This is a genomic window from Massilia cavernae (assembly GCF_003590855.1).
GTDB lineage: Bacteria > Pseudomonadota > Gammaproteobacteria > Burkholderiales > Burkholderiaceae_D > Telluria_A > Telluria_A cavernae.
Genome location: NZ_QYUP01000093.1, coordinates 1 through 42,102 on the forward strand (window position 1 = coordinate 1; position 42,102 = coordinate 42,102).

The 42,102-nt window shown below is 64.1% G+C and carries 35 protein-coding genes and 2 pseudogenes; 20 read left to right on the forward strand and 17 right to left on the reverse strand.

From position 1 onward, the window contains the following. The coding region (locus D3872_RS09755) for a PepSY-associated TM helix domain-containing protein (protein ID WP_182915753.1) at window positions 1-998 on the reverse strand (998 nt) is incomplete at its 3' end. Between the two features lie 121 nt (window positions 999-1,119). Then, window positions 1,120-2,709 (reverse strand): ABC transporter substrate-binding protein, encoded by a 1,590-nt coding sequence (locus tag D3872_RS09760; protein ID WP_119810593.1) that lies wholly within the window; start codon window positions 2,707-2,709, stop codon window positions 1,120-1,122. Between the two features lie 309 nt (window positions 2,710-3,018). On the opposite strand from D3872_RS09760, the gene D3872_RS09765 reads away from it, so the two are divergent. Genes D3872_RS09765 through D3872_RS09775 form a run of 3 tightly spaced genes read left to right on the forward strand, consistent with a single transcriptional unit; the run spans window position 3,019 to window position 6,413 of the window. Further along, window positions 3,019-4,230, forward strand: coding sequence for an acetyltransferase domain-containing protein (locus tag D3872_RS09765; RefSeq protein WP_119810594.1), 1,212 nt, complete (start codon window positions 3,019-3,021; stop codon window positions 4,228-4,230). 23 nt (window positions 4,231-4,253) lie between these two features. Then, window positions 4,254-4,961: a hypothetical protein gene (locus D3872_RS09770; RefSeq protein ID WP_119810595.1), complete on the forward strand. Its 708-nt coding sequence runs from the start codon at window positions 4,254-4,256 to the stop codon at window positions 4,959-4,961. 33 nt (window positions 4,962-4,994) lie between these two features. After that, window positions 4,995-6,413, forward strand: coding sequence for an aspartate ammonia-lyase (locus D3872_RS09775; protein WP_119810596.1), 1,419 nt, complete (start codon window positions 4,995-4,997; stop codon window positions 6,411-6,413). A 15-nt stretch (window positions 6,414-6,428) separates the two neighbouring features. Here the strand turns inward: D3872_RS09775 and D3872_RS09780 are convergent, their stop codons facing one another. The 8 genes from D3872_RS09780 to D3872_RS09815 form a co-directional block, all read right to left on the reverse strand. Further along, the gene (locus tag D3872_RS09780; RefSeq protein WP_220476917.1) at window positions 6,429-6,791 is read right to left on the reverse strand and encodes a cupin domain-containing protein; all 363 of its coding nucleotides are present in this window, start codon (window positions 6,789-6,791) and stop codon (window positions 6,429-6,431) included. Between the two features lie 26 nt (window positions 6,792-6,817). Beyond that, complete coding sequence (locus tag D3872_RS09785; RefSeq protein ID WP_119810598.1) at window positions 6,818-7,780, reverse strand: M14 family metallopeptidase; 963 nt, start codon at window positions 7,778-7,780, stop codon at window positions 6,818-6,820. Next, window positions 7,777-9,258 (reverse strand): NAD-dependent succinate-semialdehyde dehydrogenase, encoded by a 1,482-nt coding sequence (locus tag D3872_RS09790; protein WP_119810599.1) that lies wholly within the window; start codon window positions 9,256-9,258, stop codon window positions 7,777-7,779. Before D3872_RS09790 ends, D3872_RS09785 begins: the two co-directional genes overlap by 4 nt. 15 nt (window positions 9,259-9,273) lie before the next feature. Continuing rightward, window positions 9,274-10,374 carry a tartrate dehydrogenase gene (locus tag D3872_RS09795; RefSeq protein ID WP_119810600.1) on the reverse strand — a complete coding sequence of 367 codons (1,101 nt, stop codon included), beginning with the start codon at window positions 10,372-10,374 and terminating at the stop codon, window positions 9,274-9,276. Between the two features lie 178 nt (window positions 10,375-10,552). Further along, window positions 10,553-11,050, reverse strand: a complete 498-nt coding sequence (locus tag D3872_RS09800; protein ID WP_119810601.1) for an Lrp/AsnC family transcriptional regulator — start codon at window positions 11,048-11,050, stop codon at window positions 10,553-10,555. A gap of 77 nt (window positions 11,051-11,127) precedes the next feature. Beyond that, the gene (locus tag D3872_RS09805) at window positions 11,128-12,507 is read right to left on the reverse strand and encodes an aspartate aminotransferase family protein (protein WP_119810602.1); all 1,380 of its coding nucleotides are present in this window, start codon (window positions 12,505-12,507) and stop codon (window positions 11,128-11,130) included. 145 nt (window positions 12,508-12,652) lie between these two features. After that, window positions 12,653-13,588, reverse strand: a complete 936-nt coding sequence (locus D3872_RS09810; RefSeq protein ID WP_119810603.1) for a 2-hydroxyacid dehydrogenase — start codon at window positions 13,586-13,588, stop codon at window positions 12,653-12,655. Continuing rightward, window positions 13,588-14,406 carry a GNAT family N-acetyltransferase gene (locus D3872_RS09815; protein ID WP_119810620.1) on the reverse strand — a complete coding sequence of 273 codons (819 nt, stop codon included), beginning with the start codon at window positions 14,404-14,406 and terminating at the stop codon, window positions 13,588-13,590. Before D3872_RS09815 ends, D3872_RS09810 begins: the two co-directional genes overlap by 1 nt. A gap of 316 nt (window positions 14,407-14,722) precedes the next feature. Between D3872_RS09815 and copC the strand changes: the two genes are divergently transcribed. The 4 genes from copC (at window position 14,723) to D3872_RS09835 (ending at window position 18,510) form a co-directional block, all read left to right on the forward strand. After that, window positions 14,723-15,094 (forward strand): copper homeostasis periplasmic binding protein CopC, encoded by a 372-nt coding sequence (gene copC / locus D3872_RS09820; RefSeq protein ID WP_229459247.1) that lies wholly within the window; start codon window positions 14,723-14,725, stop codon window positions 15,092-15,094. Window positions 15,095-15,097: 3 nt separating this feature from the next. Next, entirely contained in the window at window positions 15,098-15,991 is an 894-nt protein-coding gene (locus D3872_RS09825; protein WP_119810604.1) for a CopD family protein, read from the forward strand. 109 nt (window positions 15,992-16,100) lie between these two features. Next, complete coding sequence (locus tag D3872_RS09830; RefSeq protein ID WP_119810605.1) at window positions 16,101-16,304, forward strand: hypothetical protein; 204 nt, start codon at window positions 16,101-16,103, stop codon at window positions 16,302-16,304. A gap of 130 nt (window positions 16,305-16,434) precedes the next feature. Next, window positions 16,435-18,510, forward strand: coding sequence for a bifunctional diguanylate cyclase/phosphodiesterase (locus D3872_RS09835; RefSeq protein ID WP_229459248.1), 2,076 nt, complete (start codon window positions 16,435-16,437; stop codon window positions 18,508-18,510). 12 nt (window positions 18,511-18,522) lie between these two features. Here the strand turns inward: D3872_RS09835 and D3872_RS09840 are convergent, their stop codons facing one another. Further along, window positions 18,523-19,608 (reverse strand): App1 family protein phosphatidate phosphatase, encoded by a 1,086-nt coding sequence (locus D3872_RS09840; protein ID WP_147373848.1) that lies wholly within the window; start codon window positions 19,606-19,608, stop codon window positions 18,523-18,525. A 24-nt stretch (window positions 19,609-19,632) separates the two neighbouring features. On the opposite strand from D3872_RS09840, the gene D3872_RS09845 reads away from it, so the two are divergent. The 4 genes from D3872_RS09845 (at window position 19,633) to D3872_RS09860 (ending at window position 23,774) form a co-directional block, all read left to right on the forward strand. Next, window positions 19,633-20,034 carry a hypothetical protein gene (locus D3872_RS09845; RefSeq protein WP_119810607.1) on the forward strand — a complete coding sequence of 134 codons (402 nt, stop codon included), beginning with the start codon at window positions 19,633-19,635 and terminating at the stop codon, window positions 20,032-20,034. A 54-nt stretch (window positions 20,035-20,088) separates the two neighbouring features. Next, window positions 20,089-20,937, forward strand: a complete 849-nt coding sequence (locus D3872_RS09850) for a DUF817 domain-containing protein (RefSeq protein ID WP_119810608.1) — start codon at window positions 20,089-20,091, stop codon at window positions 20,935-20,937. A gap of 169 nt (window positions 20,938-21,106) precedes the next feature. Then, window positions 21,107-22,084 carry a Bug family tripartite tricarboxylate transporter substrate binding protein gene (locus tag D3872_RS09855; RefSeq protein WP_119810609.1) on the forward strand — a complete coding sequence of 326 codons (978 nt, stop codon included), beginning with the start codon at window positions 21,107-21,109 and terminating at the stop codon, window positions 22,082-22,084. Window positions 22,085-22,181: 97 nt separating this feature from the next. After that, window positions 22,182-23,774, forward strand: a complete 1,593-nt coding sequence (locus tag D3872_RS09860) for an MFS transporter (protein WP_119810610.1) — start codon at window positions 22,182-22,184, stop codon at window positions 23,772-23,774. Window positions 23,775-23,798: 24 nt separating this feature from the next. Here D3872_RS09860 and D3872_RS09865 read toward each other — a convergent pair whose 3' ends face one another. Next, window positions 23,799-24,209 carry a hypothetical protein gene (locus tag D3872_RS09865; RefSeq protein ID WP_147373849.1) on the reverse strand — a complete coding sequence of 137 codons (411 nt, stop codon included), beginning with the start codon at window positions 24,207-24,209 and terminating at the stop codon, window positions 23,799-23,801. A 68-nt stretch (window positions 24,210-24,277) separates the two neighbouring features. Here D3872_RS09865 and gudD point away from each other — a divergent pair, with 68 nt between their 5' ends. Together gudD and D3872_RS09875 are read left to right on the forward strand one after the other, a co-directional pair. Further along, on the forward strand, window positions 24,278-25,633 hold the full coding sequence (gene gudD, locus D3872_RS09870; protein ID WP_119810612.1) for a glucarate dehydratase: 1,356 nt from the start codon (window positions 24,278-24,280) through the stop codon (window positions 25,631-25,633). A 188-nt stretch (window positions 25,634-25,821) separates the two neighbouring features. Next, window positions 25,822-26,044 (forward strand): annotated as a pseudogene (locus D3872_RS09875) (MOFRL family protein); the annotation flags it as partial. Window positions 26,045-26,811: 767 nt separating this feature from the next. Here D3872_RS09875 and D3872_RS09880 read toward each other — a convergent pair. Beyond that, on the reverse strand, window positions 26,812-28,389 hold the full coding sequence (locus D3872_RS09880) for an aldehyde dehydrogenase (NADP(+)) (protein ID WP_119810623.1): 1,578 nt from the start codon (window positions 28,387-28,389) through the stop codon (window positions 26,812-26,814). 92 nt (window positions 28,390-28,481) lie between these two features. Next, window positions 28,482-29,396 (reverse strand): 5-dehydro-4-deoxyglucarate dehydratase, encoded by a 915-nt coding sequence (gene kdgD, locus D3872_RS09885; protein WP_119810613.1) that lies wholly within the window; start codon window positions 29,394-29,396, stop codon window positions 28,482-28,484. A 323-nt stretch (window positions 29,397-29,719) separates the two neighbouring features. Here kdgD and D3872_RS25255 point away from each other — a divergent pair, with 323 nt between their 5' ends. Beyond that, window positions 29,720-29,953: a hypothetical protein gene (locus D3872_RS25255; RefSeq protein WP_147373850.1), complete on the forward strand. Its 234-nt coding sequence runs from the start codon at window positions 29,720-29,722 to the stop codon at window positions 29,951-29,953. Window positions 29,954-30,048: 95 nt separating this feature from the next. Here the strand turns inward: D3872_RS25255 and D3872_RS09890 are convergent, their stop codons facing one another. Then, window positions 30,049-31,458 carry an MFS transporter gene (locus D3872_RS09890; RefSeq protein ID WP_119810614.1) on the reverse strand — a complete coding sequence of 470 codons (1,410 nt, stop codon included), beginning with the start codon at window positions 31,456-31,458 and terminating at the stop codon, window positions 30,049-30,051. Between the two features lie 524 nt (window positions 31,459-31,982). On the opposite strand from D3872_RS09890, the gene D3872_RS09895 reads away from it, so the two are divergent. Next, window positions 31,983-32,795, forward strand: a complete 813-nt coding sequence (locus D3872_RS09895; RefSeq protein ID WP_119810615.1) for an NAD-dependent epimerase/dehydratase family protein — start codon at window positions 31,983-31,985, stop codon at window positions 32,793-32,795. A gap of 239 nt (window positions 32,796-33,034) precedes the next feature. Here D3872_RS09895 and D3872_RS09900 read toward each other — a convergent pair whose 3' ends face one another. After that, window positions 33,035-33,427, reverse strand: coding sequence for a hypothetical protein (locus tag D3872_RS09900; protein WP_147373851.1), 393 nt, complete (start codon window positions 33,425-33,427; stop codon window positions 33,035-33,037). A 221-nt stretch (window positions 33,428-33,648) separates the two neighbouring features. Between D3872_RS09900 and D3872_RS09905 the strand changes: the two genes are divergently transcribed. Both D3872_RS09905 and D3872_RS27620 read left to right on the forward strand, forming a co-directional pair. After that, a complete protein-coding gene (locus D3872_RS09905; protein WP_182915754.1) occupies window positions 33,649-35,001 on the forward strand; it encodes an EAL domain-containing response regulator in 1,353 nt (450 codons plus the stop codon). 315 nt (window positions 35,002-35,316) lie between these two features. Continuing rightward, window positions 35,317-35,746: pseudogene (locus tag D3872_RS27620) on the forward strand (phosphotransferase); the annotation flags it as partial. 51 nt (window positions 35,747-35,797) lie between these two features. Here the strand turns inward: D3872_RS27620 and D3872_RS09915 are convergent. Beyond that, a complete protein-coding gene (locus tag D3872_RS09915) occupies window positions 35,798-37,579 on the reverse strand; it encodes an MFS transporter (RefSeq protein WP_119810617.1) in 1,782 nt (593 codons plus the stop codon). A gap of 312 nt (window positions 37,580-37,891) precedes the next feature. On the opposite strand from D3872_RS09915, the gene D3872_RS09920 reads away from it, so the two are divergent. The 3 genes from D3872_RS09920 to D3872_RS09930 form a co-directional block, all read left to right on the forward strand. After that, window positions 37,892-40,123 (forward strand): glycoside hydrolase family 88 protein, encoded by a 2,232-nt coding sequence (locus D3872_RS09920; RefSeq protein WP_182915755.1) that lies wholly within the window; start codon window positions 37,892-37,894, stop codon window positions 40,121-40,123. Between the two features lie 57 nt (window positions 40,124-40,180). Beyond that, complete coding sequence (locus tag D3872_RS09925; protein WP_119810619.1) at window positions 40,181-41,239, forward strand: LacI family DNA-binding transcriptional regulator; 1,059 nt, start codon at window positions 40,181-40,183, stop codon at window positions 41,237-41,239. Between the two features lie 212 nt (window positions 41,240-41,451). Then, a partial coding sequence (locus D3872_RS09930; RefSeq protein ID WP_220476918.1) for a TonB-dependent receptor plug domain-containing protein occupies window positions 41,452-42,102 on the forward strand: 651 nt, incomplete at its 3' end.

A 42,102-nucleotide genomic window follows, 5' to 3' on the forward strand; every position in this document is an offset into this window, starting at 1 on the left:
AGCTGGCGCCGGCGGCGGCGTGCGCGCAGCCAGCCGGCGGTACCGGTCCATGCCAGGAAGGGCACCGAGAGGGCGCCGCCCAGCAGCAGCAACTGTGCGGCAACCCCGCCCACCCATCCATAGTGCACACCGGCCGCCAGCAGGCTCAGCTTGTGTGCCGTTGTGCTTTCCGAATGTGGGATGTGGCGCAAAAGGGCGCCGCTACTTGGGTCAAGCTGGACATAACTGAGCGCGTTGGCATGAGGTGCGTCCCGCGCCACCATCTCAAAGACCATCGGGCTTTGCGGAGTAGCCGGGAAGCGGATCTGCACTTTCTGCGCCTGCGGCACCAGCGCCTGGGCGCGCGCCAGCAGGTCGGCAAGGGGCAGCGGATTTCCCTCCGCAGCCACGGCTGGCACGGGCGCAGCCTGGCCCCAGTGGAAGGCTTGCGCCATGCCGGTGACGGCGCTGATGAGCAGGATAGGCGCAGCATATATGGCCACGCGCTGGTGGGCGCCGCGCCGCACTGTGGCCAGGCGCCACGCTGCGAAGCCGCCCCCCAGCGTGGCAGCCGCGAACAGCAGCGCCAGGCTGCCCGCAATGGGATCGGGCGCCCCCGTATATTCGAAGATATGCAACCGCGCCAGCAGGCCGAACGGCCCGCCATACAAGGCCCGCCGGCCCGTGACGCGGGCGCTGCACGGATCGGCGTAGATCCATTGGCCGTCGCTGAAGCGCACCCGCACGGTAGCTTGCGGGTCCCGGTACAGCCGCACGGCCTTGAGGGCGCCGCCGCCGGGGTTGGCGGCGCGGGCGCTGGCGACGATCGCATCGAGGCTTTGGGGAGAAGTACAGGCGGGCGCGGTCAGAAGCCCGGGTGAAAGGCGGGGTTCAAGCTGTTCGCGGAACGCCAGGCCGGCCCCGGTGCCGGCCACCACGACGAACGCCAGTCCGGCGCCAAGGCCGGTCCAGCGGTGCGCCTGCAGGATGTGGCCACGCAGGCGGCTGCTTCGTTTCACGATGCGCGGTACAGCTTTTCGTGGAAGCCGGACACGCGTACCTTGGCGTCGGCGCCGAAGAATGCAATGCACAGCGCAAACATCAGTTTGATCATCGGGTGCATCGGATTCTCCAGTGAGGTCAAGCTGCGAGCCAGACGTGTTCGGCGAAGGTGTAGCCCATGAAGGAGCCGAGCGGGTGCGACGAAACGCCGCGGATGCGCGCGCTGACGCCCTCCAGGTTGGTGATGAAGACCGGGATGCCGATGCCGCATTTCTCGTGCACCAGCACCTGCATGTCGGCGTACATCCTGCGTCGCTTGTCCTCGTCGGTCTCGGCGCGCGCCAACACCAGCAACTGGTCGAATTGCTCGTTCTTCCAGCCCGACTCGTTCCATGCCGAGTCGGACTTGAAGAACTGGGTGAACAGCACGTCCGCGCTTGGACGCGGGTTGATGTTCCCGAAGCCCATGGGCGATTTCATCCAGTGGTTGGACCAGTAGCCGTCGGCCGATACGCGCTTGACCACGAGGTTCAGGCCAGCCTTCATCCCCGACTGCTGCATCAGCATGGCCATGTCGACCGAACCGGACGCGGCGACCGAGCACACCAGCGGCAGCTTCATGCCCAGCGCGCCCGCGCGCTTCAGGTGGAAGCGGGCGCGGTCGGGGTCGTGCTGGCGCTGCGGCAGGCCGGCGAAGTAGAAGCGGTTGTTGGGGGCGATCGGCTGGTCGTTGCCGATGACCGCGTAACCGCGGAATGCGGCGCGCTTGATCTGCTCGCGGTCGATCAGGTATTTCATGCCGAGCGTGAAATCGGGATTGCGGCCGATGCCCATATCCTGGCGGATGATCAGGTCGGTGTACAGGCCCGATTGCGATTCGAGCAGCGCGTAACCCTGGGTACCCTTGATCCGCTTGGTGGAGCGCGGATTGACTTCATTGATCCAGTCGACGTCGCCCGACAGCAGCGCGTTGACGCGCGCCGATTCGTCGGGAATCCCGAACAGCAGGACTTCGTCGAGGTAGGGCAGGCCGGGCTTCCAGTAGTTGGGGTTGCGCACGGCGACGGTGCGTACGCCGGGCGTGAATTCCTTGCAGCGGAAGGCGCCGGTGCCGTTCGCCTTGGTGAAGGCCCTGGTGCCTTCGGCGATGATGACGAAGGGCGCGGTGGCGAGGAGGACCGGCAGGTCGGCGTTGGCGCCCTTGAGCACGATCTCGACCATTCCGGGACCGGTGGCGCGCACCGAGTCGAACTGCTGCGCCAGCGAGGCAACCTTCGAGCCGACCGCCGGGTCGTTGTGGCGGTTCAGCGAATACACCACGTCGGCCGCGGTGAGCGGCTTCCCGTCGTGGAAGTGGACGCCCTTGCGCAGCCTGACCGTCCAGGTGATGGCGTCGCTGGTGTCGAACGATTCGGCCAGCGCCATCCGCGGCGCCATCTTCACGTCGAGCGAAGTCAGGCCGCTATAGAACAGGTGGGCGCGGATATAGTCGGTCGACAGCGAACCCTTGGCAGGATCGAGCGTGTCCGCGGTGGAGCTTGACTGCGTGGCCACCGTCAGGCGCCCGCCCTTGCGCGGCTGCGCAGCGGCGGCGTGGGCGGCGTAGGGCAGCCCGGCCCCGGCCGCCATGCTTCCGGCCAGCAGCGCCCGCAACAGGGTGCGGCGCGACATCTCGCCGCTATCGCCATCGCCGCAATCAGCGCCGTTCAGGGTAGTCGCTTCGGTCATCGGTATTCCTTGTGGGCAGTAAAACAGTACTACGATTACATCACACATGAGCGGCGCGATTGTCGCGTTTGCAAGCCCGGCCAGCGTATATTCGATTGGTTTTCACGCCTTGTACAGCATAGATTGCTGCCCTTGCCGGCGCCGTACAAAATGCCGCCAGTCGCGTTTCTTCGGTGGCGAAATGTCGTCGCATGCTAGCAACTAAGCAGAAAAATCCGAACTTGCTCCGTACAATGAATCAGGTGGTAATGCAGGCAACATACCTCTACATGGCAGTTCGTTATCAATTAGAAAACGAGGGCGAAACAGATGGACCAGACCTATATTTATACCAGCGGGGCCACGACAGCCGCCGCCGCCCGCGTCGACACCGCAGCTGCGAAGCTGGTGCGCTCGCGGATCGCCGTCATCGACGTGATGCGCGGCCTGATCATGCTGATCATGCTGTTCGACCATGTGCGCGAAACAATCTACCTGCACATGCAGGTCGGCGACCCGATGGACGTGCAGGCGACCGCACCCGAATTGTTCTTCACCCGCATGGCTGCCCATTTCTGCGCGCCGGTGTTCGTGTTCCTGACCGGCCTGTCGGCCTGGCTGTACGCCCACCCGGCCGCCGGCCCGCGCAACGCCACCGGCTTCCTGGTCAAGCGCGGCATGCTGCTGATCTTCCTGGAACTCGTGTTCGTCAACTTCGCCTGGTCCGGCAAGATTCCATCGCCGGTGATCTACCTGCAGGTGATCTGGGTGATCGGGCTGGCGATGATCATCCTTGCGCTGGTCCACCGCCTGCCGCTCAAGGTGCTCGGCGCGGTCGGACTGGCCATCGTGTTCGGCCATAACGCGCTGACCTGGATGAGCTTCGAGCCGGGTACTTTCGCCTACTACGTATGGACCGTCCTGCTGCACCGCGGCTTCCTGATTCCCGAAGGCGTGATGAAGCTGAAGGTCACCTACCCGCTGCTGCCTTGGGTAGGCGTGATCCTGGTCGGCTACGCTGCCGGTCCGCTGTATTCCGCCGTCATGGCGCCGGAACGCCGCCAGCGGCTGCTGCGCATGCTCGGCGTCGGTTGCCTGCTCCTGCTTGCAGTCCTGCGCGGCTTCAATATCTACGGCGAGAACCTGCCATGGGTGCACGGCGATACCGCGATCCAGACCGTGATGTCGTTCTTTAACTTCACCAAATATCCACCGTCACTCGACTTCCTGCTGCTGACGCTCGGCGTGGCCATGCTGGGACTCGCGTACTTCGAAAAGATCGACAACTGGTTCACCCGGGCCTGCGCCACCTTCGGCGGCGCGCCGATGTTCTACTACCTGCTTCACCTGTACCTGCTGCTCGGCCTGCAGCACGTGCTGGTGGCGGTATTCGGCGCCAATCACGGCGAGCGCTTCGGGGTGGATTCCGTCTGGCCGATCTGGGTGCTGTCGGTGGTGCTGATGCCGGTGCTGTACGTCCCGTGCCGCGCCTTCGCACGCTTCAAACGGACCTCCAGCCAGGCGTGGGTGAGGTATTTCTGATGCCGGGGCCACGAGGCAAAGCCGTGGCTGCGCTGATTCTGGCGGCCGCCACTGCAAACGTGGCAGCCGTCGAGGACACCGGCACTCCGGGCAGCGGCAAGTGGGAAATCAAAGCCGGTATCGGCGCCCAGCGCAGTAGCGGCAATTGGGAACTGGGCGCGCCCGAATCCGAGCTGAATTACGGCGCCGGCGCGAACACCCAGCTCGTGCTTGGGGTGCGCCGTGTCCAGCTGCGCGAGCGCGGCCAGGCCTCGGTGAGCGGCTGGGGCAGCGCGACGGCGGGCGTGAAATGGCGCTTCGCCGACCAGGACGAAAGCGGCGTCGACCTTGGCCTGATGCCGGCCTTCAGCTGGAACCTGTCGTCCAGCGCCGAGCGGCGCGGCCTGGTGGAACCGGGACGCAGCATTGCGCTGCCGCTGCTGCTTGGCTACAAGCGCGGTGTGACCGGCATTTATGCCGAGGCGGGCCGCAACCTGATCGAGCATGGCGACGATGAATGGCTGGCCGGCGTCAAGCTCACCAACGACTGCCTGCCTGCGGTGGAATGCCGGGCCGAGGTGCAGCACAGCGTGGCCCGGCGCCAGATCGGACACACGGAGGTCAACCTCGGCTTCAAGTGGCGCCTGGCGGAGGATGTGATCCTTGACGCCAGCGCCGGGCGCGACCTGCACCCGCACGACGCCACACAGAACCAGGCAATTTTCTATTTCGGCATTCAACTGATGCGCTGAACAAAGCCGCCCAAGGCGGACACGGAGAACACAATGACGATGACAAGCACGGCGCCGGACTACCGGACCGAATACGACCTGCTGGGCGAACGCCTTGTACCTGCCACCGCCAGCTACGGTGTGCACACCCTGCGCGCGATCGAGAACTTCCCGGTCAGCGGGGTTGTCCTGGCGCGCTATCCCGACCTGGTGGAAGCGCTGGCCAGCATCAAGCAGGCCGCGGCGCAGGCCAACTGCACGCTCGGCGTGCTGGACCCGGGCAAGGCGGCGGCGATCGTGCGCGCCTGCGAAGAGATCCGCGCCGGCGCCTTGCACGACCAGTTCGCGGTCGACATGATCCAGGGCGGCGCCGGCACTTCAACCAACATGAATGCCAACGAGGTGATCGCCAACCGCGCGCTCGAGCTGATGGGGCATATGCGCGGCGACTATACACGCCTGCACCCGAACGAAGACGTGAACCTGTCGCAGAGCACCAACGACGTCTACCCCAGCGCCCTCAAGCTGGCCATGCACGCCGCCAGCCTGCGTCTGCTCGACGCCATGCACGCGCTGCGGCTGGCGTTCGAGGACAAGGCCGACGCCTTCGCGAGCGTGCTGAAGATGGGCCGCACCCAGCTGCAGGACGCGGTGCCGATGACCCTTGGCCAGGAATTCGCCAGCTATGGCGCGATGCTGGCCGGCGACGAGCGCGCGCTGCGCGCCGCGCTGCTGCCGCTGCGCGAGATCAGCCTGGGCGCCACTGCCATCGGCACCGGCATCAATGCGCCGCCCGGTTATACCGCCGTGGTGCGCGCCGAGCTGGCTCATATCACCGGCCTTGACCTGCACACGGCGCCAGACCTGGTGGCCGCCACCCAGGACACCGACGCTTTCGTCGCGCTGTCGGCGGTCCTCAAGCGCACCGCGATCAAGCTATCCAAGGTGTGCAATGACCTGCGCCTGCTCGCCTCCGGCCCGCGCGCCGGCTTTGCCGACATCGGCCTGCCGCCGATGCAGGCGGGGTCGAGCATCATGCCGGGCAAGGTCAACCCGGTGATTCCGGAAGTGGTGAACCAGATCGCTTTCGAAGTGATCGGCAACGACCTGACCGTCAGCCTTGCGGCCGAAGCGGGCCAGCTGCAGTTGAACGCCTTCGAACCGGTGATCGCCTTCAGCCTGTTCAAGAGCCTGGAACACCTGCGTGCCGGCTGCACGCTGCTGGAAACGCGCTGCATCCGCGGCATCACGGCCAACCCGGAGCAGCTGCGCGCCACGGTGATGACCTCGGCGGGACTTGCCACCGCGCTCAACCCGAGCCTGGGCTATATCCGCACCAGCGCGATCGCAAGCGAGGCCATCGCCACGGGACGCGGCATTGCGGAACTGGTGGTGGAGAAGGGATGGATGAGCGGGGCGCAGATCGACGAACTGCTGCGCCCTGAACTGCTGACCAGGCCGCGCGCGGCCTGATCTACGACCGGACGCTTAGCTGCGTTCGGTCACCACCCAGAACTTGCTGGCTGGTACAACGATCTCAAAGATGCCCTTGAAGCCCGGCGGAATGATGCCGGTGTCGCCGGCCGCGTATTCCTTGACGCCCGAGCCGTCCGGCAGCGCGATCTGCACCTTGCCGGTCAGGATGTGGAAGAACTCGTGCTTGGTGTCGGCCAGTTCGATGCGGTAGGATCCCGCTTCGGCCTTCCAGGTGCCGGCGCGCACGCCGTGCACGGCGTTGGCGAAATACTCCTGGCTGGTGCGCAGCGGCTTGCCCTTGATGCGCTTGTCTTCATCCGGGAACTGCTCGGTGATTTTCGGTTCGATATCGTTAAAACGGATCATTTGGGTCATCATGTTTCCTTGGTTGGGTGGACAAATCAATCGAGCAGCCGGCCGAAGCGGACGACCGTGACGCCGGCACGCACCTGGCGCAGCGACGGCATTACCAGCACGCAGCCGGGGTAGGGCGTCTGTACGGGCACGCCTTCGTTCCAGCCGATCACGCTGCCGGCGGCTGGGAAGGTTTCAAGGCCCTTGTACGGGCCGGCAAAGCGGAAATCGATACTCTTCGCGACGATAGGCTCGGTCACGCGCACCACGCGCGGTTCGCCCGCATCCGGCACCAGCCAGCCGGCCGGCAGGTCGGCCGCGTCAAGGTTGCCGGCGGCGAGCAGGAAGCGCGCGCAGCTGTCTTTCGCCACAGTGACGGCGGCCGCTTCCCAGTGCTGGCCGCACTCGATCAGCAGGGCGTTCTTGTCGCTTGCAGGATTGCCGAAATCGCCGTAGTCGCGCATGCGCCGGCCTTCGGGATGGCCTTCGTCGCTGATGATCCAGCTTGGCGAGCCCAGTTTGCGGGCGAGGGCGATGCCCTTGTCCAGCGGGCCGCACACATTCAGGGGCGCGCAGCGCTCGTGCATCGAATGCAGGTCGAGCAGCAGGTCGACGCTGTCGAGCATCGGCCGCAGCGCGCGGGCGCGCCGCAGTTCGCTCGAATCGCGGCTTTCGTCATCCAGCGCCGCCCCGGTCCACACCCGGTTGAAATCCTGGTCGACGAAGCGCGAAGCGTCGGGTTTCTCGGGATCGAAGCGCTGGTAAGCTTCGACGTTGGCGAACGACAGCGTGATCCGGCCGCGGCGCGGCCGCACGCCGGCGTCGAGCAGGCCCTTCACCGCGATCGCGCCGCACACCTCGTTGCCATGGGTGAGGGCATTGATCATGGTGTGCTTGCCCGGCACGCCGCTGTCGTAGCTGTACACGTAGGGGATTCCGGCATTTCCTTCAGCGTAGGCGCGCAGGTCGGGGAACTCCACTTCGATCGGGTACTTTTCCTGTTCGCTCACTTGATACCGCCCATGCAGAGGTATTTGGTGTGCATGTAGTGCTCCAGTCCATAGCGCGAGCCTTCGCGGCCGTAGCCGGATTCCTTGATGCCGCCGAAAGGCGCGGATTCCGCCGCCAGCGCACCCTCGTTGATGCCGACGATGCCGCTCTCCAGCCGGTCCGCCACGCGCCACACGCGGGCGATGTCGCGCGAATAGAAGTAGGAGGCCAGGCCGAACGGGGTGTCGTTGGCCAGGCGGACCACTTCGTCCTCGTCGTCGAAGGGGAACAGCGCCACCACCGGGCCGAAGGTCTCTTCGCTCGCCAGCAGCATGTCGCGGGTCGCATTACCCAGCACGGTAGGCGCGTAGAAAGTGGTGCCGGCGGAGCCCTCGGGCTGCAGGCGCTTGCCGCCGGTGAGCAGCGAGGCGCCGCGTTCGATCGCATCGCCGACGTGCTGCACGATTTTGTCCAGCGCGCGTTCGTTGATCATCGGGCCGATTTGCGCGGCCGGATCGGTGGCCGGTCCGACCACCAGCGACGACACCCGCGCCACCAGCCTGTCGGCGAAGGCATCGTACACCTTGCGCTGCACGTACACGCGGTTCGGGCTGACGCAGGTCTGGCCGCCATTGCGGAACTTGGCCGCCATCAGGCCGTCAACCGCGGCGCCCAGGTCGGCGTCGTCGAACACGACGAAGGGCGCATTGCCGCCCAGTTCGAGCGACAGTGTCTTGAGCGTGGCGGCGGAATCGCGCGCCAGGCTCTTGCCGACCGCGGTCGAACCGGTGAAGGTGATCTTGCGCACGCGCGAATCGGCCAGCCAGGCGCCGACCACCACCGGGGTCTGGGCGCGCGAGGCGGTGACGATGTTGACCACGCCGGCCGGAATGCCTGCCTCGTGGGCCAGCTGCACCAGCGCGAGCGCGGTCAGCGGCGTGTCTTCGGCCGGCTTGGCGACCACCGTGCAGCCGGCGGCGAGCGCCGGGGCGATCTTGCGGGCGATCATCGCCAGCGGGAAGTTCCACGGGGTGATGGCCGCGACGACGCCGACCGGCTCCTTCACCACCAGCATTTTCTTGCCGCGCGCAGGCTCGGGGATCATGTCGCCATAGGCGCGCACCGCTTCCTCGGCAAACCATTCGACGTAGGAGGCGCCGTAGCCGACTTCGCCGCGCGCTTCGGCCAGCGGCTTGCCCTGCTCGCGCGAGATCAGGCGCGCCAGGTCTTCGGCGTTGGCGAGGATCAGCGCATGCCAGCGCTTGACCAGCTGGGCGCGCTCGCGCGCGGTGCGGCCGCGCCAGGCCTCGAATGCGGCGGCGGCGCTGTCGACCGCGGCTGCGGCGTCTTGCGCATCGCTGTCGGCGATGCTGGCGAACACCGTGCCGCTGGCCGGGTCGGCCACGCCGTACTGGTTGCCGGCATTGGCAGGACGCCATTCGCCGTTGATGAAGTTACCGGAACACTGCAGTTCCGAACGTGTCAGTTGCAAGGGCATGTGGCCTCCGTCAGGTTAGTTTTGCTTGGTATCGGATGCGACCAGGGCGGCGATGGCTTTGCCCAGGTCGGTGGTGCTGGCGGCGCCGCCCAGGTCGGGCGTGCGCGGTCCCTGCGCCAGCACGGTCTCGATGGCTTTCACGATGGCGTCGTGGGCGGCGCGGCCGGCGCCTTCGCTGTTGCCCAGGAAGTCGAGCATCAGTGCGGCGGACCAGATCATGGCGATCGGGTTGGCGATGTTCTTGCCGTAGATGTCAGGCGCGGACCCATGCACCGGTTCGAATAGCGAAGGGAACTTGCGTTCCGGGTTCATGCTGGCCGACGGCGCCAGGCCGATGGTGCCGGTGCATGCCGGACCGAGGTCGGACAGGATGTCGCCGAACAGGTTGGAGCCGACCACCACGTCGAAGCGCTGCGGCTGCAGCACGAAGCGCGCGCACAGGATATCGATGTGCTGCTTGTCCCACGCTACGTCGGGATACTGTTTCGCCATTTCGGCGGCGCGTCCGTCCCACCATGGCATGCTGATCGAGATGCCGTTGCTCTTGGTGGCCACCGTGACTTCCTTGCGCTCGCGCTGGCGCGCCAGCTCGAAGGCGAACTTCATCACGCGGTCGGTGCCGATGCGCGAGTGCACCGACTGCTGCACTACCACTTCGCGCTCGGTGCCTTCGTACGAGATACCGCCGACGGACGAATATTCGCCTTCGGTGTTTTCGCGCACCACGATGAAATCGATCTCGCCCGGCTTGCGCCCGGCCAGCGGGCAGGGCACGCCTTCGAACAGGCGCACCGGGCGCAGGTTGATGTACTGGTCGAACTCGCGGCGGAACTTGATCAGCGATCCCCACAGCGAAATGTGGTCGGGCACCGTGTCGGGCCAGCCGACGGCGCCGAAGAAGATCGCGTCCATGCCAGAGAGCTGGTCTTTCCAGTCGTCCGGCATCATTTTGCCGGTTTGCGCATAGTAGTCGCAGCTGGCCCATTCGATGTGCCGGTACTCGAGTTGGATACCGAAGCGCTGGGCGGCCGCGTCGAGCACGCGCAGGCCTTCCGGGATCACTTCCTTGCCGATGCCGTCGCCGGGGATCACGGCGATCTTGAATGCTGGGGTCATGGTGTGGCCTTGGGTGAGGTTGGACTGACCTCTATGGTAGCCACGCGCGGACAGTGCGAGCGCGCATATTGGCCCCGATGAAACGGCGGAAATTGTGTATTTGGCGCGGCGGCGGCATTTTGTGCCGCGCCGTGGAAGGCGGGAAGCCGGCTCTTGGCGGAGGCGGCGGAGGCAGTGGTCAGCCGGGCTGGTTGAACAGCTTTTCGACCGGGTAGTAGTTCTTGGTGAAAGGCGACTTGATGACGATGTAGCTGAAGTATTTCTCGATCCCGATGTGCGAGTCGAGCAGCCCTTCGATGATGGTCTGGTAATGCACCACGCCAGTGGTGACGAACTTGAGCAGGTAGTCGAAGCCGCCGCTGACCAGGTGGCATTCGATGATCTCGTCGACCTTGCGGATCGCCGCCTCGAACTTGGCGAAGTCCTCGCGCCGGTGGTCCGACAGCGTCACCTGGGTGAACACCAGCTGGACCGTGCCGATCTTTTCCATTTCGACGTGGGCGCCGTAGCCGGTGACGTAGCCGCCTTTTTCCAGCCGCTTCACGCGGATCAGGCACGGGCTGGGGGAGAGGCCGACTGCGTCGGCCAGGTCGACGTTGGCGATCCGCCCGCTCTGTTGGAGATGCGACAGGATACGGATATCGATCCTGTCGAGCTTAAAGGCACTACCCAGCATACCACTCCTTGAACGTTGATTTCTTACAACTGTTGCGGACCATTGTAGCAGGAGCGCAAGCGGCTCGGCAACACGCTTCAGCTAAGGGATTTTCGCACTTCCGGCTGTTCAAGAACCTGGTCCAGCGTGGCTTTCAGGCGCTCGAACAGCAGCCCGAATTCGTCGGCGGTGTAGCACAGCGCCGGCGCGAAGCCGAGGATGCTGTCGCCGAAGGCGCGGAACACCAGCCCGTTGCGGTAGGCCGCTTCGGAGATGCGGTCCGGCAGGCGCAGCGCGGGATCGAAGCGGCGCTTGCTGTCCTTGTCGGCGACCAGTTCCAGTGCGCCGACCAGGCCGCGGCTGCGGGCGTCGCCCACCAGCGGGTGCGACAACAGTTCCTGCAGGCCGCGCGTGAAATGCGGGGTCTGCGCCACGCCGTTGGCCAGCAGGCCGCCTTCCGTGTACAGGCGCAGCACTTCGAGGCCGACGGCCGCGCTGACCGGGTGGGCCGAATAGGTCTGTCCGTGGCCGACCGCGAGGTCGGGGCCGGCCGCATCGGCGATGGCCTGGTAGATCGCCTCGGACATCAGCAGCGCGCCCATCGGCGAGTAGCCGGCGGTCAGGCCTTTCGCCACCGTCATCAGGTCCGGATCGACCTGCTCGGCCTCGCACGCGAACATCGGGCCGGTGCGGCCGAAGCCGGTGATGACTTCGTCGACGGCGAACAGGATGTCCAGGCTGCGGCAGGCCTCGCGCATCGCCTTCAGCCAGCCAACCGGTGGCACGATCACGCCGCCGGAACCCTGGATCGGCTCGCAGAAGAATGCGGCCACGTTGTCGGCGCCCAGTTCGGCCACCTTGTCGCGCAGCGCCTGCACCGATGCCGCGATGATCGCCGTGTCGTCCTGGCCGGCCGGGTTGCGGTAAGGGTAGGGCGAAGCGATGTGGTGCTGGTTTTCCTTCGGCAGGTCGAAATTGCGGTGGAACACAGGCAGGCCAGTCAGGCCGGCGCCGGTCGAGGACGAGCCGTGGTAGCCGCGCTCGAGCGCGATGAAGTGCTTCTTGGACGGCTTGCCGAGCGCGTTGTAGTAATAGGCGATGTAGCGGATCGCGGCGTCGACCGCGTCCGAACCGCCCTGGGTGAAGTAGACGCGCTCCAGCGACGCCGGCGCCAGTTCGACCAGCCTTGCCGCCAGCCGGATCGCCGGCTCGGATCCAAAGCTGAAGTAGCCGGTCGCGTAGGGCAGGCGCTGCATCTGCTCGGTGGCGGCGCGCACGATGCTCTCGACGCCGTAGCCGGTGTTCACGCACCACAGGCCCGAGAAGGCGTCGAGCAGTTCGTTGCCGTCGTTATCGCGCAGCCACGAGCCCTTGCCGGAGGCGAGGATGGTGGCGCCGCGCTTTTCGTGGCCGTGGAAATTGGTGACTGGATGGATCAGGTGCTGGCGGTCGAGTGCCTGGAGATAGTGGCTTGACATGGTAAAGGGTCCGTGTGAGTGCGATGGAACCATCATAGGACCGGTAGTCAAGCGGGAGCTTGCATTGTGGCGGGCCTGAATCGTGCGGTTATTGTTTTTTACCGACGGGTTCGGCATATTCTGCTGCGCCGTCTGCGGCGCGCGTTCAGTAGCCGCGATCGCGCTCCACCAGGCCTGTCAGCGGCGCGCCGCTGCGGTGGCGGCGGATGTTGTCCAGCACGACGTCGACCGCGGTTTCGGGCTGGGTCATGCTGGCGATGTGGGGCGTCAGCATGACGCGCGGGTGGCTCCACAGCCAGTGCTTTGGTGCCAGCGGTTCCGGCTCGCAGACGTCGAGCACCGCCTGCGCCAGCTGGCCGCTGTCGAGCGCCTGGCGCAGGTCTTCCTGCACCAGGTGGCCGCCGCGCCCGCAGTTGACCAGCATGGCGCCATGCGGCAGCTGGCGGAACAAGTCCTGGCACAGGATGCCGCGGGTGGATGCAGTCAGCGGCAACAGGCAGACCAGGATGTCGGTGCGCGCCAGGAAGGCGGGCAGGCCGGCGGCGCCGGAGTAGCATTCGACGCCGTCGATCGCGTGCTGGGAGCTGCTCCAGCCGGCGCAGGGAAAACCGAGGGCCTTCATCTGCGCCAGCACGGCCTGCGCCAGCACGCCCAGGCCCATGATGCCGACCCGGCGCGCGCCGGCTGGCAGCACGCGCAAAGGCTGCCACTGCGCGGCCTGCTGCTGCGCGCGGTAGGTCAGCCACTCGCGGTGCAGCGACAGTACCGCGAGGGTCGCGTATTCCACCATGCCGCCGACGATGCCCGGTTCGACCATGCGCACTACGGGCAGCGTGTCGGGGATCAGGGAAAAGTCGAATTGGTCGATGCCGGCGCCGACGGAGAACAGCAGTTCGAGCTTGGGGAAGGCGGCCAGGCTGGCGGGCGGCTCCCACGCGGCCAGGTAGCGCACGCGGGCCGGATCGCCCTCATACGGCCACTGGCAAAATTCGAGTTCCGGCGCTTTTTGGGCGAACCAGGCGGCCCACTCGGCGCCGCGCACCGGATCGGCCTTGTACAGGAAGACGCCGCGCGGCGTCATCAGCCCAGCGCCTGGTTGATGATCGCGTACACGTGCATGGCCGGATCCTGCGGCGGCGGTTCGCCGCGCACCATCGTGTGGACGGTGTCTACCTGCACCAGCCCGAGCTCGTCCAGCCATGGGCTCAGGCCGCTGTTGGCCGGCACGTCGATGCGCACGAACGAGCCGGCGTAGGTGCCGGTCCAGTGGCTGATCAGGGTCTTGGCGCGGTCGATGTCAGGTGCGATGACCGGGCCGATCGCATAGCCGTGGCCGAAACGGCGCAACATGGCGCAGCCGATCAGTTCGTCGTAGCGGTCGAGCACCACGCATTCGGCGGTCTCCAGCAGCGCCGCCAGCACGGTCCCGCGCGGCATGCCGGATGCGCGCGCGGCCAGCGCCGCCAGCTTGGGCTGGTCGCGCGAGCCCATCGGCCGCACCCGTTCGCCGGACTGCAGCGGCACCAGCTTGGCTTCGAACACGGTGCCCTGGTGCTGGTGGACGGCGCCGACCGGTGTAAAGCCCATGCGCTGGTACAGTTCCCTGGCGGCGTCGGTGGAGTGGAGCAGCACGTTGCGCTTGCCCAGTTCACCCATGACCATGCCCATCATGCGCTTGCCGATGCCTTTGCGCTGCCAGTCGGTGCCGACGATCACCATGCCGACCGAGGCGTACTCGGTGCCGTGGCTCCAGCACATGGCTGTGCCGACCACGCCATTGTCGTCTTCGGCCACATAGCCGGCGCCCAGGCGCTGGATGAACTTCCAGTCCTGCACGCGATGCGGCCAGCGCACCGCGAGCGACAGCTTGTGGGCCGCTTCCACATCCGATTCGTTCATGCGCCGGAAATTTATGCCGGCCCGGGCATCCTGGTTGTTCACGTTTTCCTCCTGTTTGTAGCATTGCCGCCCGCCGCATTTCTGGTGCGGATCGACGTGATACTACCTGCCGCGAAGGCCGCGCACCAGCGCCGCAAACGCCCTTGCGGAAGAACGCAACGATGTCGCGCGCGGCATCGGCGTTTCAGCACAAACTGCGGAATAGCCATCCGATTTTTGCGGCTTATCTTGTTGTGCCAAAAACGCTTGACTCTCCCCTGGTGTCAAGGCTTACAGTTGGTGCCGTTGACACTGTTTAACCTGACAAGGAACCCACATGAACATGCTTTCCCGCCTGGCAGCCATGGGCTGCATCCTTGCCGCGACCGCCCTGGCCAGTCCGCTGGCCGCCGCGCACGCCGCACTGAAGGCGTCGGTGCCCGCCGCCGACGCCGTGCTCGACGCGGCGCCGAAGGAAATCGCGCTGACCTTCAACGAAAAGATCGAAACCGCATTCAGCTCCGCGGCGGTCAAGGATGCCGCCGGCAATGCGGTCGCCACCGGCAAGCCGCGCGTCGACGCGGCCAATCCCGCCGTCATGCACATCGAGGTTCCGGCGTTGGCGGCCGGCGCCTACAAGGTCGAATGGGTTGCCGTCGGCCGCGACGGCCACCGCCGCACAGGCGCGTTCAAGTTTTCGGTCAAGTAAGCGATGGACGCCGTCTCGCTGCCGCAAGTGGTGTTCACCTTCCTGCTCAATGCCAGCTTCGCTTGCATGGTGGGCACGGCAAGTGCGCGCTACTGGCTGCGCACGGCGGCAGCCCCGTGGCAGCGGCCGGTGAACGGCCTGCTCGATCGCGGCGAGGGCGCGGCGGCGCTACTGTGCATGCTGGCCACCTGCGGCGCCGTGTGGGCCGCGGCGGCCGTCATGGCCGGCGTGCCGCTGGCAGAAGCGGTGCCCGCCATACCGCTGATGGTGAGCGGCACCAGCGTGGGACAGGCCGCCTGCATGGGCGCGATGGCGCTGGCGCTGGTGATCGCATTCAGGCTGGCGTCGCGCGGCACCGCGCGCTTCGGCGCGGCCATCGCGATCTTGCTGCTGGTGTTCGCGGCCAGCCGCGCCTCGGTCAGCCATGCGGGCGAACACGGCCTCTTGAGCATCGACATGGCGATCGAACTGGCGCACCTGGTGTTGATCGCCTTGTGGACGGGCGGGGTGGCGGTCGCCGCCTGGGTGGTCCTGCCGCGCGCCGGGCGCCGGGACGCGGCCTTGCATGCCTACCTCGACTCGCTGTCGACGTGGGCCGGCGTAGCGCTGGCGGGCATTGTCGCAAGCGGCATCTACAATTCCTGGCAGCGGCTCAATGCCGTGGCCGAGTTGGCGGACCCGGGCTACGGCATGACCCTCACCGTCAAGGTGGCGCTGGTTGCGGGTGCGGTGCTGATCGGCGCCTACAACAAGTTCGCCGGATTCCCCGGGGCGCGATCATCCTCGCCGATGATGGACCGCGTGATCCTGCTGCTGAGGATCGAATCGGTATTGCTGTTCGGTGCGCTGCTGGCGGCCGCCATGCTGACCTCTCAGCAGCCGCCTGCCGCGCAGTAACACCTTGCCGCTGCCCGTTGTATTTATGCAAATGTGACAATTCGCGGAAAATGGCGGCGATCGGCAGGGCACAATCACGCTTCGCCCGTGACATGCCCAGCCCGCACCGATGGAAACCCAACCGCTCAACTACCCTCAAGCACCCCAAAACGCGCATGGCAGGCTTGCCGGCGTTGCCCGCCTGCCTGTCCGACTCGGCCGGACACTGGGGAAACTGCTGGCCGACTTCCTGTTTGTGCTGCTGGGCGTGATGCTGCTCGCCATCCTTGGCTGCGCGCTGCTTCGCGTGCTGTTGCACCCATGGCTGGGGTGACGTTGTATGGATGCGAATTTTTCTTGCGGATCTGGAATTTTGATTTTGGTTATGTTGAAAAAAGATTAATATATCCAGTTCCCGTCGCCGGATGAATATCGTGAACTTCACTGCCAGTCCTTCAAACTGCTTGTCGATCAGTTCCCAGGTCATTTCACTTGACCTGCTGCTGGAAAACCTGCCGGGCGCCGTCTATAAATGCGAGCCTCGCCATCCCTGGCGGATGGAATTCATCAGCGCCGGCATTGAAAAGCTGAGCGGCTATCCCGCTTCCGCGTTCACCACCCGGTCCTCCCTCACCTTCGGTTCCCTGATCCACCCGGGCGACCGCGACGCCGTGTCCAACGCCGTCTACGATTGCCTGTCGAAGGGGAAGTCGCTCGAGCTTACCTACCGGATCGTCGACGCGGACGGCGCCGTCAAGTGGGTGTGGGAGCAGGGCGCTGCGGTGCTGGACGATGCCGGCCAGGTGGCCGCCATCCAGGGCTTCATGGTCGACTTCACGCGGGTCAAGGAGGCCGACCTGAAGCTGATGGAGCAGGGGGCGCTGCTCGACAAGGCACGCGACGCCATCGTGGTGACCGACGCCGCCCACCGCATCACTTACTGGAACAAGGGCGCGGAACGCCTGTACGGATGGGATGACAGCGAGGTGAGCGGCCAGCGCGTGTGCGACCTGCTGCGCGGCGACCTGGAAGCATTCGACACGGCCCTCGAGGCGACGCTGGCCGAGGGGCAGTGGAGCGGCGAACTGTCGTACCACCGGCGCGACGGCGCCACGGTGTACGTCGACAGCCGCTGGACGCTGCTGAGGGCAGACGAGCGCGCCGGCACCGTCGACAAGATCATGTGCATCAGTACCGACATCACCGAACGCAAACGCCGCGACGACCAGATCTTCCACATGGCGTTCTACGATTCGCTCACTGGACTGGCCAACCGCACCAACCTGCTCGACCATCTGCGCCGCGCGCTGCTGGGCAGCGCACGTTCGCGCAAGTTCGGCGCGCTGATGTTCTGCGACTTCGATCACTTCAAGACGCTCAACGACACCCACGGCCATGCGGTGGGCGACATGCTGCTGCAGGCTGCGGCGCGGCGCCTCGAACACAGCATCCGCGAAGCCGACCTGGTGGCGCGCCTTGGCGGCGACGAGTTCGTGATCCTGATTCCGCCGGGTGACGAATCGCTGGAGCTGGCCGCGTCGCAGGCCGAAGCCGTGGCCGCCAAGGTGGTGGCGGCGATGGAGACGCCATTCCAGCTGGCCGGTTTCAGCTGCACCGTATCGATCAGCATCGGCATCGCCCTGATCTGCGGCGCCTTCCACACGGTCGAATCCGCGCTGTCGGAAGCTGACAGCGCGATGTACCAGGCCAAGGCCTCGGGCCGCAATACCTACCGTTTCTTCGACCCCGACAGGCAGGCGGCATGGACCGCCAAGACCGAGCTCGAAGCGAGCTTGCGCTGCGCCCTTGTCAACAACGAGTTCGTCCTTTACTACCAGCCCCAGCTCGATGGCGCAAACCAGCTGATCGGCGCCGAAGCGCTGCTGCGCTGGCGCCGCCCGGACGGCAAGCTGCTGCTGCCAAGCGAATTTATCCGCGCCGCCGAGGAGACCAGCCTGATCGTCGACATCGGCGCGTGGGTATTGCATACCGCATGTGCCCAGCTGGCGATCTGGCAGAAGAGCCCTGAGACGGCGCACCTGACCCTGTCGATCAACCTCGGCCTGCGCCAGCTGGCCGAGGCGAGCCTGGCGGAGCTGGTCGGGGCGGCCATCCGCGAGACCGGCGCCGATCCGTCGAAGCTGCGCTTCGAGGTGGCGGAAGGCCTGGTGATGAGCGATTTCCCGCGCGTGTCCGAGCAGATGGTGGCGCTGTCGCGGCTGGGTGTGCGCTTCTCGCTCGACCATGTCGGCGCCGGCTATTCGTCGCTCAGCTATCTGCGCCAGTTGCCGATTTTTCAGCTGAAGATCGGCCATACCTTCGTGCGCGACGTGCTGGCGGACCCGGACAACGCCGCCATCGTGCGCTCCATCATCGCGCTGGGCAGCACGCTGGGCCTGCAGGTGATCGCGGAGGGTGTGGAAACCCAGGGACAGCGCGAGTTCCTGTCGGAGGCAGGCTGCTTCGGCTATCAGGGCTTCCTGTACGAGCCGGCCATCAGCGAAGAGCATTTCGGTAATTTTGCCCGCCATATCCACTAGGCCGCACTGCGTTCAGGCGGCCGGCAGCGAGCGGTCATCCTCTTTTTTATCCGAGCGCACCGCCGCCAGCTGGTCGACGTGGATCAGGCCTTCGGCCGCCGCGTGCGCCGCGGCGAACACGCTGTCCGGCGCCAGGATCAGCTGGGTGCCGGTGGCGCTGACCTCCTCGATCAGCCGGTCCAGCGCCTCGATGCGCGACGGGTCGGGATTCACGTTGCGGATGTAGATGACCCGCACCGACTGCGGATGGCGCCGCACGACTTCGGCGTAAATCTCCGGATCCCGCTCGCCGCTGTCGCCGATCAGCACGAACTGCAGCTTGGGGTAATAGCTCATGATCAGTTCAATCTTGTCGAGCTTGTGGCTGGTGTGCCTGGCCGGCCTGAACACATCGCGCACGCCAAGTTCGCGTAGCAGCAGCGGGCCGAGGGGAAGCCCCTGCAGGCGCATGAACTCGACCAGCGGCCCGAACAGGTGCCACGGGCTGCTGGAGACATAGAACACCGGATTGCCTTCATCGCCTCCGGCGCCGCGGTTCAGCGCGCGGTAGAAGGCGGCGACGCCCTTGAACGGCTTGCGCGTGTGCGCATTGGAGCGCGCCAGCATCAGGGCCATATTCAGCTTGTTGGTGACGTTGGTCCACAACACCGTGTCGTCGATATCGCTGATGATGCCGAAGCGCGCCGTGGGCGGCGGCACCAGCACCTCGGCGCTGGTCCGCATCGGCTGGCCGTCCGCGCCGCGGGTGCCGGGCAGCTCCAGCTCCACCGCCTGCCATCCGGGGCCGGCCGATGCCGCCGGCGTGAGCTCGAATGAAAAATAGCCGCCGCTGTCCGTCACGGTGTCGACGCTTTGTCCCTGGAAGGTCGCGCGCACGCGGGCGCCTTCCACTTCGTCGGAATCGAGCCGCTGGTACAGCGCCAGCATGTTGCGCCACCGGCTGTCCTCGCTGGTCTGCTCGCGGAAACCGGGTTCGTCCAGCACGCGGCCCTTGATCCAAAGCTTGCCGGCGTTGCCGAAACCGAGGTAGGGCAGGGCCATGAGGCTGCGTCCCGTTCCGGGAGCGCGAAGGCGGCGCAGTGCGGCGCTGGCGAACATGCCGGCGGTCCTGGCCAGCTTGCGGTGAAATCGGGGCTCGCGGACCACGGTGCTGTCGCGCGCCGGCTGTTCCGGGCGCTCGCCGGCCGCGTGTTCGACCCATACAGGTCCGCTCGCCGAAAGCAGGGCCGGCTCCAGTTCATCGCGTGGTGGCGGATCGACCGCGTGCTCCAGGACGCCGACCGTCGCCCCGGCGTCGCGCAGGCGGGCGATTTCGGATTCGGAGGCCAGGCCGGGATTCAGGGGAGCACAGCGCCCGCCGACGCGACGCGGGCCACGATATCGTCGAATCCCGCGCGGGTGGTGATCAAGAAGGGCATGGCGCTTCCTGCGTTATTCGAATTGAACATTATCCTTTACCTCGGCGATAGGCCGACGCCCGGTATGGGAGCCGGGATTTTCTTGGTGCATCCATCCATGTATTAATGTAAATTCGTCCGAAGAACACACTCTTGCGGGGCGGGGAAGCTGTATGGCGCGATGAAGGTACTGGCTGCAATCGACGGGCACCTGCTGGACACGCGGGCGCGCGAACTGGACGGCTGGCGCCGCGGCCTGGCCGAATTCCTTTACTTTGGCATCAAGGAGGCGCGCGCCTGCCTGTTCGTCGGGCTGTTCCTGGCGGCCGTCATGCTGATCCCGCGCTCCGGCCTTGGCGGGATGCCGCGCTACGACGTGCTGCTGGTCTGGGCGCTGTTGATCCAGGCCTGGATGGTCCTGTCCGGCCTCGAGACGAAGGACGAGCTGAAGGCTATTTGCCTGTTCCACGTGGTGGGCTTCGCGCTCGAGGCGTTCAAGGTCTCGGGCGGTATCAAGTCATGGAGCTACCCGGACTTTGCCTACACCAAGGTGCTCGGCGTGCCGCTGTTCGCCGGTTTCATGTACGCGGCGGTGGGCAGCTACGTGGTGCAGGCCTGGCGCCTGTTCGACTTGCGGGTGCACCGCCATCCGCCGTACTGGATGGCGGCGGCGATCGCCATCCTTATCTACGCTAACTTCTTTACCCACCATTACATCGGCGACTACCGCTGGTACCTGGCCGCCGTGGCGGTGGGCCTGTATTTGCGCACCTCGGTGGTGTTCCGTCCGCTCGACCGCGAGCGCCGGATGCCGCTGATGCTGAGCTTCCTGCTGATCGGCTTCTTCATCTGGCTGGCCGAGAACATCGGCACTTTCTGGGGTGTATGGCGCTACCCCAACCAGCTGGGGGCGTGGTCGGTGGTCCACGTCAGCAAATGGAGTTCGTGGTCGCTGCTGGTGATCATGACCTTCACGATCGTGGCCAACCTCAAGCATATCAAAGCCAAAATCCATTTCCACCGCAAATAATCCCGGCAGCTTCACCGGTTGCCTGAGGATTTATTTGTTTTAAGACAGGTTGCGCATTCCAGCCGAATTGATATACTTGAACTTAGTCATACGACGACTGATGACTGGCTGAGCAAAATAAGGACTTTCGGGGCGCCCGCCACCGATCACGACAACTCCAGGAGACACCTTGAAAACCAAACGCGTGCTTTCCAGCTTCATCCTCGGCCTCACCGCGCTGGCCGCTTCCGCCTCGATCGCGGCGGCCGGCTACCCGGAAAAGGCGATCACCGTGATCGTACCGTTCCCGCCGGGCGGTTCGTCCGATGCGATCGCGCGCGCGATCGGCCCGAGAATCACCCAGACCCTGGGCCAGCCATGGGTAGTCGACAACCGCCCAGGCGCCACCGGCGCCATCGGTGCCGGCCTGGTCAAGCGCGCAGCGCCTGATGGTCACACACTCATGGTTGCCTCGATCGGCGTCTATTCGGTCAACCCGGTTCTGCAGAAGAAAATGCAGTACGACCCATCCAGGGACTTCGACCTGCTGACCGTCGCGGTGCGGGCGCCGAACGTGCTGGTGGCGAGCCCGAACGTCCCGGCGAAGAACATGGCCGAACTGGTGGCCTGGCTGAAGAATAATCCGGAAAAGGTGAGCTTCGCCTCGTCCGGCAACGGTTCGTCGGACCACCTGACCGCGGCGCTGTTCTGGCAGAAGACCGGCACTTCCGGCCTGCATGTGCCGTACAAGGGCGGCGCCCCGGCTATGACCGACCTGCTGGGCGGCCAGGTCGATGTCTCCTTCGTCAACGTCAACACCGCGCTCACCTACATCAAGGCCGGCAAGCTGAAAGCGCTGGCGGTTACCGGCGACAAGCGCTCGGCGGTCCTGCCGCAAGTGCCGACCCTGGCCGAAGCCGGCATCAAGGGCGTCGACATCTACTCGTGGCAGGGCATCGCGGCGCCTAAAGGATTGTCGAAGGAGGTCAAGGCCAAGCTGCATCACTCCATCCTGGCCGCGCTGAACGAGCCTGTGCTCAAGGCGAAACTCACCGAGCAGGGCTTCGAAGTGGTGGGCAACACGCCTGAGCAGTTCGCCAGGTTCCAGGCCGAGGAACTGGCCCGCTGGCGCAACGTCATCGAAGTCGGCAAGATCACCCTCGAATAATCGTGCGCCGCAGCAGCAGCCTCCCCGGTTTGCATCGTCGCCCTGCCTTCGATCAGGTCGAAGCGGGAAGAGGCCTTCCAGGAAGCGTGACCTAGCCATGCCGTCCCCTGGACCGGACGCTTCGCTGGCTGCGCTGGCGCCGCTGCGCAATCCGGACTACCGCATCCTGTGGGCCATCTGGCTGGCGGCGAACGTCTGCATGTGGATGAACGACGTGGCGGCGGCATGGATGATGACCTCCATGTCCGCCTCGCCGCTGTGGGTGGCGCTGGTGCAGACCGCGTCGACCCTGCCCATGTTCCTGCTTGGACTTCCCAGCGGTGCGCTGGCAGATATCCTGGACCGGCGCCGCTACTTCATCGCCACCCAGTTCTGGGTCGCGGGCGTGGCCCTGCTGCTGTGCGCGGCGGTGCTGGCCGGCGCAATGACCCCCGGCGTGCTGCTGGCGCTGACCGCAGCCAACGGCATCGGCCTGGCCATGCGCTTTCCCGTATTTGCGGCCATCGTTCCCGAACTTGTTCCCCGGCCCCAGCTGCCCGCGGCGCTGGCGCTGAACGGCGTGGCGATGAACGCCTCGCGCATCGCCGGGCCGCTGATCGCCGGTGCCCTGATCGCGGGCGCAGGCAGTGTTTATGTATTCGTCCTGAACGCGGTGCTGTCGGTGCTGTCCGGCTTCGTGCTGATACGCTGGCGGCGCGACCATGTGCCCAATCCGCTGGGACGCGAACGGCTGGTGAGCGCGATGCGGGTAGGGCTGCAATACGTCGGCCAGTCTTCGCATGTGCGCTCGACGCTGGTGCGCACAGCGGTGTTCTACTTCCATTCGATCGCCTTGCTGGCGCTGCTGCCGCTGGTCGCGCAGTCGCTGGGTGGCGCTGGCGCCGCCGGCATCTTCACGCTGCTACTGGCTTGCATGGGCGGGGGTGCGGTCGCCGGCGCCATGCTGCTACCGAAATTCAGGTTGATCCTGCCCCGCGATGAGCTGGTAGTCGCGGGCGCCTTGCTGCAGGCGGCAGCCGCTGCTGCGGTCGCGCTCAGCGGCACGGCATGGCCCAGCGCTGTTGCCATGTTCCTGGGGGGCGTGGCATGGATCACGGCAGCCAATTCGCTGGCCGTATCGGTCCAGCTGGCGCTGCCCGACTGGGTACGCGCACGCGGGATGTCGATTTTCCAGATGTCGATGATGGGCGCCAGCGCCCTGGGCGCGGCCGTATGGGGGCAGGTAGCGGCGATGGCGGGTGTACCCACCAGCATGCTGGCCGCCAGCATGTGCGCCACCGTGGCGATGCTCGCCGCACGCCAGCTGCTGCCCGAACCGGGCACGGATGACGACCTTACGCCGTCGACGGCATTCAAGGCGCCGGTCGCTTCAAGGGAACCTGCGCCCGGGCGCGTGCAGGTCATGATCGAATACCGCATCGATCCAGCGCGCGCGGAAGAGTTTAAAGTGGTGATGCGCGAGAGCCGGCGCAGCCGACTGCGGCAGGGGGCCCTTGGCTGGGAGCTGCTGCGCGACGCGACCGACCCTGCGCGCTACATCGAACGCATCGTCGACGAGTCGTGGACCGGCCACTTGCGCCGGTTCGACCGTGTGACGGCCGCCGACGTGGCGCTGCGCGACCGCAGGCAGTCGTTCCATCTGGGCGACGGTGCGCCCGAGGTGACGCGCTGCTTTATCGAGGACGTCTAGGCGCCGCGCGGTAGGGAAGCGAGATTAATCCGCGATGCGCGCGGCCAGGGCCGCTGCGACGGCCGGGCGGACCGAATCCGACCCGCGCGACATGCGAAACAGTTCCCATACGCCGTCGCCACGGCCATCGGCCACGGCGGCCTCGGCAACTTCAGCGCGTTGCGTTGGCGCGGCCAGCTTGCGCAGGCTTGCTACGATGGCAGCAACGAAAGGCAGTTCGACGGCGGGGCGGGCGGTAATCGTGTCCATGATGGTTTCCTCAAATTTGTTTCCGTGATTCAGTATGGACGGCGAACCGTTATAAATCCAATTCGAAGTTTCGATAACCTCCATTCGCAAACCGCATAATGCTGGCGTCGTTGTCTGATAACGCTCGTCCAAGTGGACGCGTATTTTTTCCCGCAATGTCGCAATCGGCGCTTTATCCGGTTGCAAACGGAGCCTCTCCTGCTTATACTGAACTTATGTTGTACGACGACTGATAACACTAAATTGAGGAAATCATGTTCCAGACCAGCCCAGCTAACGTCCACGGTTCGACGCCTGTAATAACCGCCATGCGCGTGGTCCCGGTCGCCGGCCGCGACAGCATGCTGCTCAATCTCAGCGGCGCCCACGGTCCTTACTTCACCCGCAATATCGTGATCCTCACCGACAGCGCAGGCAATGTCGGATTGGGGGAGGTGCCAGGCGGCGAGCCAATTCGCCAGACGCTGGAAGACGCGCGCGCGCTGGTGGTCGGGCAATCGATTGGCAACTACCAGCGCATCCTGAACCGCGTGCGCAATGAATTCGGCGACCGCGACGCCGGCGGCCGGGGCCTGCAGACCTTCGACCTGCGCATCACCATTCATGCCGTGACCGCGCTGGAAGCGGCGCTGCTCGACCTGCTGGGCAAATTCCTCGACGTGCCGGTCTGCGCCTTGCTGGGCGACGGGCAGCAGCGCGACAGCGTCGAGATGCTGGGCTACCTGTTCTACATTGGCGACCGCAGCGCTACCGATCTCGAATACAACAGCGAACCGGATGCCGGCGACGACTGGCTGCGCCTGCGCCACGAAAAGGCGATGACGCCCGAAGCGGTGGTGCGCCTGGCCGAAGCGGCATACGCGCGCTACGGCTTCAACGACTTCAAGCTGAAGGGCGGCGTGCTGCGCGGCGACGCGGAAATCGAAGCGGCGACCGCGCTGGCCGAGCGCTTCCCGGACGCGCGCATCACGCTCGACCCGAATGGCGCCTGGTCGCTCAAGGAAGCGGTGCGCCTGTGCCGCGGCCAGGGACATGTGCTGGCCTATGCCGAAGACCCTTGCGGCGCCGAGAACGGCTACTCCGGCCGCGAAGTCATGGCCGAATTCCGCCGTGCCACCGGCCTGCCGACCGCCACCAACATGATCGCCACCGACTGGCGCGAGATGGGCCATGCGATCCAGCTGCAGTCGGTCGACATCCCGCTGGCCGACCCGCACTTCTGGACCATGCAGGGATCGGTGCGTGTGGCCCAGATGTGCAACGACTGGGGCCTGACCTGGGGTTCGCATTCGAACAACCACTTCGACATTTCGCTGGCGATGTTCACCCAGGTCGGCGCCGCGGCGCCCGGCAAGATCACCGCGCTGGACACACACTGGATCTGGCAGGATGGCCAGCGCCTGACCAAGGAACCGTTGAAGATCGAAGGCGGCATGATCAAGGTGCCGGCCAAGCCTGGCCTCGGCATCGACGTTGACATGGAAGCCATCGAGGCAGCCCACCAGCTGTACCTCGCCAAGGGCCTCGGCGTACGCAACGACTCGATCGCCATGCAGTACTTCTTCCCGGGCTGGAAGTTCGAAAACAAGCGTCCTAGCTTCGACCGCTGACACCTGGCCTGAAAACCTGGGATCATGCGGCTAGCGGTGTGCGCGCCAGGACGCGCACCGTCTCGACAAGGGAAGCCCGCATGCCGCCTCAAGCCTTATTGCGCCAGATGTTCGACGCCGCCGTCGCCGCGGCACAGCCATTGCACTGCCTTCCTCCCCACTTGCCTGCGCCGCCGCGCGGACGCACCCTCGCATGCGACACTGACGGCGTCGACGGGCAGGAGGAAATCGCGGAGGCCTTGCTTGCGCCGGACACGCTGGCGCGCCTGGGAGCTGGGCATCAAGGCAAAGGACTGCCTGGCCAATAACGACGGCCATGGTTTCTTCCAGGCCCTTGGCGATTCGATGGTGTGCGGCCCGAGGCTCACGAACGTGAACGACTTCCGGGCGGTTCTGCTCGCCGCTGAGTAGCGCGGTGAGAGTGTTCACGGCAGGGTTCAAACGCGTGCTACTTTCCGCCAATTCGAAATGGCTTCGCGCAGCGATAGCGCCAGCGTAGCCAACCCGCCAACCACCAACGCCCCCTTGTCATCCGCCAGGGCGCCAAGTTTGGCGACGGGAAGCGACATCGTGAGATACACAATCTTTGCGCCTGACGCAGCTCCAATTGAACTGAGCAACATCAGCACGAGGTGTCCGGTGTCTGGCCAGGTTTTCTTATAGATACAGAACGGGCATGCACTTAAAAAAAACCGCCAGATAAGCGGTCAGGGTTGCATATCCATCCGGCACCACATGTACCAGGAATTCAGGCATGGCCTTTCCTCTCGACATAGAGGGCAATGCCACCCCCTAGTGCAGCCCCCCACGAGAATTCCAGTAGACCGAACGCACTGCCGATTGTGCTGCCGCCTACAGCTGATGCGAAGACCGACGTAAAAGGCGCTCCTTTCCGCTTTTCACTTTTCGTTCCGTAGATGGTCGAATCCGGGGGCAATTTTCCGACCGAATTCGCCTCGTTTGGTCTTGCAACGCAGTCAGGTATTTTCATGGCGCCGGTATCCGGTTGGACCCAAGCAGTCACGGTGACACGCGCGGAATGGGAAGTCAAGGATGTCCCGGCAGGTTTGCTGATCCCTGCCTATATTGCCGAAGCGGATGCTTGGAGAACAAGAGCCCGCATGGCGGGCTCGAGCTTGATCACAATGTATGGCGAATGCCGAACGTGAACGCGCGATTCAGGCCTTCTCCAACTCACCGTCACGCAGCCGCCACAATGCGAGCGAGTTGTTGTCCTGCAGTGCTTCCGGCAACAGCCAGGTGGGCAGGTCCTGGTAGCTGACCGGACGCAGGAACCGGTCGATGGCGGTCGCGCCCACCGAAGTGCTGCGGCTGTCCGAGGTAGCCGGGAACGGCCCGCCGTGCACCATCGCGTATGACACTTCGACGCCGGTCGGGTAACCATTGGCGAGGATGCGTCCTGCCTTGCGTTCGAGCGCCGGCAGCAGGTGGGTGGCGGCTTCGCGGTCGCCCTCGGCCACGAACAGCGTCGCGGTCAGCTGGCCGTCGAGGTGCTCGGCGACCTGGCGGAACTGGGCGATGTCGCCGCAGCGGATCACCAGCGAGCTGGCGCCGAAGATCTCCTCTTCCAGCTCAGGGTTGGCCAGGAATGCCGCCGCATCTGTGATGAACAGCGCGGCTTGGCCGGCACATGCGGACGTGCCTTGCTGGCCGCGTCCGAGGAGCTTGACGCCGTCGGCTTTCGACAGGCGTTCGACGCCGCTGTTGAACGCGGCGTGGATGCCCGGCGTGAGCATGGTGCTGGCAGCCTTGCCTTGCAGCGCGGTCGCGGCGGCGTCGCAGAACGTCTCCAGATCCGGGCCGTCGAGTGCGACGACTAGGCCTGGATTGGTGCAGAACTGTCCGGCGCCAAGCGTCAGCGAGTCGACGAAACCGCTGCCGATTTTCGCTGCGCCGCCGGCCATCGCGGCTGGCAGCACGAATACCGGGTTGATGCTGCTCATTTCCGCGTACACGGGAATTGGTTCGTCGCGCGCGGCTGCTGCGCGCACCAGCGCCATGCCGCCCTGGCGCGAGCCGGTGAAACCGACCGCCTTGATGGCTGGGTGGCCCACCAGTGCCTGGCCGATGGTGCGGCCGTCACCGTGCAGCATCGAGAACACGCCTTCCGGCAGGCCGCTGGAGGCAACCGCCGCCATGATGGCCTTGGCCACCAGTTCCGAGGTGCCGGGATGGGCGCCGTGCGCCTTGACCACCACCGGGCAGCCGGCCGCCAGGGCCGACGCGGTGTCGCCGCCGGCAACCGAGAACGCGAGCGGGAAATTGCTGGCGCCGAAGACGGCGACCGGGCCGAGCGCGATCTTGCGAAGGCGCAGGTCAGGGCGCGGCGGCACGCGTTCCGGCAGGGCCGAATCGAGGGCGGCGCCGAGCCAGCGGCCGTCGCGCACGACCTTGGCGAACAGGCGCAACTGGTTAACGGTGCGTCCGCGTTCGCCTTCCAGGCGCGCCTGCGGCAGCCCGGACTCCTGCATGGCGCGCTCGATCAGCTGCGGGCCGAGGTCGAGGATGTTTTGCGCAGCTTGTTCGAGGAAGGCGGCACGCTGCGCAAGCGAAGTCTCGCGGTAGCTATCGAAGGCCGCTGCGGCCAGTGTGCATGCGCGCTCGACGTCGTCCAGGGTGGCGGCGCCGAACGGCGGCTCGATGTGCTGTCCGGTCGACGGGTCGATGGCGCGGAACGCGGAAGCGCTGCCCGTGACGGCGGAAGCGCCGATGACGAACTCGCCTTTGATATTGATACTCAAGATATTCTCCTTGCGCAGATGGCGCGAGGCGGCTAGCCGCGTCGCGCCGTAAAAAGGTGCTGTGATGCGAGTGCTGTGGTGCGGGATTACTGCGGGCCGAGCGACGCGATCAGGGCGCCGAGCTGCTCGCGTTCCTCTCCGGTCAGGTCGGTAAGCGGCGGGCGTACCGGACCTGCTGTGTGGCCCGCCAGGGTGGCGCCAGCCTTGACGATGCTGACCGAGTAGCCTTGCTTCCTGTTGCGGATCGCAAGGTAAGGCAGGAAGAAGCTGTCGATCAGGCGGCCGGTGGTATCGTGGTCGTCGGTGCGCACCGCTTCGTAGAACTCCATGGCGGTTTTCGGGATGAAGTTGAACACTGCCGACGAATACACCGGTACGCCCAGTGCCTTGTAGGCCTCGGCATACACCTCGGCGGTTGGCAGGCCGCCAAGGTAGGTGAAGCGGTCGCCCAGCTTGCGGCGGATCGAGACCATCGTTTCGATTTCTCCAAGGCCGTCCTTGAAGCCGATCAGGTTAGGGCAGCGGTCGGCCAGTTTCAGCAGCGCGTCCGCGTCCAGGCGGCACACGTTACGGTTGTACACCACCACACCGAACTTGACCGAATTGCAGACGGCGGCGACGTGCTCGACCAGGCCATCCATGCTCGCTTCGGTCAGGTAGTGCGGCATCAGCAGGATGCCGTGGGCGCCCAGGCGCTCGGCTTCTTTTGCGTAGGCGATCGCAGTGCGGGTGGGGCCGCCGGCGCCGGCCAGGATAGGCACCTTGCCGCGGCAGGTTGCGACCGCCACCTTGACCACCTGGGTGTAGTCCTCAGGCGTCAGCGAGAAGAACTCGCCCGTACCGCCGGCGACGAACAGCGCGCTGGCGCCATACGGAGCGAGCCATTCGAGGCGGCCGGCATAAGTGGCCGGCACGAAGTCGCCCTGCGCGTCGAAATCGGTAATTGGGAACGACAGCAGGCCTGACGAAAGGATCTGTTTCAAGTCTTGTGGAGAGAACATGTTGATATGCCCGAAAAAGGTTGGAAAGGAAGCAAGGCCAAGGCAACGACTTGTCGCCATTGTTATCAGTCATCGTACAACATCGATTTGAGAATCGCAAGCGCGATCTCAGCTTTTCTTCGAATGGAATAAACAACGCCCCGCAAAAAGCGGGCGTTTTGGCGGGGGCAAGTCCCGCCGTGAGCTGGCCACTGCGAACGAAGTGAAGCGCAACTGCGGGAGGGCAACTGACCGTGGGGAGGAAGCGTGGAGCATAAATCACGAGCCGAGGAACACACCGGGCACAGCTCAATGCAGAAGTAGCGAAGGACATCCCCGCCTTTATGGACAAACTCTTCGGCAAAGATAACTGGTTGTATGACCAGGACGAACAGCTATACATAGCCCGCGATCCGAAGCACACAGGGCCGGGCTTTGGCTTCATCGCAGCCCGCCAAAGTGCCTCATTCTTCACCGGCGCCCGTCCGGATGAAGCATCGAGGCAGCGCTGCTGGCGTGGCTGCGCCAAGATCGCACCGCGCAGGCGATCGCCGCCATCCCCGGCATGGGCCAGTTGACGGCGACGGTGGCGACGAGCGTCCATGCTGGGCGAACGAAACAAAAGGCCGTTCAGCACAGGGCTGAACGGCCTTCGACTACTCCGCTGCAGGTGTTACTTGGCGGCGGCAGGCATATCGAACTTCGGCCGTGGCGCTTCGATCTCGGAATGGGTCGGCACCAGGGCCTTCATCACGCACCACGCCAGCAGGTAGGCCACCGCGCACACCGCGAACATGATGGTGTAGCCGGTGTGGATCTTGCCCATGGCGCCGAAATAGTCGAACACCCAGCCGCCGGTTTTCGACATCAACACGCCGCCCAGGCCGCCGGCCATGCCGCCGATGCCCACTACTGACGCCACCGACGTCTTGGGGAACATGTCGGATACCGTGGTGAACAGGTTGCACGACCAAGCCTGGTGCGCCGACGCGCCGATCCCGATCAGTATCACCGGCACCCACACGCTGATATAGCCAAGCGGCTGCGCCAGCAAGACCACCAGCGGGCACAGGGCGATCAGCAGCATCGCTTTCATGCGGCCGTCGTACGGCGTGTAGCCCTTGTTGATGAACCAGGTCGGCAGCCAGCCGCCGCCGATACTGCCGACCATCGTCATGCTGTACAGGACCGCGAGCGGCGCCATGATGGCGGTCTTTTCCATGCCATATTGGGCGGACAGGTATTTCGGCAGCCAGAACAGGAAGAACCACCACACGCCATCGGTCATGAATTTGCCGAAGGCGAACGCCCAGGTCTGGCGATACGCCAGCAGCTGGAACCACGTAATGGTCTGTTCCTGGCCGGTGGTAAGCTGCTCGCCCGCTGCAGGCGCGGCGGCGACGTCGCTATTAATATATGCCAGTTCGGCGCCGCCCAGGCGCTTCTGCTGCTCCGGTTTTTCGTACAGCACCTGCCACATGCCCATCCAGATAAAGCCAATCGCGCCAATCACGATGAACGCAGCCTGCCAGCCCCACTGCGCGGCAATCCACGGCACGCTGATCGGCGCCAGCACCGCGCCGATATTCGCGCCGGAATTGAAGATGCCGGTCGCGAACGAGCGCTCGCGCTTGGGGAAATACTCGGCGGTCGCCTTGATCGCGGCCGGGAAGTTGCCCGCCTCGCCGATCGCCAGCACGGCGCGCGACAGCATGAAGCCGGCTACCGACACTGGCACCGCCGCGATGCCCACCGCGCCCAAGGTAGCTGCCATGCCGGCGCCCACCGGGATCGAGAAGGCATGCATGATCGCGCCGAGCGACCAGACCGCGACGGCGAGCATGAAGGCCTGCTTGGTGCCGAGCCGGTCGACTACGCGGCCGGCGAACAGCATCGCGATGGCATACACGAACTGGAACACCGCGGTGATGTTCGCGTAGTCGCTATTGGTCCATCCAAACTCCTTGGACAGGTCGGGCGCGAGCAGGCTGAGCACCTGCCGGTCCAGATAGTTGACCGTCGTGGCGAAGAACAACATGGCGCACACTGTCCACCGGTACTTTCCAACCGCTTGCTGGTTCATCTCGTGTCTCTTCATTTTGGATAATTCATTCGGTGTGGCAGAGTGACGTCTAGTCATCAGTCATCCGACAACGTGTCGCCAAAGTATAGTGACGGTTTTTAGAAATAGCAATCCGCCAAAGATACTTTATCTGGACGGCGTGTACGTCAACCAATTCGCAAGGATGGTTTTGAACCGGATCTCGTTCCAGATTTCGCGTCTTGCCCGATGTCCGGCGCACGCCGGGGAGGGCGCGGATCCCGCAACTGGACGGAATTTTCGATCGGTCGGCAGCGTGTCGCCCGGATCGAGGCTGCCCTCGCGGATACTACTATGTAGGCGACAACACCCTGTGCCAGGTTGTTCTTGGGCGGCGCCGACGGGAGGCGTATGAAATTCACAATCGGTTCGGGTTGAGCGGATAATTTGAGTAGAACGGCGTTGCTATTTCGGATGCCCTTGACTATACTTTGCGTTCGTTGTACGACGACTGATAACATTCAAGCCGGCTCGGACTGTCCCCCATTTATTTACGAAAGCAAGCCATGTCAAAACCATTCAAACGCATATTGCTGACCGGTGCCGCGGGCGGCCTGGGCAAGGTGCTGCGCGACCGTATCAAACCGTGGGCCGACGTGGTGCGCCTGTCGGACCTGGCAGACCTGGGCGAAGCGCGCGAGGGCGAGGAAATCGTCCAGTGCGACCTCGCCGACAAGGCCGCCGTGATGAAAATGATGGAGGGTGTCGACGCGGTGCTGCATTTCGGCGGCATCTCGGTCGAAGCGCCGTTCGACGCGATCCTGTCGGCCAATATCGTCGGCACCGCCAACCTGTACGAGGCGGTGCACAAGCATGGCGTGCGGCGCGTGGTGTTCGCCAGCTCGAACCACGCGATCGGTTTCTACAAGCAGACAGAAGTCATCGACGCGGACGATCCGGTGCGCCCGGACACCATGTACGGCGTGTCCAAGTGTTTCGGCGAAAACCTGTCGCGTTACTACTTCGACCGCTTCGGCATCGAAACCGTGTGCATCCGCATCGGCTCCTCGTTCCCGGAGCCGCAGTCGGCGCGCATGCTGGTCACTTACCTCAGTTACGACGACCTGGTCGAATCGCTGCGCTGTTCGCTGATGACGGCGAAGGTCGGCCACACCATCCTGTTCGGCATGTCGGACAACCCTGCCAAATGGTGGGACAACCGCAAGGCCGGCCACCTCGGCTTCGTGGCCACGGACAGCTCCACCAAATTCAGCGGCATGTTTCCGCCGTCGGGCACTTACCCGGCCGCGGACGACGTCGGCGCCACTTACCAGGGTGGCCCGTTCATCCTGAGCGGACCTCAGTTCGGCCGAGGATGAACATGCGGATCGTAGGCGAGTGCCCGCTATGGGGAGCGCCAGTCGCCCCTGGACTTGCGTAGACATCACGGCGCGCACAATCTGGCGCCGCGATCCCCAGCGGCGCGGTGCGTGGCGCCCACCGTATCGAACGCGGCACGCCGCATGAGCAGCGCGTATTCGTCGCCATGACGCAGCATCCGGAACGCCAGGCCGGCGCCGAAAACTGGAATACGCGCTGCGCGGCGCCAGCCTCGACGTCAATCTTGACGTGACCAACACCAACCGCGGGCCGGCCTGTCGATCGCGGCGCGTCTGTCCCAGCCCGCGAACACGTTGACGACTGTGGCGCCGGGCAGGGCGCGCGACTCGTATCCGGGTCCCCCGCTGCTGATGGCGGCATGCGCGGACGGCGGCATGAGGCCTTGAAGCAGCGTGGCGTCCATCACGCGCAGCAGGTGGTCGGGTTGCCCCACGGCCCTGGAACGACGGCACGCGAAGTCGACGACGGCCTGGCTTTCCGGGCTGTTGCCGCTGCGCTCGAATGACACGGGCAACAGCGGGCGATCGCGGCACAACGCTGTGGGAATCCGCCTCAGGTTTGCCAGCGTGTTGCGAGACGGAATATGAAAATTCCGGATAGGGGCTGACATATTTCTGGTAACGTTACCCACCGAACTTACCGCTCGGAAATTATTTTCCGGCATTCTCGAGAAATTGTTAGGTTACTTGCTTATCTTTGGCACAAATTTTTCACATTTTTGAATTAAATATGGTATCGTTATCTCACAAGCACCGCATTGTGCGACGATTTTCCAAGCCAAGGATGCTTCGTGAACAAGTTTTGCTATTCGTCCGCTCTAGCACAGGTGATATGATGAAGCTGATGCTGCAACACTCGATTTCTGCCTTGTCCGATTTGCGGGTACTGATACTGGATGACATCCCCTTGCGACAAGAGATGCTGGCCGAGGCGTTAAATGTGATGGGAGTTGCTTTTGTCACGCAGGCGGCGGATTGTTCAAGTGCCTTGAATGTCTTGAGCAGCACTGGACACGGGTTTGATATCGTACTCTGCAACATGAAAATGAAGGACATTCATGAGCTTGAGTTTATTTACCATGCGGCTCGATGCAACGTGAGCGGTTTCATTCTGATGTCGGTGGCGAAGGGCGAGCTGCTTACTTCAGCAAGGACAATTGCGCATGGATGCGGATCGTGTGTGTTAGGCGAGCTGCCTAGCGCGACTGAACCAGATAAACTCAAACAGTTATTACTTTGCTATCTAGAAACTGTTGCAGCAGCGCCGAAGAATGTGGACAGGCAGTCGTCGCAGCAGTGGACCCGGAGTGACTTGATATCGGCACTCAACTGCAATCAGTTTGTGCCCTTTTTTCAGCCGAAAGTCGATCTCAATACGGGCGTGCCGACCTGCGTCGAAATCCTTGCGCGCTGGAATCACCCCGACCTGGGGATCTTGCTACCAAGTCAGTTTGTCGAACTGATGGAGCAGGAAGGGTTGATTGATCAATTGACGGGATGCTTGCTTCTGCAGTCGCTGGCATGTGCCAGGGAATGTGCTGCCAGCGGAAGGAACATCGGCTTCGCACTTAACGTTTCGCCGCTCACTTTACAGGATGCGCGCACGCCGACCAGGATTTACTCACTTGTGACGGCATGCGGGCTTTCTCCGGCGCAGATTACGATTGAAGTGACGGAGACTGCCTCCTCGAAATGTTTCATTCGGCTACTTGAATCGCTGACACGGCTACGCATGATGGGCTTTAAAATTTCTGTCGATGATTTTGGGATGGGGTATTCCTCGCTGCAACTGTTAAGCCAGATGCCGTTCACGGAACTCAAGATTGACCGCTCTTTTGTAGCTGATGCATCAAGTAACACGAAATCGGCTGCGATCCTGGAATCCATCATCCAACTCGCCGGAAAACTGCGCCTACATACGGTGGCTGAAGGGATTGAAACCAGAGATGAACTGAATTTGGTTCAATCGCTCGGTTGTGCTGCCGGTCAGGGATTTTTGCTAGGTCGGCCCATGGCGCAGGCGGATTTGATCGGCTATCTGCAGGACAAGACATCAGTTGCGGCTGCATTGGGAAGCGTTACACGCCGCGCCACTTACAACGGCGAATATAGCTACCGCGCACCCATTTTCCGACCTGAGTCCCGATTGTGTGCTCGACGCCGTGGCCAGCATCGGCCTGCATGACAATGGCCGCCTGCTGGCGCGGAACAGCTATGAGAGCCGCATCTACCCGGTGGGCATCGAGGGAAATCGCTAGTGGTCAAATTTTACCGGCCGGAGCGCTGGACCGATGCCCGGATCCTGGGTGCGCGTTTGCCTCCTGACTTGACGAGCGCGAACTGCCAGCCGTGCCGGCGCTGGCCATCGACGACTGCACCGTGCCTTCGTTTCAGGGCTTCCGCTTCGCCGTATTACCGCGGCCGACCAGGCATTCGAGAACGTGGTGGTGAGCGACGATTATCTTGGCCGGTCCGGCCAAGATAGTTGACGCGACCCAGTGTGGCGCGCTGCTACTACGAGCGGGCAGGGCAGGCGGGCATCATCCGGTTGTACGGCGCCTGCCACGGCGGCAATGTGCTGCGGATCGACGTCGGTCCGCATTACGTGGACTTTGACGATGCGCGCATAGGCCCCGCTGCGCAGGACCTGTGGATCGCTATCCGGCGAGCGCAAGGACAGGGTGCTCCAGATGAGCGATATCCTGGCCGGTTACGAAGGCATCCGCGAGTTCCACTCGCGTGAGCTGTTTCTGTGAGGCTTTGCCGGCCCTGCGCCTGATCCACTATTCGACCTGGTTGGCCCGCCGCTGGGATCCAGCTTCCCCGCGGCTGCCCTCACCTGGGTTAATACCCAGTGCATCTGGCGGGACCGCATCCTCGAGCGCCCACAAATCGCGCTGATGGACGAGCCGGCGGCCCCTGATTGCTAACTCGCCTCGTGCGGACGCTGATTCGCGTTGCACCTGTTCTCGTATTGGTCCTTATAGCTTTTGCGTTGCGCTGACCGTGGAATGTCCGCCTCGAGTACCTTCGAAGTGGTGTCCGATTTCTTCCAGCGTTTTGCCGCGTGTCTCCGGCAGCAGGAAGGCGGCGGTGAGGAAATACACTACCGTGCAGCCAGCCCAGGCAAAGAACATGATCGCGTAACCATGCTGCCCGACCGTCGGCAGGAAGACGGCGGCGATCACGGTCGACACGAACTGATTGATCAGCAGTGCGATGCTCATGCCGTTGGACCGGATTCGCGTAGGCATCAGCTCGGACAACGCGAGCCAGACACATACGCCAGGGCCAACGGCGAAGCTGGCGATGAATCCGATCAGGCAGGCCAGCAGCAGGAAGCCGTTCATGCTGTCGGGCTGGCTGGCAATATTCGCGCGCTCGATGCGAAGCGGTGCATGGATGGCCTCGCGCATGTCGGGGAAAGGATTCAGGTGATGGCGGCGGAAGAATGCGCCGATGACGCTGTCGGACTCGATGTCGCGTGGCGGCTCGATTACCAGCCCTTCGCCCGCGCGTACGGTCTTCAACTGGGTCAGCGGGCCATAGCTGTAGGCAATTTGCAGTAGCTGGCGGCCGTCGCTTGTCAGCTTGCCTAGCGTTGCCTGATCGACGTGCAGGCTATCGGACTGAATGCGTGCGGTCAAGAAACCGCTGACATCGCGCTTGCCAGCCTCGCCCGCCTGGAACAGCAGGCCTGCCGCGCACAAGGAAAGCACGATCCCGCCAGTGCCCAGCATCAGGAGAAACTTGCGGCCCTTGCGGTCCACCAGCACCAGCGCAACAATTGTCATCAGTGCGTTGACCAGCTTCAACGCGAGGTCACCCCAGTTCGCCATGGCGCCGGACAAGCCTCCTTCGCTGAGAATCGTGACCGCGTAGGCCATCACCGAATTGATGCCGGTGGCCTGGTTGCAGGCCAGAATTACGCAGGCCAGGAGAAAGGGGAGAACATAGCGGCGCTGCAACAAGCTGCCGCGTTCATGCGACGGCGAGGATCCCGGCTCATCCTGAATGGCTGCCAGTTCGCGCGCGGCGTCTTCAGCGCCACGGGTGCGCGTCAACGCAGCCAGGGCTGGAACCTTGCGTCCGCGCGCGAGCAGCCAGCGCGGTGATTCGGAAAGTGCCAGCACGCCAGCGGTAAACAGCAGCCCTGGCGGCAGACTCAGCCAGAAAACGCGGCGCCATGCGCTGTCCTGGGTCGCAGCCAGGGTGGCGGGTGCGGTGCGCGCGACCGTGTCCACTTCCTGCGCGACCAGCAGGCCAACCAGCGCTGCCAGTGCCAGCCCCAGTGTCAGCAGCAACTGGAATACCGCAGTGCCCCGTCCGCGTACGCTGGAGGGCAGGCTTTCGGCCAGATAAAGTGGAACAACGACACCGATCAGCCCGCCGCTCACGCCTTGCAGCAAGCGTCCCAGGATCATCGGCAGAAAGCCATCGGCCATGGCGATGACAGGAATGCTCAGGCAGAACAGTACGCCGGCGATCAGCATGGTGCGCTTGCGGCCGATGGCATCGGCCACTGCGCCAGCGGCCAGGGAGGAAAGTACCGAGCCCAGCAGAACTGCGGCGACGACCATGCCCAGCTGCTGCGAGGACAGTTTCCAAATTTGGGCGGCGCTCGCCTCCAGATAGGGCAGCGCCCCAGCAATGATGCCGACGTCAATGCCATAAAGCAGTCCACCCAGCCCTGCAACGGTTAGCAGGTAGCGGGTCTGGTTTTCGGGCGAGTGCAGCCCTGTCGGTGTGAGGGTGGTATTCATCAGGACTCCTTGATGGGACGAAAAATGCCTGGACGCCAGCAAGGCGGCGCCACGCGCTCCGCCCGAGTCGCCGAACTCGGGACACAGGATGGGCGGGACTGTCATGCCAGGCTCCGGATGATGCCCGACGAATGAATGGTAACGTTAACCTCTTAACTTTGCTAGCTGAAATTATTCATCGGCGACTTAGGGCAGTATCGGGGCGAGTTTGCGCATTTCCCGACATAAACTGCTTCATTTTTTTGAATCATGTGGTATCGTTACCGCACTCGTGCCGCAATTTTCGAAAATTTTCCAAGTCAAGGGACGCTCATGAACAAGTTTTTTTATTGTCAACCCAAGGTGCATCTGCTCGCTGTGGCCGTTTGTTGCGCCGCGATGTCAATTGTTCCCGCGCCAGGTGCGCATGCCCAGCCGGCAGCCGCCGTCAAGCCAGCTGCTGCCGTCAATCAGGCAGACAGTCCAGCGCAAGTGCTGGACTTGATGCAGCGTGTGGCTGACTGGCAACTCGCTCATCCGAGCACTCATCCTGAAGACGATTGGACGCAAGCTGTCGGCGATGCGGGCATGATGGCGCTGGTCGGCATCTCGGGCGAGCGCCGTTATCGCGATGCAATGGTCGCCATTGGCGAGCGCAACGAGTGGCAACTCGGTCCGCGGATCTATCATGCCGATGACCATATCGTGGGCCAGACCTATGCCGAGCTCTACCTGCAGATGCGGGAGCCCAAAATGATCGCGGCGATGCGCGCCCGGTTTGACGAGGTCCTGGCCAATCCGCATGACGGCGAGTTGCGCTGGGACGCGCCGGAGGTGATGGATCGCTGGGCCTGGTGCGACGCGCTATTCATGGCGCCGCCCGCCTACGCCCGCCTGACGGCGGCAACCGGTGATGAGCGCTATCTTGAGTTCGCGATCCGCCAATGGTGGAAGACTTCGGACTTCCTTTATGACAAGAACGAGCATCTCTATTTTCGTGACAGCCGCTTCCTGAAGAGTCGCGAAGCGAATGGGCGCAAGGTGTTCTGGGGGCGTGGCAACGGCTGGGTGATGGGTGGACTGGTGCGCATGCTGCAATACATTCCGACGCACCATAAGGAGCGTGCGCGCTTCGTGCAACAGTTCACGGAAATGGCGAACAAATTGCTGGAATTGCAGCAGAGTGACGGCATGTGGCGCGCCAGCCTGCTCGACCCGGGCAGCTATCCCTTGCAGGAAACCAGTGGTACCGCTTTGTACGCCTATGCGCTGACTTATGGCGTCAACCAGGGCTTGCTGGACCCGGTCCGCTTTGGGCCGGCAGTGCGAAAAGCCTGGAAATCCCTGGTCGCGAACGTCGATGCCGGCGGCAAGCTGACCCATGTGCAGCCGATCGGCGAAGATCCAAAGGCCTTCAATGCGAATGCGACGGAAGTGTACGGTGTGGGCGCGTTCCTGCTGGCGGGAAGCGAATACTACCGGATGCTGGCGCTGAACGGTACCCAGCCGGTGGTGGTGAAAGTGCAGAATGATAGCGCCCTTCATCGGGCCGATGAATCGGTGGAGGCTCCCGTGCACGGCGATGTGGTCGTGATGGATGCGGCGAGTTCTCGCATTCTTCCAAGCCAGGGGCTGGAGGGCAAGGTGCTGTTCCAGGCTACAGCGGCGCCGCGCGAGACGCGCACGTATCTGCTGCTGCCGCGCCGCGCTTTGCCTGCGGTTCCGCCAGTGGACACCAAGGTGCATGCGCGCTTCGTGTCAGAGCGGCTGGACGACTTTGCCTGGGAGAGCGACCGCATCGCGCACCGCGTCTACGGACCGGCCATCATGCGTGAGCCGAAGGAAATGTTGGTCAGCAGCGGTATTGACGTATGGTCCAAGCGCACTCGTGGTTTGGTGATCGACAAATGGTATGCCGGCGGCGACTATCACGCCGACCATGGCGAAGGCCTGGATTTCTACAAGGTCGGCAAGGCGCGCGGTTGCGGCGGACTGGGTATCTATGACGGTCGCCAGTTGCATACCTCGGCTAATTTCAGTAAATGGAAGGTGCTGGCAAATGGTCCGTTGCGTGCCGTGTTCGAGCTAAGCTACGACAGCTGGGACGCGGGCGGCCGCCAGGTTGCAGAGCTGCGCCGTGTGTCGATCGATGCCGGCTCCAACTTCAGTCGCGTAGAAAGCCAGTTCGCCGCCCAGGGGCGTCCGCTTGATATCGGCATCGGTATCGCGCAAAGGGGGGCTGGCGGGGACTATCGTGAGGCCGTCAACTGGATGAGTTACTGGGAACCCGCGCATGGCAATGATGGCAGCATCGGCTGCGCGATCGTGCGGCCGGGTGCGCGCTATACCGAGCATGGCGGGAATTACCTGGCGCTGGGTAAGGCACAGCCGGGCCGCAGCTTTGTCTATCACCTGGGCGCGGGCTGGAGCAAGAGCGGCGATTTTCCGGACGCGGCAGCTTGGGAGAAATACGTGAAGGAATATGCGGCGCGCATTGTCAATCCATTGCGCGTGGAGGGGGCGGCAGGGCGTCCTGTGGCGTCTGCCACGAAGCCGGCAAAATAACTTGAAACAGCATGTGAAGGGTATATCGTTATCACATTGCAGGTAGAGAGGAAGTCAATGAAGAAGTCAACGGTGACATTGGTCGATGTGGCGGAGAAGGCGGGGGTGTCGGTGATGACTGCCTCGCGCGCCTTGAGCGGTGAAGGCTACGCTTCAGAAAAGTCGCGCACCAAGGTCCAGGCGGCGGCCCAGGCGTTGGGCTATGCGCCGAACGCGCTGGCGCGCATGATGAAGGGCGGGCGCACGAATGTCGTCGGCATAGTCATCAATGATTTGTCGTCCGCCGTGACCAATGCCTTCGCCAGCGCACTTAGCGCAGAGCTGCGCAGGTACGAAATGGACTTGTTTATTTACGATGCCATGGGCGATCTTGGCGGCGGCAAAGGCAAGCGCCTGAGCCAGCTGTTGCATGGCTTGTGGGATGGGCTGATCTATGTGCTGCCGCGCATGAGTGACGACTACCTGAAGACACTGGAAGCGAGCAGCAGTCCCATCATCCTGATTAACTACTGTCGGCACGAAACCAGCCTGCCGGTGGTACGGGGCGACAATGTGAACGGTTCGCACGACGCGGTCAGTCACCTGGTTGACCTGGGCCATCGGCGTATCGCCTTTGTCCGCGGCTCAGTCTATACCGGTCAGAGCGCCGAGCGCGAAAGCGGTTATCGCGCGGGCTTGCAGGATGCTGGATTGGAAGTGGCGCCGGAGTTGGTGCGGGAGGGCGACTTCAGCGAGGCGTCGGGTCTGGAAGCCGGGCGTGCCTTGCTGGCGCTGCCGGAGCCGCCAACCGCCATCTTTGCGGCGAATGACGCGATGGCGCTGGGCTGCGTCAGCGCCGTGCGCGCGAGTGGCTTGCGGGTGCCGGAAGATATTTCGGTGGTTGGCTTCGACGATGTGCCTATGGCGGCGGTAGTGCAGCCGGGCCTGACAACGCTGCGCCATCCCATTCCAGCCATGGCGCAAGCGGCGGTGCAGGAATTGATGCGGCGAATTCGCCAGGAGCCAGGGCGGCGCCAGCGCATCGAATTTCCGAGCGAAATCGTGATCAGGGAATCGACTGGCCCCGGGCCGGCGGCCGTCGCGCGGCGCGGCCGTGGCCGCCGTGTGGCTGGTTGAGCTTCTGGGGCACGGTGCTTACAGCGTGCCGGCGCGGCGTGGCGTCGGTGAATCGAATTTATGGGGGGGATATTACTTCCTGGAAGCGCTCGCCAGGGTGCATACGGGGTGGAGCAGTTTTGTTTTTGGCATGCGGAGCAGCGCAAAGCCTGAAGCAAGTTTTTGCAGTCAATTTGTTCAATAATCAATAATAACTGGGGATAGACATAACGATGAAGGACTACCACAACGGCAAGCATTCCATGCAGGCACGTCCATTGGCGATGGCTGTGGCACTGGCGTTGGCCAGCATGGGTTCCGGCCACGCTTACGCCGCCGCTGGCGCGCAAGGCGTGCCGCCGGCACAGCAGGACGACGCCAAGCTGGAATCGGTGATCGTGACCGCCAATAAACGGGCGCAGAACCTGCAAGACGTGCCGGCCGCGATCAGCGTAATGAATGACGCGACCTTGCAGCGCAACAATGTGCGTGACCTGAACGACCTGCCGGCGCTGTCGCCAGCGCTGACGGTCTCCTACGGCAGTCAGCCTGGCAACTTCAGCATCAATATGCGCGGCATCGGCACCTACTCCCTTGGCATTGGGGTGGAATCCGACGTATCCGTTGTGATCGACGACATCCCGGTCGGCATGCAAGCCAATGCCTTCAAGGATCTGGCTGATGTACAGCGCATTGAAGTGCTGAAGGGCCCGCAGAGCACCCTGCTGGGCAAGAGCTCGATTGCCGGCGCCCTGAACATCACTACCAAACCGATCCAAAGCAAGTGGGGCATCCGCACCAGCACGCTGTTGACCAATGACCGTGAATGGCGGATCGGCGCCACTACCTCCGGCGCACTGAGCGACACGATGCGTGTGCGCCTG

Coding starts and splice junctions, on each gene's coding strand:
- D3872_RS09760 (WP_119810593.1), bottom strand. CDS start 2,709: ATGACCGAAGCGACTACCCTGAACGGCGCTGATTGCGGCGATGGCGAT.
- D3872_RS09765 (WP_119810594.1), top strand. CDS start 3,019: ATGGACCAGACCTATATTTATACCAGCGGGGCCACGACAGCCGCCGCC.
- D3872_RS09775 (WP_119810596.1), top strand. CDS start 4,995: ATGACGATGACAAGCACGGCGCCGGACTACCGGACCGAATACGACCTG.
- D3872_RS09780 (WP_220476917.1), bottom strand. CDS start 6,791: ATGACCCAAATGATCCGTTTTAACGATATCGAACCGAAAATCACCGAG.
- D3872_RS09790 (WP_119810599.1), bottom strand. CDS start 9,258: ATGCCCTTGCAACTGACACGTTCGGAACTGCAGTGTTCCGGTAACTTC.
- D3872_RS09795 (WP_119810600.1), bottom strand. CDS start 10,374: ATGACCCCAGCATTCAAGATCGCCGTGATCCCCGGCGACGGCATCGGC.
- D3872_RS09800 (WP_119810601.1), bottom strand. CDS start 11,050: ATGCTGGGTAGTGCCTTTAAGCTCGACAGGATCGATATCCGTATCCTG.
- D3872_RS09805 (WP_119810602.1), bottom strand. CDS start 12,507: ATGTCAAGCCACTATCTCCAGGCACTCGACCGCCAGCACCTGATCCAT.
- D3872_RS09810 (WP_119810603.1), bottom strand. CDS start 13,588: ATGACGCCGCGCGGCGTCTTCCTGTACAAGGCCGATCCGGTGCGCGGC.
- D3872_RS09815 (WP_119810620.1), bottom strand. CDS start 14,406: ATGAACGAATCGGATGTGGAAGCGGCCCACAAGCTGTCGCTCGCGGTG.
- copC (WP_229459247.1), top strand. CDS start 14,723: ATGAACATGCTTTCCCGCCTGGCAGCCATGGGCTGCATCCTTGCCGCG.
- D3872_RS09825 (WP_119810604.1), top strand. CDS start 15,098: ATGGACGCCGTCTCGCTGCCGCAAGTGGTGTTCACCTTCCTGCTCAAT.
- D3872_RS09830 (WP_119810605.1), top strand. CDS start 16,101: ATGGAAACCCAACCGCTCAACTACCCTCAAGCACCCCAAAACGCGCAT.
- D3872_RS09840 (WP_147373848.1), bottom strand. CDS start 19,608: ATGTTCGCCAGCGCCGCACTGCGCCGCCTTCGCGCTCCCGGAACGGGA.
- D3872_RS09850 (WP_119810608.1), top strand. CDS start 20,089: ATGAAGGTACTGGCTGCAATCGACGGGCACCTGCTGGACACGCGGGCG.
- D3872_RS09860 (WP_119810610.1), top strand. CDS start 22,182: ATGCCGTCCCCTGGACCGGACGCTTCGCTGGCTGCGCTGGCGCCGCTG.
- gudD (WP_119810612.1), top strand. CDS start 24,278: ATGTTCCAGACCAGCCCAGCTAACGTCCACGGTTCGACGCCTGTAATA.
- kdgD (WP_119810613.1), bottom strand. CDS start 29,396: ATGTTCTCTCCACAAGACTTGAAACAGATCCTTTCGTCAGGCCTGCTG.
- D3872_RS25255 (WP_147373850.1), top strand. CDS start 29,720: ATGGACAAACTCTTCGGCAAAGATAACTGGTTGTATGACCAGGACGAA.
- D3872_RS09890 (WP_119810614.1), bottom strand. CDS start 31,458: ATGAACCAGCAAGCGGTTGGAAAGTACCGGTGGACAGTGTGCGCCATG.
- D3872_RS09895 (WP_119810615.1), top strand. CDS start 31,983: ATGTCAAAACCATTCAAACGCATATTGCTGACCGGTGCCGCGGGCGGC.
- D3872_RS09900 (WP_147373851.1), bottom strand. CDS start 33,427: ATGTCAGCCCCTATCCGGAATTTTCATATTCCGTCTCGCAACACGCTG.
- D3872_RS09905 (WP_182915754.1), top strand. CDS start 33,649: ATGATGAAGCTGATGCTGCAACACTCGATTTCTGCCTTGTCCGATTTG.
- D3872_RS09915 (WP_119810617.1), bottom strand. CDS start 37,579: ATGAATACCACCCTCACACCGACAGGGCTGCACTCGCCCGAAAACCAG.
- D3872_RS09920 (WP_182915755.1), top strand. CDS start 37,892: ATGAACAAGTTTTTTTATTGTCAACCCAAGGTGCATCTGCTCGCTGTG.
- D3872_RS09925 (WP_119810619.1), top strand. CDS start 40,181: ATGAAGAAGTCAACGGTGACATTGGTCGATGTGGCGGAGAAGGCGGGG.